Genomic DNA, 42538 nt, shown 5'->3' on the forward strand with positions numbered 1-42538 from the left:
CGTTGTCACAGGGCTTCAACCTTAGGATTTCTCCACCAGTTGCCTGTCAGCTAATGAGCGTCTTGGTACTTACTCAGATTGGACTTTCACCAATTAGCAATTAACGGCTTGCCTGGGCACGCAACAAAAAAAAAGACCCGGGCCGTGCCCCGGGTTGTGCTCAATCTCCAATTTCGCACAACCCTAGTATGTCCAAGTAACCGCCAAATATGCCTATACCCTTTCGCTCCTTTTTTCAATTGTAGGGGTAAACAACAGGATAAAAACAAAAACCCCTGGTGAGGGGTTTTTGTTTACATTGTATCAGGCTTACTTTTCTTTTTTGCTGTTCCCATTGATTGCATTTGGTCCATCAGTTTATCACGAGACTCTTTGTTTCTCATTAAATAAGCAGCGCCAAGCGCGACTGTCGTTAATAGCATCTTTTTCCTATCCATTTTATTACCCTCCTTAAATATGCATACATAAAAAACTTCCCCTTTACAGCTTTCCGTAAACATATAGGAAAAAAAATGAATTTCCATAACTGCTATAAATCTCCAGTATGTTTCCTATCAAATCGAAATCCGGAGTCAAGACAAAAAAATCCGGCTGCAGATGCAGCCGGCAAAAAGGGGGAAAATGAGAATGATTAGCTTACACTAAATCAAACTTGTTGCTTAGTACTCTTTTACCCGCATTGTCATAGGTAAAACCTAAATTATTATTTCAATTACATTACAATTTCACAACAGAGTTTACAGCCTCGACAACTTCCTCCACTGTACCCATTGATAAAGCTTTTGCTGCCAATTCTTCCATTTCAGACTTTTTAAGCTTTTTCATGAGTGAACGCGCACGCAAAATGGAGGTCGCGCTCATTGAAAATTCATCAAGGCCTAGCCCGACAAGCAGAGGAATAGCAGTCTCATCTCCGGCCATTTCGCCGCACATGCCTGCCCATTTCCCTTCAGCATGCGCTGCATCAATCACCATTTTGACAAGTCTTAAAATGGATGGATTATAAGGCTGATACAAATAGGAAACTTGTTCGTTCATCCTGGAGGCTGCCATTGTATACTGAATCATATCGTTTGTTCCAATACTGAAGAAATCCACTTCTTTTGCAAATTGATCTGCCAAAACGGCAGTGGAAGGAATCTCGACCATAATACCGACCTCGATTTTCTCGGCGATGGTGACCCCTTCAGCAAGGAGATTGGTTTTTTCTTCCTCTAACATTCCTTTTGCCTCGCGGAATTCATTTAAGGTTGCAATCATCGGGAACATGATTTTCAAGTTGCCATGGGAACTTGCCCTAAGTAATGCGCGAAGCTGCGTACGGAAGATATCCTTCTGGTCAAGGCATAAACGGATCGCCCTGTATCCAAGGAAAGGATTCATCTCCTTGGGCAGGTTTAAATAAGGGAGTTCCTTATCTCCTCCAATGTCTAGCGTCCGGACAACAACAGGCTTCCCTTCCATTCCTTCAAGGACAGCTTTGTATGCTTCAAACTGTTCATCTTCCGTTGGCATTTGGTCCCTGCCCATATAAAGGAACTCTGTACGGTAAAGGCCGACTGCCTCCGCGCCGTTTTCAAGCGCTCCTTTTAAATCCTTTGGCGTGCCGATATTGGCGCCAAGTTCAACTTCATGGCCATCCGCAGTAACCGTTTTTTCATTAACAAGCTTGGCCCATTCTGATTTTTGAGCTTCAAAATCATCTTTGACCTGCTCGTATGCCTTTACAAGTTCAGGAGTAGGATTAATATGTACCTCTCCCTTTAGGCCGTCAACAATGACGAGGTCACCATTTTGAATTTCTTCGGTTGCTTTCCTCGTACCGACTACAGCCGGAATTTCCATCGAACGCGCCATGATGGCAGAGTGGGACGTCCTGCCTCCAATATCGGTTGTGAAACCTTGTACAAATTGGCGGTTCAACTGAGCGGTATCAGATGGAGTAAGATCTTCCCCAACGATAATGACCTCTTCAGCAATCATGGACGGATTTGGCAGCTGAACGTTCAATAGCTTGGCCAGGACACGCTTTGTTACATCCCGGATATCCGCGGCCCGCTCCTTCATGTACTCATTATCCATCTGTTCGAACATCGAGATGAACATGCCGGCCGTTTCATCAAGGGCCACCTCGGCATTTACATTGTCTGTATTAATTCTATCTTCGATTGGAGAAACCAGTTCCGGATCGGAAAGCACAAGAAGATGAGCCTCGAATATCGCTGCTTTATCTTCCCCAAGTTCTTCCCTGGCCCGGTCGCGAATTTGCGCTAGTTCCCCTTTTGATTGTTCAAGTGCTGCTCGGAATCTCTCTATCTCGACATCAGCATTCTCGACAGATTGCTTTTTAAATGACAAATCGGGCTCAATCAGCCTATAGGCTTTTGCTATAGCGATGCCATTTGAAGCAGCAATACCCTGCAAAAAAGCCATTACTCTGCCAATCCTTCTTTCTTAAGTGTTTCTTCCAGTGTACGAAGCGCGTCTTCCGAATCGCTTCCTTCTGCGGAAATGGAAATCGTTGAGCCCTGTCCGATTCCAAGAGACATAACACCCATAATTGATTTCAGGTTTACTTTTTTGCCTTTATACTCAAGATTGATATCGGAATTGAACTTGCTTGCGGTTTGGACTAAAAGAGTAGCTGGCCTTGCATGAATTCCTGTGTCCGCAATCACTGTAAATTGTTTTTCTGCCATTAAAATCAAACTCCTTAAACGATATATTTGGGTTTCCGTCTTTCTTTATTCTTCCTGTTAACTTTATGAAAAAAACCGTCATAAAGCAAAGAAAACGGTTTTCCCTTAACCTCATTAACTTAACCAATTTCGGGACTTTAGTCAACTAAACTGAAAAATATTCGACTGTTAAACTATTCATTCTTTTTTAACTCTTTTTTTATTTCGGAAAGTTTTCATTTGTTCCTTAATGGCTTTGATTTCAGAGCGCGCATATTCAAGATTTTCCTCCTCAACCGGCATGGACCCGTAGCGGATTTCTCCGTATAATTCAGCCAGCCTTCGATTCGAATGAATACCGATTCTTTTCCACCACTCCTCCAGCGTCTCATAGGAGAGTCTTCCAACTCCTTTTTTACTAGCAAAGGTTTCAAGTTTATAAAATTCGAGCCGTAGCTTATTTTCTGGCGGCTGAGCTTTCCTTTTCTTTTGAGAGGAAGGAAGCCTTGTTCCCATGCTCGTTAACTGGGGAGATGGATTTGGACCCCGGACTGATTCAAAAACAGATTTCCTTTTATATAAGTATGCAAAAACAATAATGATTCCGAATGTAGCTAGTATTAGCAGGGAGGAATCAGTAAGTGGTGAGTAAGGTCCGGCTTGGCCTGCCTCACTTGCATCCGGCCCGACATTTAATCCGTCTTCTTTTAGGATCATCTGGGCGGACTGCTTAAGCATACTTCCTTCGAGCCACCTCATCAAAGGGGAAACCAACAGCCCAAGTCCCATAGCCGCGTTTTTGATGACAAAAAAGAAGAGTGCCTTGAAGTAGTCAAGCGTTAACGCAAGAAGCAGGCCCAATAAGACAAGAAGTCCAATTACTTTTCCAAAAAAGATGATAAATCCTGACTTTTGGCCGTTATTCTTACCAAGCTGGGAAAGATTATGAGCAAACCGGCCAATCATGACGAGCACTATTTCCAGGACAAACAGGAGAATCGTTATTTTTAGTACGCCACCATGTTTAACAGACGCCGAAATGGCCGCTGGCATGGCAACCAACATTGCGGCTGCCGCCAGCCGAACATCCCTGTCATCGCTATCATCATCCGAAAGAACAAGCCCCCTCCAAAAGATGACCATTCCCGCCAATATGGCATATAGCGGATTAAAACTGAAGTGCAGGGCCAAGGCCAGCAGTAAAGGAAGGACTAGCAATAAGAAAGCCGCCTTTGCTTTTCTGCCGAAGCGGGCCAAAAGCCAGGAATGAATCCAAAAGAAAAAGACGAGAATTGCAATGACGGCGAATACACCTTCCCGCATTTCCTTTGGCGGAAAGTAGGGATAAATAAGCAAAGCCGCAAAAAGGATTTCCAGAACAAAGAAATATACCTTTCTGATCATGAAGGAACCCTTCCTTCATCATCAAGCCGAAGAATGCCCAGGGTCGAGTGATGATTCTCTACCTTCAACTGATATAACGCAATGCCTCTCTTCTGCATTCCTCCGAATCTGCAATATGCCTGTTCTGTCATCTCTCCGCCATGTATAAGAGTTGGCAATAGATGCAAATGTTTTTCTACATACGACATCATCTTATCGTAGGGCAGCGTGGCATTCTCAGCACTTGCCAGGGCAAGTAATTCATATATTTTTTGGAGCTGTTCCCTTCCCTCCCCCGGTGGTACATAGTAAAAAGGAACATCCCCCGCATTCCGGATGTTCATGCACAACGATACAGGTATATGCCGGGAACATGCGAAATACACGAGGTCGGCCGAACTTTCAAGCAGTTCCTCAAGGTATGGTGAGGGTGAATGTCTTTCTGCTACATTAATACTAATCATCATCCCTTTTTCTGAAACCCGGTCAAAAAGTTTTGTCTGAAGTTTTCCAATCTTTGCACTAGCTTTCCAATGAATTCTGTAGAAACCGTCCTGAATGCTATATTCCCGTGTTCCTGCAGGCGAAAGTACATCTTCATAAAGTGAAAATGATGAAATTTGCGATCCAGGCCGATCAGTTATCATTTCCTTTTTCCCAGCAACCTGCATCCTTTTAGGATAAACGAGTACTTCCTGCGAAAGGGGTAGCTTGTACTCAAGAAGGGTGAACCCAAAACCGAACAAATTGGGAATCGTAAGTTCAAGCCTCCTTATTTTAGATAATCCCCTTTTCCTTGTAAGAAAGGGGATTGAGAGCTCTTTGGATTCACCTCTCATAATTGAAAAAGGAACGGTCACTTCATTTAATGTTTTTCCACTCGTTTTTCCGGCGGGCATTGGCTCAACAGCATTGTCAAAGATAACTTTTGCTTCTCCGTTTAGGATTGGCCAGCCATTATTCCTGAAAACCAATCTCCATTCCCCTCGCTCATCCACAAAGTATCTGTCTCGTTTTCTTTCCACTTCAACTTCCAGGCCTTCTCCCGCTCTCTTTTCATACAATTGATTGAATGTTATGGCAATGAAGGCAACTGATCCAGCAAAAAACAAAAACCTTTCATCCATGTAGAAGGAAAGCAGCATCAGGATCACAGAGGAGATCTGAATGGCGGCGATTTTCTTTTCAGTAAAAAGATGCCTTGTCCACGCCATTATCCGCCCCCCGTTTCAACTGGCACAGGGACAGATTCCAGTATTTCCTTCATAATGGCTTCGGATGTACGTGTCAAGGAACCCTCTGTTGTTAAATAAAGCCGATGAGCTAGCACAAATGGCGTAACCGCTTTTACATCATCCGGGACGACAAAGCTTCTACCCGCTACAAAAGCCTTTCCCTGTGCGGCTTTCATCATCGCAATCGTTGCCCGCGGACTTGCGCCAAGCTCAATTAGGGCGTGGTCTCTTGTTTTCCTGGCGAGCTCAAGAATATATGTTTCCACATCATGGCTGATTACGACCTGGGAAGCTTCCAATGCGAATTTTAGTAACTCCTCTTTCGTAACAACCTGGTCAATTTTAGGTGTCCCCATTCCATTTCGATGGATTTGCATAATTTTACGTTCTTCTTCAATTTCGGGATAAAGGGCCTGTAATTTAATAAAGAACCTGTCCATTTGGGCTACGGGAAGCGGGAATGTCCCTTGTTGGGACTCAACCGGATTTTGTGTGGCGATGACCATGAAAGGCTGCTCGATCGGAAGTGTATGGCCATCAATCGTGACTTGCTTTTCCTCCATCGCCTCAAGGAGACTCGACTGTGTTCTCGGGGTAGCCCGGTTTATTTCATCCGCGAGGACAATATTGGCCATGATCGGCCCTTGAAGCAATTCAAACTCCTGCTTTTTGGGATTAAAGAACTGGATGCCAGTGATATCACTTGGCAGAACATCGGGGGTAAATTGAATTCGCGAAAAACGGCCGCCAACAGCTTCGGAAAACTTTTTTGCCAGCATCGTCTTTCCTGTGCCAGGTACACTTTCCATTAGGACATGGCCATTAAAAAGAAGGGCGATAAACATCAATTCCACTTCTCGTTCTTTGCCGATTAAATGGTTGCTTACTTCTTTCTTTAGTTCATTCAGTATTTTTTTCGCTTCCATACATACAGCTCCCTTTTATGGACACTATTCCATTAGCTCCTATTCTTCATAAATCATTTTTTTCGTCATCCCGCCATCGATGATGATATTTTCTCCAGTTATGAAATCATTCAGGGGATCAGCAAGAAACAGGCACGTTCTGGCGATATCATGCGGCTTCCCTACCCGGCCGCTAACATGCTGCGAATGGTCAACCGCTGATAAATTTTCATAGTCGCCTGTTTCGATCCAGCCGGGGCTTATACAATTGACCGTTATTTGGTACGGGCCGAGTGTCCTTGCCAAGGCATGGGTCAATGCGACGATTCCGCCTTTGGAAGCCGAATACGCTTCAGTATGGGGTTCTGACATAAAGGCCCGGGTAGAGGCAATATTAATGATTGTACCGCCATTGTCCTTCATTATTCTTCCTGCCGCCTGCGAACAGAGAAAAACACTCCGGAGATTTGTATCGATGATTTCATCCCAAATTTCCGGAGTCATATCAAAAAAGCTGTGGAATTTTGATATCCCGGCATTGTTTACAAGAATATCAACTGTTCCGTATCGTGAGGCAGCTTCGGCAAATAAGTTCTGAATCCCCGATTCGTCCCTTATATCAGTAGGGATGAACAAGGCGCTGGCTTTTAACCCCAGCAATTCTTCCTCAAAACGCTTCCCGCTCCCCTTGTCAATGTCCCCAATAACTACATTAGCTCCTTCAGCGGCGAAACCTCTTGCTATTCCTTTTCCAATACCATTCCCCGCACCGGTAATGACCACCGTTTTCCCGATGAACCTTATGGCTGCCACTCTCCTTTTCCTATGTGAAAATCAAAACAGGCATCCAGTTTAAACTGGACGCCTTCTGCCTAACCTAATTTGTCATCGCAGTTGAATACGAAAACGATTCAACACTTTTCTTATAATGCAGGTTAATCAAATCGTCGAGTTCCCTGCTTTTTGTGAGAGTCTGGGTGCTTGTAATTCCAGTCTTGGTAGCTGTCAAAATCATTTCATTACGTTTGTTTTCAATTTTGCCCAGCAAGTTGTCCTGGTATAACAATCGTCCTTCACCTACGCTCTGCTAATAGTTTGAAAGTTATTTCCATTGTACACCCAGTAAAAAGAATTCACAATATTTTCACAAAAAATATTTCGTTTTCCTTAGGTTTAACTTCTTGGCTCTTTTTCATATTCATAAATTACTCCTCCGCCGCGCTGTGCTATACCGCGAAAGTGTTTGAAGTCATGTCGTTTTACAAGTACCTCTCTAAAAGGGAGGAAGTCTTCTTTTGTAACATAATACTCGGCAAGTTCCCCATTTTTAAGCTGTTCAAGAATTTCGTAAATCCCATTTTGATCAATCATATTTACCCACTCCCGTTGTTTTTCTATATATGAATGATAATTTAGCCAGCCAACTGTGTCCAGCCGTCAGCCAATAAAATGGATTTCAGGAAAATTTATGGATAGAAAGCCTTTACGTTTTCAGTAATTTAGTGCAAACTGTTATTAAAATCTGTATATCAGGTTGTTCCATCCTTATTGTCATATGCATTTTTCTTTCCAATTAAAGAGGGAAACTAAAGACAAGAGAAACCTATTACATTCAAATTAGGGATAAAAAGGAGAGAGACAGTTGAAGAGAGCAGAAGTAGGAAATGTCATTGAGTTCCGCGGGGGACTCCAAGGAATTGTAGAAAAGGTGAATGAAAACTCTGTGATTGTAGACTTGACTTATATGGATAACTACAGGGATCTTGAATTGGATCAGCGAACCGTTATTAATCATAAAAACTATAAAATTATTAAAGAAAATGCTAATTAAAAATCTAGTCGCCCTTGGTGGCAGTAAGTGAGAGGAAAGCAGCGACAGAGTCGCTGCTTCCTTATTTGAAAATGCTTTTCCCTGTTTCCCTTATTTGTCCCGACTCGTAAATGTTTATTCCTTGGGCTTCCATTTGTGCCGCTATCGCCATAGCATTCGCCACAGTCTCTGCTGGGATGGGAAACGATTTTTTCAGACTGTCAGGAAGGATTTTGGAAAAAGGTTTAACTGCCCATTCCGCCAGCTTTTCACCCAGCCTGAATTCTTTTCGACTACCGAGGAGAAGTGATGGCCTGAAGATATGGATCGCATCAAATGTCATTTTCTTCACTTCTTCTTCCATCTCACCTTTCACTCTATTATAAAAGAAGGCAGAGTTTGTATTTGCTCCCATAGAAGAAATAACCAGGAAGTTTTTAGCACCTTCAAACGAGCCAAGTTGGGCCGCTGCAACCGGCAGTTGAAAATCGACCTGCCTGAAAGCTTCCTTTGAACCCGCTTTTTTGATCGTCGTCCCCAGGCAGCAAAAGATGTCATCTACTTTAAATTCCTCCGCAACATCCTTTAGAGAATGCATATTTACGACCACATTCCTTACTTTTTTGCTGCCTATGCTAAATGGCCGCCGCCCGATAAGGGTAATTTGAGAGTAGTTTTCCTTTCTTTCTAATCTGTTTACCAGTTCGCCTCCAACAAGTCCAGTTGCGCCCAGAACCAACGCTGTCCTACCCATTCCTTCCCCTCCTTTCTTACACTATATCGATTAACCATTAATTTGACCATATTGGCTTTATACAAAGCATTATCGGGAATACTGGCAAATATGGTCTTTTTTTGATTGCCTGTATTTGCTACAATAGGTGGGATGCAAGAAAGGAGCAAACTGTTTCAATGGTATCCAAGAATTTTGACTATCGTCTTTTAGGCGGGTTTTTGCTGGCCCATTTTCTATTTTATTTTTCATTTCAGGATAGGCATATTTTCTGGTACATATTCCCTGCCAGCCTACTCGTGTTGACCATATGGGCAATTATGCAGGAAGAAGTGGATGACAGGGTCCCGTTTGTGAAATACATGACTGCGGGCATCGTATCAGGTTTTATTCTATTCGGTCTTTTCTATTTCGGAAAATACATGATCAATCTGTTCAATCTTCCTTTAACCGGGAGTATTGCAAAGCTTTATAGATGGTTTTCGCCGAAGGAATTTTGGCAGTATATTGCTTTAGTTCTTATTGCTGTTCCTGGAGAGGAATTGTTTTGGAGGGGATTTGTCCAGAAACGGATCCTCCGCCATACCGCTGTTCTGCCAAGTGTGCTTATATCATCAGCCATGTATGCTTCGGTCCATATTTACTCTTCTCAACCGATTCTTGTCTTTGCTGCTCTCGTATCTGGCGTCGTATGGGGCCTGCTGTATGCGTGGAAAAGAAGCCTGCCGCTCGTGATTGTGTCACATCTTATTTTCGACCTGATGATTTTCATTATTTCACCTCTAAACTAAAGGAGCCGCCGGAAATTCCGGCGGCTCTATTGTATTTCCGGCAAAGGTTTTGCCCATAACAGGACAAGAAAAACTAGGCTGACATAGCCAAAAAGCGGATAAAGGAATGAAAGGAGCGTCCCGTAATGGATTAGACTCGCAAAATAAGACACAGCGAAAATGCCAGTTGTAATCGTCATCGTGTTTAAAGGAATGATTTTCTTTATCTGCCTCTCGAGACCATATATATTGCCTATGACAGAAGTAAAAATTTCCGCATAGACGACTAAAATAAAGACCCAATGAAAACTGCTGGCTACTTTCCTCATCACTGCAGCCATTGGAATGTCGTACGTTTCAAGATTTGGAAGCATGATCATTGTCAGGTGGCTCGAAAGCAATATAATTGTCAAAGCTGCCCCTCCGAAGATGCCGCCCCATTTTATTGTCCAATCGTCCTTCACTTCCGCTGCCACCGGAACGAGGACCGCTTGCGAAAGACCGAGGTTAAACGCAATATACAAAAATGGCGAAAACGCTCCCTTCCAATACTCTCCAGTACCTTCCGTTCTAATGAAAGCCTCGGTAAATCCCGGCAGCGACACTGACAGCACCATTAAAAAGAGGCTGAACATAATCATCGCTGGGACGATCAAAGTGTTAACGGCAAAGAGAGCTTTAGTGCCAAAATACATCACAATGACCGAAAGGATAATGGTTAACATTACTCCGTAGTTTCTAGGGGTTCCAAGCTGTTCTTCGAAAACCGCTCCCGCTCCCGACATCATGACAGAAGTGACCCCGAGTAGCATTAGAAGCATTAAGATATTGATGATCCCCGAGGCGCGCTTTCCAAATAAAAACTCATTAAACCCTTGATACGTATCAACATTGATTCTAGCTGCCGTCCTCATTAATTTTGAGCCCATTGATATAAGAAGATATCCACTGACCAATATCCCTAAAAATCCTATAAATCCAAATCGGGAAAAGAATTCAACGATTTCCCTTCCTGTTGCAAAACCAGCCCCAACCACTGTGCCGACATAGACGGCCGCGATTTGGAAGGCTCCTGTCCAATTTCGTTTCACCGCACTCCCTCCTCTTAAACACTATATGGAAAACAGGACAAACCATGCTCAATTTTCACGAAGACTGCGATGTTAATTTTGTATTAATTGTTAAAAGGTGAAGAATTTTGCCACGCTTTAATTTGGTAATATTTTCATTAAACAAAATACTTGAAAGTCAAAGAAGGTCAGAGTATACTGGTTTCATGAAGGTCAAAGATAGTCAAAGGCAAACTGAACCTTCAATTACTTTATAAGGAGGCAGAACGTATGCTTTGCCAAATATGTAACCAATCACATGCAAATGTACAATTGAAATTAATGGTGAACGGCATAAAAAAAGATTTGATGCTTTGCCAGGATTGCTTCAATAAAGAAAGAAAGACAATGGCTAGCACTTTCGGACCGTCTGCCGGATTCCCTTCTTCATTTTTTAATCAACATAATCAATTTCCTTTTGGCCAAATGGAGTTTCCTGGCCAGGACAATGAAACAATAAATGAACCTGTTCAGAAAAAAGGCGGCAATGGCTTTTTTGACCAATATGGCCGCAATTTGACCCAAATTGCAAAAGCAGGCATCATTGATCCCGTTATCGGGCGCGATGAGGAAGTCCAAAGAGTCATTGAGATCTTAAATCGCCGGAACAAAAACAATCCAGTCCTAATTGGAGAGCCTGGGGTTGGTAAGACAGCCATCGCAGAAGGTCTCGCGTTAAAAATCACTGATGGCGATGTTCCAGCAAAACTGGCCAATAAGGAAGTATATTTGTTGGATGTTGCTTCCCTCGTTGCTAATACAGGCATCAGGGGCCAGTTTGAAGAACGGATGAAGCAAATGATTTCCGAGCTTCAAAAAAAGAAAAATATTATTCTATTTATTGATGAAATCCATCTACTAGTTGGTGCGGGATCTGCTGAAGGATCAATGGATGCAGGAAACATCCTGAAACCTGCTCTTGCCCGCGGTGAACTCCAGGTCATCGGTGCTACAACATTGAAGGAATATCGCCAGATTGAAAAGGATGCCGCATTGGAACGGAGGTTCCAGCCAATCCATGTTCATGAACCGTCACCAGAAGCGGCAATTGAAATTTTGAAAGGCATTCAATCAAAGTATGAGGATTTCCACGGAGTAAATTATTCTGAGGAAGCCATTCAGGCATGTGTCCAATTATCGCACCGCTACATTCAGGACCGCTTTCTCCCTGACAAAGCCATTGATTTGCTCGATGAGGCAGGTTCGAAATTGAATCTTGCTTCCGGCGGGGGTTCTTCAAAAGAAGACATTGAGGAACAACTAAAGAGGATTGCTTCGGAAAAAGAAGCGGTCTTGAAGGCTGAAGATTACGAAAAAGCTGCGGAGCTCCGCGATGAGGAAGCTAAGCTGGAAAAAATGCTTAACGACTCCGAGCCATCTAGCCGCCCGGACGTGAAAGTGAAGCATATCCAGGAAATCATTGAGAAGAAGACAGGCATCCCTGTCGGAAAACTGCAGGAGGATGAACAGCACAAACTAAAGAATCTTGAAGAATCGCTTAATCAAAAGGTTATCGGCCAAGCTGAAGCTGTCAAAAAAGTGGCAAAAGCAATCCGCCGTAGCCGCGCCGGCTTGAAAGCGAAAAAGCGGCCAATCGGATCATTCCTATTTGCAGGTCCTACAGGTGTTGGTAAAACCGAGTTGACAAAGAGGCTTGCAGAAGAGCTGTTCGGTTCTAAGGACGCAATGATTAGGCTTGACATGAGTGAATATATGGAAAAGCATAGCGTTTCCAAGCTTATCGGTTCGCCTCCCGGCTATGTTGGCCACGAGGAAGCCGGACAGCTGACCGAACAGGTCCGCCGCAATCCTTATTCGATTATTCTGCTCGATGAGATTGAAAAGGCTCATCCGGATGTGCAGCACATGTTCCTTCAAATTATGGAAGACGGACGCTTGACTGACAGCCAAGGCCGTACAGTAAGCTTTAAAGATACCGTTATTATCATGACAACAAACGCTGGCGCTGGTGCAAACCGAATCCATGTTGGGTTTAATAGCAACAGTTCCGCTGAAACTGGATTGCTGGACTCCCTTGGCAGCTTTTTCAAGCCAGAATTTTTAAACAGGTTCGACAACATCATTGAATTTGGACAGCTTGAAAAAGAACATCTTCTGGATATTGTTAGCTTGATGATAGAAGAACTTCAGGAAGCTCTATCAGAACAAGGGCTGGCACTTTCCATCAGTGCGGATGTAAAGGAAAAACTGGCTGAACTCGGCTATCATCCTGCCTTCGGCGCGCGTCCGCTTCGCCGCGTCATCCAGGAACAGCTTGAAGACAAGATTGCTGATTTAATCCTTGACCATCCAGAAATAAAAGTGATTGAAGCAGTCATTGAAGAAAATGAACTCACTGTTCGGGAGAAAGTGGCGTTAGTCCAGTTTCATTCATAATCAATCACCATAAAAACCCGGATCGCCTACATAGGTGACCCGGGTTTTTATACATAAATTACAGTTTTTTATCATCGATTGAATCAAGGTAGTCTTCAATTACACCTACAACCGATTCAACGCAGCCTTCCTCGAACGGAGAAATAAGGCCTGCTTCTTTGACAAGACCGGTGAAAGACTTGCTGCCTCCTAGACTGCACAGGTGCTCATAATCCTTCCAGGCCCCTTCCCTGTCTTCCCTAGACCTCTTCCAGAATTGGAACGCGCAAATCTGGGCTAGTGTATAGTCAATATAATAGAACGGCGAGTTATAAATATGCCCCTGCCTTTGCCAGAAACCGCCTCCATTCAAGTAATCATTTTCCTCATAATCCTTGTGCGGCTGGTATTTCTTTTCAATCTCCCTCCACTTAGCTTTTCTATCAGCTGGTGATGCCTCAGGATTCTCATACACCCAATGCTGGAATTCATCGACAGAAACGCCGTACGGCAAGAACAGAAGTGCACTGCTTAGGTGCTGGAACTTGTATTTATCTGTGTCTTCCTTGAAAAACAAGTCCATCCATGGCCAGGTGAAAAACTCCATGCTCATAGAATGAATCTCACAAGCTTCATAAGTAGGCCAATAGTATTCCGGGATTTCAAAATGGCGGCTTGAATAAACTTGGAAAGCATGGCCTGCTTCATGGGTAAGGACATCGATATCCCCTGACGTGCCATTAAAATTGGAAAAAATAAACGGAGCCCGGTATTCTTCAATGTAGGTGCAATATCCGCCGGACGCTTTGCCCTTTTTGGCAACGAGGTCCATTAAATCATTTTCTCTCATAAATTTGAAAAACTCGCCTGTTTCGTTTGAAAGCTCGTCATACATTTTCTGCCCGTTTTCAATAATCCATTCAGGGCTTCCTTTTGGTGCAGGGTTTCCTGTTGTAAAGCTGAAAGCTTCATCATAATAATACAGCTTGTCCACACCTATTCTTTCTTGCTGGCGCCCTTTAAGTTTGGTTGCGATCGGCACAATAAATTCTTCCACCTGTTTCCTAAATCCCGCTACCATCTGGGCGTTATAATCGGTTCGGAACATCCGGTAATAACCAAGTTCAACGAAATTCTCATAACCAAGTTCCCGGGCAATTTCAGTTCGGACCTTGACTAGATCATCATATATCCTGTCAAATTGCTCTTCGTTGCTGCTGAAAAAGCCGAACTTAGCTTCACTGGCGCGCTTCCTCGTATCCCGGTCGACCGATTCGATGAATGCATCCAGCTGTGCGAGGGTTCGTTCCTCCCCTTCAAACTCAATTTTTGCCGAGGCAACGAGCTTCGTATATTCCGATACAAGTTTATTTTCTTTTTGCAAAAGCGGGACAATTTCCGGTTTAAATGTTTTCAGCTGCCCTTCTGCAAGGTCAAAAAGCTGCCGTCCCCACTTCTTTTCCAGTTCTTTCCGGAATTTGGACCCGGCAAGCGACCTGTAGTACTCTGTAATCAAGCCTTCCATTTCAGGGCCGATTTCATCGAAGTAATCTTGTTCGGCTTTATAAAATTCATCATTCGTATCGATCGTGTGCCGAATGGAAACAAGTGTGGACATTGTTCCGAGATGGTTGCGTAAAGCGTTAATCTCATCCATTGCTTTCTCTTGTTCTTCATCGCTTCCAGCAGAATTGAACTTTTCCAGAGCAGATTCGAATTTCTTCTTTGCCTCTTCAAGATTCGGTCTGTCATATGTATAGTCCTTAAATTTCAATTGATTCCCCTTCTCTCTTAATGAATTCTATGGTGTTTTCGACATCTTGCCTCTATTATCCTCCAATTTTAAAGGTATTATTAAAATTTTGCAAAAACTTTCTCGGGAAATCGGATTCAGAAACAGGAAAAGCGGCTTGCTTTGGCCGCTTTTCCCTACATAGCATTAATGATATTTTAGATCCTTCTATACTTCTTTAATATTTTCCAGAGGGGAGCCCGAGTTTTTTCAGGAGTCGGATTGCTTCGTCCCTTTCTGTATCAGTGAGACGGGACATCAGTTCGTGAATGTTCTTCTCATGTTCCGGGAAAACATTTTCAATGAAAGCTTTCCCTTTATCAGTAATGTGTGCATACGTTACGCGGCGGTCGCTAGGGCAGGCAACCCTTTGGAGGAATTCCTTTTGCTCGAGCTTATCGACCACATATGTAATGCTTCCGCTCGCAATCAGGATTTTCCCGCCAATTTGCTGCAGCGGCTGGTCGCCTTTATGGTACAGAAGTTCCAAAACTGCAAATTCAGTCGGGTTAAGGCCATTCTCTTGAATGAGCTTATTGACTTGTTCATTAATGGCCTTATAAGCCCTTGACAGCACAATATAAAGCTTTAAAGATTGAGTAATAGCGTCTCTTTCCATATAAATCAGATCCTTTATAGGTTAATGGATTAATCTCGAATTCAAGATAATTATATAAAACGAGACAGGTGATGTCAATTGAGTTTGAGCCGAATGTCAACTTTCGGAACAAGGAATTGCATCTTTTAAAGGTTTTTGATCAAAAAGAAGTAAAAAGAACGCTCCTACAAGATAAATCCTGTAAGATGAAATGGAACAAAGCAACGAAAAAGGAGTTTTCATCATGAGCCAACAGACAGCATTACTTCAAAAACCAGTTCCTTTAGCCCAATCAACTACCTATAAAATCCTCTATGTGATTGGCATTTGCCACTTGCTGAATGATGCCATTCAGGCGGTTGTCCCCGCGATGTTTCCAATTATTGAGAAGTCCCTTGACCTAAGTTTCACCCAGCTTGGCTTCATCGCTTTTGCCCTAAATATGATTTCATCTGTTATGCAGCCGGCTGTTGGCTTGATGACAGACAAAAAGCCGATGCCATATGCCCTTCCCATGGGACTCAGCGCTTCTATGGCAGGCGTATTGGGACTGGCTTTCGCACCAAATTTTGGATTGATTATCTTGTCGGTTCTTTTCATCGGAATTGGCTCGGCCATCTTCCATCCGGAAGGCTCCCGCGTTGCCTATCTCGCGGCCGGCCCGAGACGAGGGCTGGCACAATCAATCTACCAGGTCGGCGGGAATTCCGGCCAAGCTTTAGCACCGCTGATTACAGCACTTGTACTCGTTCCATTTGGCCAGAGAGGAGCGGCATTCTTTTCGCTTGTTGCTGCGGCTGCCGTAGGCCTGCTCATTTATATCGCCCGCTGGTACACCGAAAAGCTTGCTATAGAAAAAAAGGCAGTCATTAGGCAAAAACGCTCAGCTCCCAAACGAAGCTCCTTAGCAAAAAGGGTCGTGCCGGCAATAATATTTGTTCTTCTATTAATTTTCGCTAGATCCTGGTATATTTCCGGCATCACGAGCTTCTATGCCTTTTTCGCCATTAAGGAATATTCATTTTCCATCCAGCACTCTCAATACCTTTTGTTTGCATTCCTCGTTGCGGGAGCGGCTGGAACTTTTTTCGGAGGCCCGCTTGCGGACCGTTTCGGCAAAAAGACCATCATTGCTGTTTCAATGTTGGCTGCTGTGCCGTTTTCAGCCATCGTTCCTTTTTTGCCGCCTGCAGCGGCGCTCGCATGCCTTGTCCTGAACGGCTTCATTCTCATGACAAGCTTTTCAGTGACAGTTGTATATGCGCAGGAACTTGTGCCAGGAAAAATTGGCCTCATGTCAGGACTTACTGTCGGGCTGGCTTTTGGCATGGGGGCGATCGGCTCAGTCGGCCTTGGGCTTATCGCCGATTTGATAGGATTAAAGAAAATGATTATCGGCGTAGGGTTTGTTCCTCTATTGGGTTTATGCGCCCTATTTCTTCCTTCGGACAAAACAGTAGAACAATGGAATATGAAAAATGCATAAAAACAAGGCATGGCCGTTTAGCTTGGCTATGCCTTGTTTTTGTGTTGTAAACCCCATTATCATTTCCTGCTTAGATTTCCCGGATCCTCCGGTGAAGTTCCGCTTTTTCTTCTTCTGACAGCATTCTTTGCGCCATTGGAAAGAGGACATTTTCTTCTTTTGCAAAATGCTCGGTCAATGTATAGTAAGCCTCTTTTATCATAGCAGCCAGTTCCCTGATTTCAGCTTCGGAAAATTCCGCACTTTCCTCTGCCGTACGCGTCAGATAAGTACCGATCAGGGTTTTGGCCCGGTCATGCTCGTATTCCATGACCGCAATCGGCCCAGAGTGACGTCCTATATATTCGCCCATCATTTCGAACAGGACACCCTCTTCACGGTCAGAGTGCGGACCAAGATCAGCGATAAAGCTCCGTGTTCTGTCAGTCAGTTCCTTAAAGCTTTCTATTATGTTTTCTTCGTTTTCAATTTTCACAACTGTTGACAACAGGCCGTCAAGTTGAGAAAGCAAAGGCGGATGTTCTTCCTTTAATTGCTTCAGCCCCGCACACAATTCAATTGTCCCCATTCCTCCGAAAGCACTCATGCAACCACTCATCTTCATTACCCCTTCCAAAATAGTGTTATTTGCATTAAGTATATGAGACTGCACAAGAACAAGTTGTGATGTCCATCACTAGCCATGGAATTGTCAAACATTCATGTTTGCGCTTGCAAAATTCGCAAAATTTTAACATTTGGTTGAGTATTATGCTCGTATTATTTCATATAATTTAGTTAGAACGTTATTAAGGGAGGGTCAATCATTGAATTTTCCATATTACAGAGACTTTTATCCTAAAATTATCATGCCAATTGGAATGAAAGACACAGCTATTTTGCAAAACTCCCCTCTTGCCGAAAACGGAGCCACGCACTGGCTGATTGCATTGCAAGGTGACCACGATGGACTTCCGGCAGGCTGCTGCAGTTGGAAGGTAATGGTTTTCACATCTGATCCTGAAGGTTCTTTCAATTGGGAACAGCCTTATTTTGCATCACCGGTTATGGAATCAATTGAATCCGCGATTGAACTGGCGCAACAATGCGAATTATTCGGCAAAAATGATGAACTTTGCTCGATTGAATTAGATAAAAAAATCAGCTAATCCTCCTTCCTCTTTGCTTCTTCTTTTTGCCTCTTCTTGTGAATTCCCGTACATATCGTGTGAATAGTGTTAAACTCCTGATGCAATCCAATCCAGTAGCGTGAACAACCAGCAACAAAATCGCATAGCAACCCCTTATGCGACATGAAAGCTGCTCTTTAAGGGAATCAAGTCGCATAGCGACCTCTTATGCGACTTGAAAGCTGCTCTTTGAGGGAATCGAGTCGCATAGCGACCCCTTATGCGACATGAAGGCTCATCTTTGAAGGAACAACGTCGCATAGCGACCTCTTATGCGACGTGAAAGCTGCTCTATGAGGGAATCGAGTCGCATAGCGACCTCTTATGCGACATGAAGGCTCATCTTTAAAGGAACAACGTCGCATAGAGACCTCTTATGCGACATGAAGGCTCATCTTTGAAGGAACAACGTCGCATAGCGACCTCTTATGCGACGTGAAAGCTGCTCTATGAAGCAAAAAAAAGCTGTCCGCAAAGGCAGACAGCTTTTTTGACAATGATTACTGGCGGCAGTCTAGGCCAGCCTAAACACGATGCCGTGCCCGCCTTTCGGATACTCCCACTTGATGTTCTGGTATGGACAGCCAATACGGCAGCTGCCGCATTCATGGCATCCCTCATAGCCTACCTGCATCCTTGATCCTTCCCATTTATAGACCTCGGCCGGGCAGAAAACCGTGCAGATCTTATCCGGGCATTTTGTCGCGCAAATATCATGGTCGAGAACGGTTAAATGGGATTTCGTGTCACACCTGAAGCGAAGGAGATATTGTTTTTCTTCCAATGTAGTGCTTGACATTATTTCACCGCCTTCCATGCACGATAGACATCCTGAAGTACCTTAAGCGTACCGCGCTCGCTTGTAATGCTCTTCATGATTTCCTTCTGTTTATCGCGTTTAGGAGTTCCGTCAACAGTAAAGAATTTGCTCATCGCCTGATTCATCATTGGCACATATTCTTTGAAGTACTGCGGGTATTTTTCAAACGTATGGGCAGCATCCTTATACTTCTCAAGATCTTTCATAATAAAGCTGCCATAAAGTGCTTCACGGTAGCTGTTCAGGCTGGCCGCGCTGAAGTTATTGCGCGCTTTCGCCTGGACAATCGTCTCGGCAGCAAGCTTCCCTGAATGCATTGCCATGTTCGAGCCTTCACGATGGATGGCGTTGACAAGCTGGGCCGCATCCCCAACAACGAGAACCCCGTTTCCGGCAACTTTCGGAACTGATCTAAAGCCACCTTCAGGTATCAAATGGGCGAGATATTCGGCTGATTCTCCCCCCTCAATCATCGGCCGAACCATAGGGTGCGACTTTAAATAGTCGAGCAAATCATATGGTTTTAATTTCGCTTTAATCATGCTGGACAAAGTTGTGCCAACCCCGATGTTCAGGCTGTCCTTATTCGTATACAGGAAAGCCGTTCCCAAGTTTCCTTTTGTGGAATCCCCGAAAATTTCAATTGTGCAGCCTTGATTCCCTTCAAGGCTGAAGCGATCATTGATTTTTTCTTTTGGAAGGTTGATCACTTCCATGACTGTTAGGGCTACCTCATCCGGGCGGAATTCCTTGTGGAAACCAAGCTGTTTTCCAAGAAGTGAGTTAACTCCGTCGGCAAGGACGACAACATCCGCATATACATCCCCATCCGGCCTGTCGGTTCTGACTCCGACTACTTTTCCATTTTCGACGATGCATTCTGTTACAACTGTTTCATTAATTAGAAGGGCTCCCTGTTCGACCGCTTTTTTTGCAAACCACTGGTCGAACTGAGCTCTTAGAACCGTGAAATTGTTATAAGGCTCCGTAGCCCACTCCAATCCTTTATAGCCAAAGGAAACGACCGATTCTTTATCCATCATCCAAAATCTTTGTTCAACGACCGGCCGCTCAAGCGGGGCTTCTTTCCAGAACTCAGGAATCAGTTCCTCCATTTGTTTTCTGTAAAGGACGCCGCCCATGACGTTTTTACTGCCTGGATATTCCCCTCTTTCAATCAGCAGCACATTCAAACCATTTTTTGCACATTCGAAAGCACAGGCTGTTCCTGCCGGGCCGGCGCCGACCACGATCACGTCAAATTTTTCAGGCATAGCTGATTTCACCACCCTTTTCGCTGAGGATTTTCTTAAATTGTTCTGTCAGTTTTGGAACGATTTCAAGTGCATCCCCAACGATTCCATAAGTAGCGACATCAAATATAGGCGCATTCGGATCTTTGTTGATCGCAATGATGATTTCGGAATTTTTCATGCCAACAACATGCTGGATGGCCCCGGATAAGGCTATGGCAAAATAAATTTTAGGGGTTACCGTCTCGCCGGTCTGACCGATCTGCAGCTCATGCGGAAGCCAGCCCGCCTCTACCACATCCCTCGTTCCGCCAACCGTCGCACCTATTGCGTCAGCAAGGTCGTAAAGCATTTGGAAGTTTTGCAGGTCCCCCATCCCCTTGCCGCCGCACACAATCACATGTGCATCGGCCAGGTTTGCCTTATTTGTAATGTCTTTCACAATTTTAAGCACTTTTGTACGCATATCATCTTCTGATAAGGCAATCTTTTCTTCAATAATCCGTCCTTGTCTGCTGCTGTCTGGCTCAAGCGCCTTCATGACCTTTGGCCTTACAGTCGCCATTTGCGGGCGGTGCTTTTTGCACAGGATGGTCGCCATGATATTACCGCCGAACGCAGGGCGGCTTGCTTCAAAGAGCCTATTTTCAAGGTCGATGTCAAGCATTGTCGTGTCCGCGGTCAAACCCGTATTCAAGTCAGTGGCAACTGCGCTCGCCAAGTCTTTTCCATTCGGTGTGGCACCATACAAGAAAATCTCCGGCTTATATTTTTCCGCCAGCATGATGACACCCCTCATAAATGATTCTGTCCGGTAATGCTTCATAACAGGGTGGTCAATCACATATACTTCATCAGCGCCGTGAGCAATCACTTTGGAAGCAAGGGCTTTTACGCCGTCTCCCATCAACACTCCCGCTAACGGAACTTCAAGCTTCTCGGCAAGCTGTCGCCCAGCACCTAGCAATTCAAGGGAAACGCCTTCAATAACCCCATCCGTTTCCTCTATAAAAACCCAAACCCCTCTGTATTCATCTAAGTTCATCTGTATCCTCCTATTCCCTGTGCCGATTGGTTTAGTTTGCAGTTTTAGGAATGAAAAGCTCTTTTTTCTCCATCAATAGAGCAATCAGTTCACTGACTTGTTCATCAGAAGCGCCTTCAAGCCGTTTCCCGCCTTCAGGTTTCGGAGGAGAAAACATTTTGCCTACAATCGTCGGCGAACCTTTTAGTCCGAGCTGAGTGCGATCCACATTTTCAAAATCACTGACGGCCCAAATCACAGGCTCATACCTGGCCGCTTTAATCATATTCGGCAGTGGTGAATACTCTATTTCATTGATTTCTTTTTCAACTGTGAGAAGACAAGGCAGCTGGGCCTGAATTAGTTCATGTCCGCTTGTCTGTTTTCTCTTCAGCAAAATTGTTTTTTCCTTCAGATTGACTTCAGGAACATCGATTACATTCGTGACCGGCGGGATATCAAGCCGCCTCGCAATGCCAGGTCCGACCTGTCCGGTGTCCCCATCAATGGCATGCTTACCGCAAATGACTAAATCAATTGGCTGTTCCTTACTGATTTTCTCAAGCGCTTTCGACAGCGCATAGCTGGTAGCCAGTGTATCCGCCCCGGCAAAAGCTCGATCCGAAATTAAATATCCCCTGTCGGCGCCAATCTCAATACTCCTCTTAATCACAGCCGTGGCTTGCGGAGGACCCATCGAGAGAACTGAAATCGTTCCCCCTGTCAACTTCCTGATTTTCACTGCTTCCTGGACGGCATGGGCGTCATATGGGTTCAGGATGGCCGGCGCGCTTCGGCGGTCAAGTGTATTTGTTTTCGGGTTAATTTTGATAATTTTTGTATCTGGCACTTGTTTGACGCAAACTACAATATGCATGTACTACCTTCCCCTCTGTTTGAATTTCTTGTAAGCGCTTCCCTTCTTGCTCAGAAAAATGCTATGTATTACGATATATGTGACGTAATACACGTATAGTACTAAGAGGTTACTAACATAGCTGTTAATTCTACTATAAAAAATATACAGATATAGACAATGATATTAATCACAGAAGCTGCCGTAATCATAAAATATTTTTACTAAATATGAAGAAAAGGGATTCGCCGCGAAATCCGACGAATCCCTTTTTCTTTTTTTCCTTACATACTAGCCTGAACGGGAGCAGCTCCATTAAAGATATACGCTCTCATTTTCATGGGTGAATAGTATTTCTTGAGCTTTCTGTTTACTATCCTTAAATTGGAATTCATTGCTGCTCGTCCTGCTTTTTGATAAGCGACAATCAATTCATCGAGTTCTTGGCTGTACCGGACCGTACTTTCGCTCGTTAGACCGGTTTCGTTTGCTGAATCAATCATTAATTTTCGCTTTGCCTGTATTTCTATTAAGATTCCTTCAGGCTCCCAGCTGTACATCCTCATGTTTAAATGGCCTCCATTTAATACCCTATTTCCTATTTCAATATATTTACATCGTATTGGAAAACTGCTTGAAATTGCATTATGCCAGTCTTTTTGTCCAAAGTAAATAGATTCGCAAAACTAGACAAAGGATGTCAAACTTCCTCTTTTAACGACATCGGGAAAGATGGGGGCCTGCCAAAAAATTCACTAAAATCAAAACGAAAAAGCCGGAACTTTGAACTATGCCTTTGCCCACATTTCTTCCGGATTTAGTTCGTAGACCCCATTTTCCCTGTACATGTAATGATTGATGATAAATTCACGGCGGATTGTTGCAAAATCATCATGGAACTTTTTAATAAACTCATTAATTTCTTTTTCTTCATATTTTCTTCCCTTTGTCAGCCCTCTTATCATATGCTCTAAAACATAGAGTTTCTTTTTCCGCTGAGCAGGTATGTTCTTCAATTTCCCTTCGGCGGTAATGAAATTGTTGATCACCTTCTGCTTTTCCAGGCTTAACCGATCCATTTCGTCCAGTTCCTCCCCTTTCTTTTCCAAAAAATGCGTCAACACCTTCGCATGCTGTTTCAGTACAGTTTCATTCAAATGAAAATAGATTGTATTCTTTTCTCTCCGCTCATATACAACATGCACATCCCTCAGCTTTTTTAAATGGTGTGTAATTGTCGGCGGAGTCAGTCCGAGCTTACCGGCAATTGCCTGGCCATGAAGCGGTCCTCTTGCCAAGAGGGCTACAACCCGTAGCCGGGTCGGGTCTCCCATCGCTTTATAAAAAGAAACAAGCCTATTTAATTGCATCAAAATCCACCATCCAATTCGATATATATCTAATTAGATATATACCAAACCCAAAAATGAAAGTCAATATCTTCGAAGAACAAAAAAAGCAGAGCACCAAGGCCCTGCTTAAATTAGTCTTAACCTGTTTATGTCGACTACAGCATCGGATGTTCGTGCTTAGCCTTCAACCTCTGCCAGCGATTTTCAATTTCTGTTTCAAAATCCGCCAGCAACTCTTTGTTTTCTTCTTTCAAAAGATGCTTGGACTTGCCCATGTATTTTAGCCATTCAGAAGCTGGAATCCGCTTGTTTCTCGCTTCCGGATCGTACGTAATTGTCGTGACGCCCTGTTCAATCTCATAGAGCGGGAAGAAACAGGAGTTGACTGCCGCCTCCATAATCGTGCTTCCGTACCGATCTTCCGATTTCCAGTTCAGCGGGCAGGTAATTAAAATTTTCCCATAGACTGTGCCAACGTTTTGCGCGTACCATTGTGCTTTGGCGCCTTTTTTGACCAAATCCTGCGGAAAAGCTTCTGTGCCTGTGAACACATAAGGAATATTCGCAGCAGCCATCAACTGCGCGGTGTCTTTATGATGGAAACCTTTTCCCTGTTGTGTTTTCCCAACACTGGTTGTGCTTGTCATATGGCCCATTGGCGTAGAATAGGACATCTGTGAGCCTGTATTCATATAGCCTTCATTGTCATACTCCACAATGATGAGCTTATGGCCGCGCAACGCAGTGCCGATTGCAGAGCCCATCCCGATGTCCATGCCGCCGTCGCCAGTAATCATCACAAACGTTACATCGTCGGCAACTTCAATTTCACCGCGTTTTTGCAGCTCGAAGAAAGCCTCGACAGTACCCGACAAAGTTGCTGCCCCGTTCTGGAACAGGTTATGGATCATCGTCTGCTTGTGCGAGCTGTATGGATACGCAGTTGTCGTGACATACGCGCAGCCTGTCTGATAAAGGACAACGATGTCGCCCTCAATTCCTTTGAAGAATAACTCAAGTCCCGGGAATATCCCGCATCCGGGGCATGCGCCGTGTCCGGAACCGAGTCGCTTCGGCTTGGTTGCCAGTGCACGGAGCGGCGGTATTTTTACTTTCAGCTTCCCGGTCTCTTTATCCATTTTCACATCAATCAGACCGGATTTATAGGTCTCGCCGTGTTGCGGTTCAATGACCGGCTTAAGTGCCTTCTCAGGGTTTCCGGGAACAATTCCATAATAATCGAATGGCTTGTCTGCGAAGCCCTTTGCCATTGCATCCATCGCCATCCCAAAAAACGCTTCGGCATCATCAGCATAAAAATCTTTCCCTCCGAGGCCAAAAACCCTGCTCAAGACGATTGTCTTATTTTCATGGTCTTCTTGCAATGCCGATCTAACTTCGTGTGTCAGATTTGGACCGTGCGCTCCGTATGAATCCGCCCGCTCGCCAACCAGTAGCGCCTTCACATTCTTAAGGGCCTCGCGGATTTCTTTTGCCGGAAATGGACGGATGATGTTCGGCGAAATAACGCCTGCTTTTATCCCTTTGGATCTGAGCCTGTCTACTACGTCCTTCGCAGACTCGGCAGCTGAATTCAACAGGAACAAAGCGACATCCGCATCTTCCATTTTATATAGATCCAACACCGGATACTCCCTGCCGGAAAGCTTAGCGTAATCAGCAGCAACTTCCCGGAACACTTCACCGGCGGCATAAATGGCTTCTGATTGTTGAAAATGGTTATTCATCAGATCGTCGCCATTCATATGGGCGCCAATGGTAACAGGCTTTTTAGGATCCCTTGCAAAATGATAATCAGTCGGGCATTCGCCGACAAATTTCTGAACGTCAGCGCGGTCTTTGAAATATTCAACCCGGCGCTTTTGATGCGAGGTGAAAAAACCGTCATAGGCTACAATGACCGGCAGGCGGACTTTTGCATGCTCCGCTATTTTCAACGCCATAATATTCATATCATAAACAGCCTGCGGTGTCCTCGCAGTCAAAATGACCCAGCCAGTATTCAGTGCGTAATACAAGTCAGAATGGTCGCCACGGATATCAAGAGGTCCGCTGACAGCCCTTGTAACTAGATTCATGACCATCGGAAAACGGGTTCCGGCCTGAACAGGAAGCTGCTCAATCATATAAAGAAGCCCGTTTGCACTTGTTGCATTGAAAACGCGCGCGCCAGTGACTGCCGCCCCGTAGCAAATTCCAGCGGATCCATGTTCCCCGTCAGCAGGAATCAGCTTGATATCATGCTCGCCTCTTGCTTTCATCATATCCAGATACTGGGCAACTTCCGTTGAGGGTGTAATTGGAAAATAACCCATGATGTGATAATTGATCTGTGCCGCTGCCATGGCGGCCATTTCATTGCCTGATTCAAACGTCAGCACTTGTTCCGCTTTTGCGATTTCGTTCAATTGTTCCTCTAACATGGCCATATTTTAGTTCCTCCCTGCCGCATAAGGAAAGTTTTGTTTCACCCGGTTGGCCTCTGCATAGCCAATCATTTCCCTCAGGTCGCCAAGCGCATCCGTCGGACATGCTTCAACGCATTTCAAACAACCCTTGCAATATTGGTAATCAATTCCCTTCAGGAACATCTGCGAACGTCCTCGCTTGTCTTCTCCTGCTTCCCACACAAAACAGAAATCAGGGCATACCGTATCACATGATGCACAGTGGATACATTTTTCAAGCTTCAATTCCGGCAGAAAACCTTGCCTTGATCCACTCAAGTCCTTAAGAATGCTGTTGGCTGGAGCAGGAATGACCCCGCCTATTTCCTGGGTTATGTATCCAAGCTGCGGCTCCGGCCTTGTAAATGTCTTGCCCTCCGCCCCAACAGGAGCCTCATAAAATTTGAATTTCACTTCATTATATCCCCTGTCAAAAGTTCTGATATTTGGTTCGACTAAGTGGGGATATTTCTTCTCAAACGTTTTTCTTATTACCTTTTTCATTGCTTCAGGGTCAAGGAAATCGCAAATCCTGAACATTGCCCCCAGCATCGCGGTATTCACCTTTGTTTTTTCCTCAACTGCAATCGTTAGGGCATCGACAATGGCAAGTGTGCCATATTCTATTTGCAAATCATTTTTGATGCCGTCAAAGTCCCTGGCAGAATTCACGAGGACAATCCCCTCGGCATCTAATCCGCTGACAACATCAACCATTTTATACAACGCTTCGTGAAAAACGCCGATAATATGCGGCTGTTCAATCGGACTGTGATCCCGGATTTCCACATCATGGTCACAGAATCGGATAAAACTCTTTACCGGGGACCCCTTCTTCTCCGAGCCATAGGACGAAAAATTCGCCCCATTCAGCCCTAGGCCAAGGACCCCTGCTTCAGCCAGCATTTTCCCCGCTAGGTTTGCTCCCAATCCGCCAATGGATTCAAGGCGGATTTCAAAAAATCCCAAGTCGTTTCTTTTTGGCAAAATCGACATGTTCTCCCTCCCAAACTTTTCATTTATTATCAGCCGGCATGTGCCGGCATCCCCACACTCTATTTTATTTGTTCGTTTATTACTTGGCTGTGACAAAAGTTATACCCCCCTAAAAAAATTCAGGTACAGGACGAACGGTGTTATTAGAACGACAGCGTTCCCAATATGTAAACAGCTCACCAAACAGATAATACAGCTTGAATTGTGTTGTATAACAGTTTATCCGTGCAGTTCAATCCCTTTGGAATGCATTACCTGTTTCTGAATGATTCAAGTAGGGTATATAGTATGGGAGCAACCTGGGGGGTTTAACTTTAAGTGGAGGAAAAAAATGAAAAAAAGAAATTACTACTTTGATAATGCAAAATTCATTTTAATTTTTTTAGTTGTTTTTGGACATCTATTAAGGGCGTTTATTGAGGATAATGAGATTTTCTTTGCTTTGTACAAAGCAATTTATACGTTCCATATGCCCGCTTTCATTCTAATATCAGGTTTTTTTGCCAAAGGATTTAATGAAAAGGGCTATATTTGGAAAATCGCCAAGAGATTGATTTTACCCTATATTTTTTTCCAAATAATCTATTCAGTCTTTTATTATTACTTATTTCAAAAACCGGCACTTACGATTGATCCATTCAACCCACATTGGTCTTTATGGTTCCTCGTCAGCATGTTCTTCTGGAATTTGCTGCTCATTCCGTTTACAAAAATCAGGCCAGCCATTTCTCTGCCTATTGCCTTCGCTATTGGCCTCTTGGTCGGCTATTTGGACTGGGTATCGAACTATTTGAGCCTCTCGAGGACATTTGTGTTTTTCCCGCTGTTTTTAGCGGGCTATTATATGAAAAAAGAATACTTTTACGCTTTGTTTACAATTAGGATGCGCCTTCTGGCCGCGGCATCACTCCTTCTCGTTTTCGCGGGTTTCTATTTTTACCCGGACATGCAGTACCAATGGCTTTTGGGCTCAAAACCATATGCAGCAATGGGCGTTGCCTCGATTTGGGCCATGTTTAAACGACTGGGGATCTATGCGTTAAGTTTCATCATGGTCATGAGCTTTTTTGCTTTCGTCCCGAGAAAGCAATATTTCTTTACTACCCTTGGAACGAACACACTTTATGTCTATCTCCTTCATGGCTTTTTTGTCAGGGTCTTCAGGGAAAGCGATATTGCTTCTTATTTTGACAGGACAGAGAGAATTATCCTCCTTGCGGGAATTTCACTCATCATTGTCCTTGGCTTATCAAGCAAGCTGATCACTTCGTTTACCCAGCCGCTGATTGAACTGCGAGCCTCAAGGACGAGAAAGCTATTTAACCGCCTTTCCGGCGGACTGAAACTCAACCAGTAAAGGAATTAGGCCGGGCCGAATCTCTAATATCGTTAAGCTGCCATTCACAAAACACCCCTCCAAAAAAATCCGGAGGGGTGTTCTTTCCATTAAAGATCATCAATGACAATATAGGCCGCTCTTACCGGACCGTGTACACCAACAACGAGATTTAGTTCGATATCGGCGGAATTGCTCGGACCTGTAATAAAATTGATGCAGGATGGGACATCCCGTCCTTCAAGATGCTGCTTGCGAATCCAACTGGCTGCCTGCGTAAACCTCGGGACAATCGTGCTTTTTGGAATGAGTGCAATATAATTCTCCGGCAGGAAACTGACAGACCTGCCTCGTCCTTTCGTGGTGAAATGCGTGACTGTGCCCGATTCGGCCAGTGTTACCTCACTGATCGTCAATCCTATTTTCGCGTTTTCGGCCAATGGAATGTTTTCATCACCCTTCAGATGATCCCATACCCGGACCTCGACATTTTCAGAAGGCCATTCCTCTTTCAACAGAGAACCCAACCCCCATTTGGCATATCGTTCATCATCCCACGTTATGACTGGTCCCCCGCCAAATTCGGCTGCAATTTCCTTTACCTTCGACGGCAGACCGGCGAGATCCGTTTCATAAAGAGTTGTATGGATTTTTAGACACTGCGTTTTCAATATTTCTAAAAGCTCGTCTTGGGATGCCCCTTTGTAAATTTCATGTTGGGGCTGGAAGTGATACTCAGGACGGCTCACCCCTGCTGTTCTCCTTGGCCGGCCAAGCTGTGAGGCTATTTTATCCAAAAATTTATTTCTGTTATGAATTGTTCCCTGCATGCCTACTTCCCTCCCTTTTCACGGTTCTTAAACCAGTCGCGGAACCTTTCTTTATTCGGCGCCGGAAAATCGCGGATATCAGTCCATGCCTTTAGCGGCCCTGGTCCTTTCGTAATTTTCTCACCGACTGTAAATGGATTCATCGCAGTTGGCGCCATTTTTGAGCCAAGCTTGTATAAACCGGGTGAAGCAGCACCAAACCCAAACGCCTTCATAGCTAGTTTTTCCGAAATTGGCGCCCTTCCTTCCCGCTCGACAATAATTTCCCTATGCTTATGAAGCAGCTGGTGAAGAGGGATTTTTACAGGGCATACCTCCGTACAAGCACCACAAAGGGTCGAGGCATAAGGCAGTTCCTTATATTCGTCATATCCGCCCAACAACGGAGAGAGCACAGCGCCAATCGGCCCTGAGTAGATTGAACCGTACGAATGGCCGCCAACGTGACGGTACACAGGACAAACATTGATGCAGGCAGCACAGCGGATGCATTGAAGGACGGATTGGAATTCACCGCCAAGGATGTTCGATCTGCCATTATCGACAATAACAAGGTGGAATTCCTCAGGACCATCCGCTTCAGCCTCCTGCTTCGGACCTGTCAGCACAGTAATATAGCTTGTCAGCTTTTGTCCGACGGCACTCCGCGTCAGCATGCTCACGAGCACTTCCATCTCCTCGAAGGTCGGGACAATTCGCTCCATTCCCATCACCGTAATAAGGGTTTTTGGCAAATTCGCAACGAGATCGGCATTCCCTTCATTCGTTACGAGGGAAAAAGACCCCGTCTCCGCAACTGCAAAATTACAGCCGGTAACGCCGATATCCGCTGCCAAAAATTCTTTCCGGAGCATATCCCTCGCATGGGCTGCAAGCTCCTCCGGCTTCGATGTTTTATCGTAGCCGAGCTTATCGGTAAAAACATCGCGGATTTGCTCTTTGTTTTTATGAAGCGCCGGAACCACAATATGCGATGGCGGATCATGGTCATCTACCTGCAGAATGTACTCGCCCAGGTCCGTTTCAATCACTTCACAGCCGGCTGCCTCAAGTGCCTGATTCATAGATATTTCTTCTGAAACCATCGACTTTGCTTTTACCACTTTTTTTGCATTCTTTTTCTTAGCCACCTCAGTAATATACTGGCTCGCCTCTTCAGCTGTTTGGGCAAAAAAAACATGTCCTCCGCGCTTGGCGACATTTTCGCTCAACTGTTCAAGATAATAATCCAGGTTTTCGAGTACGTGCTGGCGAATTTCCTCGCCATGATTGCGCCACTCTTCCCAGTCGCCTAATTCGACTGTGACGTCCCGCCGCCTTGTCCCCATCCTTTCCTGGGCTCCGGCAACTGCTCCGCGCATAAAAGAATCATGAATGCCTTCCTGGACACGCTCCTTAAATTGTTCCTGGCCAATTTTTATGGACATAAAGAAGTTCCCTCCATTCAGTTAAAAAGCTCTTGCTCATTTTTATGGGGTACCCTATCCTTTACCTGCTGTTTAATACCTCGGCAATGTGAAGGATTTTAATAGGCTTGCCCTTCCTGTCAATCCGCCCGCCAATATTCATCAAACAGCCCGGATCCGCTCCAATTAAGTATTCTGCGCCTGTTTCCTCTACATGCATGACCTTTTCATCGACCATCTGCTCGGAGATTTGCGCCATTTTAACAGCAAAAGTTCCGCCGAACCCACAGCACTGTTCCTTACCGGGCAGCTCAGTAAATTCAAGTCCGCTTACATTCTGCAATAGTTTCATAGGTGCTTCCACTACCCCCAGAAGTCTCGTCATATGGCAGGAAGTATGGTATGTAACTTTGTGTTCGAATTTTGCACCAACATCTTCTATCTTTAATACATCAACAATGAATTGGGTCAGTTCATAAGTCTTATCGGCAACTGCTTTTGCTTTCGGTTCCCAGACCGGATCCCCTTTGAACAAATTGGGATATTCTTTGAACATCGTTGCACATGAGCCGGATGGAGAAACAATGACCTCCGCATTCATAAAGGTGTCAATCATTCGTTTCATTGCTTCCTTTGATTCTTTCACGTACCCGCTGTTGTAAGCAGGCTGTCCGCAGCAAACCTGGGATTCCGGGAAATCAATTTCACAGCCGAGCTTCTCCAGCAGTTCGACTGTTGCTTTGCCGACATCACTCTGAAACAAGTCAACCAGACATGTTGCAAAAAGGGTCACCCTCATATTCTTCTCTCCCTTTCAATCGCCCTGAATTTACTATTCCCCTGTTAGTCAGCCGGTCATCTGATGACTGGGTGAGTCTAAAACCAAGGAATTAGAATTACTATACTACAACCCTAGCAAAATATGAAAGGGTTTTCAATTTATATTTCCAAAATTTCTCTTAAACACTTTACTTTAGTAAGAGGGGGCGGACTCAAGGTACTTGTCCAATATTTCCTCAACGTTCTCCAAATGAGTCAGCATCGCCTGCCTGGCTTCATCGGAATTCTGGCTCTGGATCGCTCTATAAATTCTTAAATGCTCTTCGTAAAGCCGATCAGTGGTGGTTTCCTTGGAAAATAACCAGACCCTTCTCGTTTCTTTCATTGTTTCAACCATCAAGTTAGATACTTGCTCCATGAGCCCGGTTAAAAGAGGATTCTGCGCTGCCCCTGCAATGGCTAAATGAAAATGATAATCCGCCTTTTCCCCTAGTTCTTCGTTTCCGTGCGCCGTTTTCATTTCTTCAAGGGCCTTTTCAATATTCATTAGCTGGGATGGCGTACGCCTAACCGCAGCGGCCGCAGCAGTTCCACCCTCGATTATTTTTCTAAGCTCAAGGAGGTTCCTTATGTCGTCTTTATTCATTAATATAGCCGTAGAGAGCGGGAAAGAAACCTGGCTGGCATCGAATTCTTTGACAAACGTGCCTTCTCCCTGCCTCATTTCAACTAGGCCCATTGCTTTTAATGCTGAAAGGGCTTCACGGATTGCCGACCTGCCAACGTGGAAATTCTCAGCAAGCTGCTGGACCGAGTCGAGCCGTTCTCCCGGTTTGATTTTTCCAGAGCGAATCATTTCATGGATTGCTTCGGCTACCTCTTCATAAATCTTCTTCGGTTTTATCTTTTTATATTCCATACCCTAATCTCCTAATCTGTCTCTCACGTTTGATAGTTCTATTATACAACGATTTTTTATTCCTGCCTTTACATTCTTTCACGACCTTTTTCCTATAACGATAAAAGGGGGGTATTTTACCTATTAAACCATAAATATATAAACTTTAGGAAATTTTACATGAATAGATTGAAATTTAATAGAGTCACACTTATAATCTGTTCTAAAGGTTAAGTAGTCGAGTCATCAGATGACCTTATCACATTTTGAAAGCGTTTGCTTTTTAAAAAAAGGAGGGACACAAAGGAGTGCTTGTCCGGGGGGACATACAAGTACAAGTCATTTAACTCAGAACGGGGGCTAAGTTAATGAGTTTTACACAAAATTTTACAGTTGTAGGAAACAGTCTAGCTCTTACCGCACTTGTTGCTTTAATTCCAATTCTTTACTTTTTCTGGGCCTTGGCCATTAAAAGGATGAAAGGCCATATTGCAGGGATCACAACACTTCTCATCGCTCTAGTGTTAGCCATTATTGCTTTTAAAATGCCGGCGGCACTAGCGGTCATGTCAGCGACCCAGGGAGCGGTGTATGGAGTTTTGCCAATTGGCTGGATCATCATTACATCCGTTTTTCTTTATAAGCTTACCGTTAAAACAGGACAATTTGATATTATCAGGAGTTCAGTCCTTTCGATCACAGAAGACCGGCGCTTACAAGCTTTATTGGTTGCATTTTCGTTCGGTGCGTTTCTTGAAGGGGCCGCTGGCTTTGGGGCACCTGTTGCCATTTCTGCCGCTTTGCTCGTCGGGCTCGGTTTTAATCCGCTTTATGCGGCAGGACTTTGCCTGATTGCTAACACAGCGCCAGTGGCATTCGGCGCAATTGGGATACCGATCATTGCTGTTGAAGGGCCAACCGGGATTCCAGCGATGGAAATTTCGAAAATGGTTGGTCGCCAGCTGCCTTTTCTATCTGTTTTTATTCCATTTTATCTCGTTATGATTATGGCTGGATGGAAACGGACAATCGAAATACTGCCTGCGATCCTAGTTTCAGGGGTTTCTTTTGCAGTGACGCAGTATTTATCGTCCAACTTCCTTGGACCAGAGCTGCCGGATATTCTCTCCTCACTAGTATCCTTGTTCGGTCTCGCCATTTTCCTTCGTTACTGGAAACCAAAAACGATTTTCCGTTTTTCCGGTGAGCAGGAACTTGCTGCAACGTCCGCAGCGAGGAAAAAAGCACCTGGAAAAGAACCCCATTATACTGGCGGACAAATTTTCAAGGCATGGTCTCCTTTCCTTGTCCTGACCGCGGTCATTTCGTTATGGGGCATTCCTGTCATTAAAACCGCGTTGACAGGTGCTTATATGGGGACAAATCCCATTTTGAAAGGAATCAATGCAGTTGGGCATCTGTTGACTCTTAAGCCTGCGGTGCCGTTTTTGAATAACAATGTTTTCAATTCAGCTGGTGAGCCGATCGCCGCTTTATATAAGCTTGATATACTTGGAGCGGCCGGGACAGCGATTCTAATTTCAGCAATCATTTCAAAATATATTGTCAAAATCAGCTGGGCCGGTTTCATTCAAACATTCGGTGAAACATTGAACGAGCTTAAATACCCAATTCTCACAATTGGATCTGTTGTGGCATTTGCGTATGTGACGAACTCTTCAGGTATGAGCACAGCTATGGGAATGTCTCTTGCAAAAACCGGCGCTGTCCTATTCCCGTTCTTCTCGCCATTCCTAGGCTGGCTCGGGGTATTCATTACTGGTTCGGATACATCGGCTAACCTCTTATTCGGAAACCTGCAAAAGGTTACCGCCAACTCCATAGGGATGAGCGATGTTCTCGCAGTTGCAGCGAACTCGTCCGGGGGCGTTACCGGAAAAATGATTTCCCCGCAATCCATTGCCGTCGCGTGTGCCGCCGTTGGCCTGGCAGGCAAGGAATCCGACCTGTTCCGGTTTACAATTAAACACAGTCTTTTCCTTGTCACTTTGATCGGAATCATAACCTGGCTCCAGCATACATTCTTTACATTTATGATTCCTTAATAGGAAACAACCTGTCCTCTCCTTCAATTTGGGAGAGGCTTTTTTTTCTTTCCTTTTACCACTTTAAATGGTTATACTAAAATCTGATAGAACAACCATATTGAGGAGTTTTTGTAAAATGAAAATTATTTGTTCAACTTTGAACGCGAAATATATCCATACCAATTTGGCCATTCGGTATTTAAAGGCTTACGCCGAGCCGGATTTCCCGATTGATCTTGTCGAATACACAATAAAAGATCCCGCAATAAACATCGTTTCTGATTTGATTTCCCGGAAGCCAGATGTCATCGGCTTCAGCTGCTATATATGGAATATCGAAGAAACGATTAAAGTCATTTCGATGATCAAGAAAATCAATCCTTCTATCGTCATCATTCTCGGAGGGCCGGAAGTTACCTATGATACAGCCCAATGGCTCGAACGTGTGCCGTCAGCTGATATCATCATAACCGGTGAAGGTGAAATAGCGTTCAAACAGCTTCTTCAGGAATTGGAGACTGGTGCCCCTGACTTGGCTAAGGTGCCAGGTGCAGCCTACAGAGTGGAAGGCAAAGTAAAAATAAATCTCCAATCCGGAAAGCTGGATTTAAAAACGATCCCCTCCCCTTACCAATTCCCTGAAGATGCCGCTCATCTCGGCAAAAGGGTCACTTATATAGAAACAAGCAGAGGCTGTCCTTTCAGTTGCCAATTTTGCCTCTCTTCCATTGAAGTAGGTGTAAGGTATTTTGACAGGGAGAAAATAAAAGAGGACATTCGTTATTTAATGGAAAACGGAGCCAAAACAATTAAATTTGTCGACCGGACTTTCAATATAAGCCGAAGCTATGCAATGGACATGTTCCGTTTTCTTATTGATGAGCATGCCCCAGGTACGGTTTTCCAATTTGAAATCACCGCTGATATTATGCGGCCTGAGGTCATTGAATTTTTAAATCAGGAAGCTCCCCCAGGCCTGTTCCGTTTTGAAATTGGGGTCCAGTCAACGAATGACTACACGAACGAGCTCGTCATGCGCAAACAGAATTTTGAAAAATTAAAGCGGACTGTCACGATGGTAAAGGAAGGCGGCAAAATCGACCAGCATCTCGACTTGATTGCCGGCCTGCCTGAAGAAAGTTATTTTTCATTCCGGAAAACGTTCAATGATGTGTTTGAAATGAGGCCCGAGGAATTACAGCTTGGATTTCTGAAAATGCTGCGCGGAACCGGCCTAAGAATTCGCGCGGAAGAACATGATTATCTTTACATGGACCAGGCACCTTATGAGATTCTTGGCAACAATGTGCTTCCATTTGAAGATATCATCCGAATCAAACAAGTTGAGGATGTGCTCGAGAAATATTGGAATAGCCATAGATTGGATGCAACGATTGAGTACTTGGTGACCACTGAATTTGATTCACCGTTTGATTTCTTCCAGGAATTCGGGACCTATTGGGATCAAAAGGGTTGGGCGAGAATTGGCCATCAGCTTGAAGATTTGTTCAGGCGCCTCGATTCCTTCCTCGATTCTAGTGGGTTAAAAAACCTTGAAGCTGCCAGGGGCCTGATGATGTTCGATTATTTATCAAGGCAAAAATATAGTCCGCGAAAACCGTGGTGGGAGAAGAGATTCGATAAAAAAGACCGGAGCAGCCTCTATCAAGAAGTGCTCGCCAATCCAGGGCGGGCTGGAAAAGCGTTTGAAAAGCTTGCCTTGTCCGAAAAGGATTTATATAAGCATGCAATGATTGAGCCGCTCTCATTTAATTTGAAAAAATATTTGTTTGACGGAGTTATACAAAATGAGCCATCCGCAATGGTTGTGTATTACGACCCGGCTGGCAGCGGCCCGATCATCAGTTCATTTACACTTTAAGCCGGCAACTCGCCGGCTTATTTTTTATGTCTAGTGTCTTCTTTTTCCTTCTGGCGGTCCTTTTCCGATCGCGGAACGAGCAATTCATACAGCTTAATCCCGTTCACGTCGCCGAATTCCATCCCGAATTCTTCTCTGTTCTGCTTTTTTGGATTCTTGTTGTTCATCAGCCGCGCCCCTTCCTTCCTTGTTTGGAATTCCGGTTGGCTCCTTTCATCGGGTCTTCCTCATGAGCAAGCTCGGCTGAAAAATCTGATTCACTCGTATTTTTGTACGGAGTCTTGCTATATTTTTCTACCGCATTCCGTTCCGCTTTTCTTTTTGCCATTCATAACCCTCCTTTGTTCAAGCTTAGTTTTAACACCTGCCGAAATTTCATTCATAGGATTACGGCTCATAAAACCAGAGAGGGTGCAAAGGATAAAGAAAAAAGGAGGAACGAATCATGGATGGAAAACAGAAGGAGCTGAAACGGCTTGAAGTAGATGGAACATTGCCCCATCAAATCAATGCACCTGATTTTAAGGAGACAGGCATAGAGATTGAAGCACCTTTTATGTGACCGGGGGAAAGCTTGCCAAGGATGTTGCAGGATATGACTTTACCCGCCTGTTTGTTGGCTCGGAAGGCACGCTATGTGTGATTACGGAAGCAATCCTTAAACTCCTGCCGATGCCGGAAACGAAAAAGACCGCACTTGCACTTTATGAGGACCTAGAATCGGCGGCCCGGTCTGTTTCAAAAATTATCGCAAATAAAATCATTCCGACTACACTTGAGTTCCTTGATCAGGCAACCGTTAAAGTTGTGGAGGATTATGTAAAAATCGGACTACCTGTCGATGCGCAAGCCGTCCTTTTGATTGAGCAGGACGGACCGCCTGAAGTAGTCGAACGGGATATGGCGAAAATTACTGAGATTTGCAAACAGGAAAATGCCTTTTCCGTACAAGTAGCAAAAACGGACCAGGAAGCGGAAGCTCTTAGAACGGCCAGGAGGACAGCGCTGTCTGCTTTGGCAAGGCTTGCTCCAACGACAATCCTTGAGGATGCGACCGTTCCGCGCTCAGAAATTGCCAAAATGGTTAAGTCCATTAATGAAATTGCCGTTAAGTACGACTTGAACATTTGTACGTTCGGCCATGCGGGCGATGGAAACCTCCATCCGACCTGCCCGACAGACATCCGCAACAAGGATGAGATGGAACGCGTTGAAAAAGCGTTCGAAGAAATATTTGAAAGAGCGATTGAACTTGGCGGCACGATTACCGGCGAACATGGGGTTGGAATCATGAAGGCCCCCTATCTTGAATTGAAGCTCGGAAAAGAAGGCGTTGCAGCGATGAGAGGCGTTAAAGCGTCTCTTGACCCGAATAACATTATGAATCCGGGCAAGATTTTTGCAAAAGACAGCAGGAAACGAGTGGTGGTTTCAAAATGACAACAGTGAAAGAAAAAGAGATCATCCAGCAGAAGTTTAAAGAAAAAATGGATGAAGATGAACTATTGAATTGCATGCGATGCGGGTTCTGCCTGCCCGCCTGCCCAACTTATATTGAATCCGGTTTTCAGGAGACCCATTCACCGAGGGGCCGAATCGCGTTAATGAAGGCTGTGGCCGATGGGTTGATTACGCCAGACGAGGATTTTGAGCGGTCCCTTGACCTCTGCCTCGGCTGCCGCGCGTGTGAAACAGTTTGCCCTCCAGGGGTTAATTATGGCTCGCTGCTTGAAGAAGCACGTGACATCATTGCACAAAACAAAAAATATTCACTTCCAGTAAGGGCTGTCCGTAAAGCTGTTTTCAGTGGCCTGTTTCCGCACCAAAACAGAATGCGTTCTATAGCCGGACTAATTGGCTTTTACCAGCGCTCAGGTCTGCAGACAGCGGCCAGGAAAATTGGCTTTATGAGCCTTTTGCCTGAAAGCCTTGCTACAATGGAAAAGGTACTGCCTAACGTACCGCCGATGAAGGAATTAAAGAATCGGCCTGAATTCACTCCAGCGATTGGACCGAAAACAAAGCGTGTCGCCTTTTTCAGCGGCTGCTTAATGGATACGATGTTCCTTGAAACAAATAATGCCACGATCAAGCTTCTTCAACTAGCCGGGTGTGAGATTGTTATGCCGAAGGACCAGGCGTGTTGTGGCGCGCTCCATGGCCACTACGGGGAAAAAGATCATGCCAGGGAAATGGCAAAGAAAAATATTCAAGCATTTGAACATGCGGGTGCGGATTATATCATTACTAACTCAGGCGGCTGCGGCGGCTTCCTTGTTGATTATGGCCACCTTTTTCATAATAATCCTGAGTGGCAAGGTCGCGCGAAGGCTTTTTCAAGCAAACTGAAGGATATTTCCGAAATCCTTGTCGAGGTCTGATTCCATGAAAAAGTGAATCTTGAATTGCCGGGCCAGGTCATTACGTATCAAGATTCATGCCATTTACGAAACGTCATGAAAACGGCGGCTGCCCCAAGGACTTTGCTAAAGGCAATCAAAGGAGCAGAATATCGCGAAATGCAGGAAGCAGACCGCTGCTGCGGCTCTGCAGGCATTTACAATATTATTGAATCGGAAATGTCGATGAAAATGCTTGATTATAAAATGGCCAGGACGAAAGAAACCCAGGCTGCAACCATTGTAACCGCGAATCCAGGCTGCCTATTGCAAATGAAGCTAGGCATTGAACGCGAAGGACTAGCCAAGACAATGAGAGGCGTCCACATCGTCGACCTGTTGCTAGAAGCTGTTAAAAAAGAACAAACCGTTAAAAGCTGAGTGTCTTTATAAATTTCTGCTTTCACTAAAAGATTTTCCACAAATAAAATTTTCATTCCTTCAAATACTATCCCTACAGAGAAAAACAGTCTCTGATGTTTGTAAAGGAGTGAAAACATATGGCAAGAAACAGCAATAACCTGCTTGTTCCCGGCGTAGAACAATTCCTTGATCAGGTTAAATATGAAATCGCCCAGGAATTTGGCGTCCAGTTGGGTTCAGATACCGTTTCACGTGCCAATGGCTCAGTAGGCGGCGAAATTACAAAAAGGCTTGTCAGGCAGGCCCAAGCTCAAATGACCGGCGGAAATGGCCAACAATAAATTGAATACGATGGAATCAATGCCGTTCGCCGGAAAATTCCGGGAACGGCATTATTGTTGCATAAAAAAAGCCCGGCTTATTTGCCAGACTTTCCTTTTTGATTTCCTTGATTTTGCCCTTTTCCTTTTTGGCCATTTTGGTTGCGGTTTTTATTTTCGTTCCCGCGCTTATCATTTTCCCGGCCATTGTTTTCTTTTTCAATCCCTTTATTTTTGCCGTTATTTTTATCTCTATTATTTTCTTTATTTTCACCTTTGTTGTTATCCTTGTTTTTCCCTTTGTTGTTGTCTTTGTTATTATTGTTGTTTTTATCTTTATTTTGTCCTTGATGTTTATTTTCGTGTCCTTTAGGGATTTCTTTTTGCTTATGATTTTGTTTATCTGACGGTTGCTCATGACCCTCTTTCTTTGCAAGTCCCGGAGGCAGATTGTCTTTCTTTTCCCTAACAGCTTCATTTGGATCTTTTCCTAGTGCTTCAGCAGGAGTCTTCTTTGGTTCTTTTTCAATCGCAGAGGTTTTTTCGGCCTTTTCTGCTGCCTGGTTTTTGGTATTTGCCTCTGCCTTATACTTGCCAGCCGTCACCCCGAGCTTATGGGCTTCTTTCAGTTCTTTTTGCGAACCATTTAAGACTCTTACTTCATGCTTTTCTTTAACTGCTTTTTGGGTTATGACCTCAATTGTTTCCTTCAGCTTTTCCTCGGCCTTCGGTTTTGCTTTATTTGTGTTGACTGCCGAGATAATCACTTCATTTGTTTTTGAAAAATAACCTTGGCGTCTAATTTCAGAAAGTATGTCTTCAGCAACTTTCGAAACAGATTCCTTTTCCCAGTGCTTCAGACTTGTGACAATACTTTTCCCCTCGGGATTGTAGGCGTTCAATTTGATAACCTTCATCCCCTCATTAAGTCCCAACTCAATGCTTGGATTGACGTCAATGGACATATAGGCATATACCTTGTTGCTGCTTTGGAGTGGAAAAATAGCTGATGCCATAAGAAGGAAAACCGCCGCTGCGGCAAGCCAGGCACGCTTCATGCCAGTCAGCTGCCCAATTGCAAATTTTCGTTTTTTCACTTTGTCTACTGAAGGATTAAAAGTAATTTCTTCTCCTATTGAATAAATTCTCTTTTCTCTAGCCGCCCGAATAAATTCGCCATCAGGGGTCAATAGGGTAAGTGACGATTCATCCATATCCAAAATGATACCTGTCCTCATGATTCAAGCACCCCTTTAATATAATCCTTCATATACACATAATCACCGGACAGAATCAGTGTCATTGCAATAATATACCTCCGGTTACGCTCAAGCGTCTTGCGGCTGACATGCACCATTTCTTCAAGCTGCTTGATCGGAAGTCTTTTTTTCTCAAAAAGGCTCTCTCTTAGTTCCTTATCCTCGGCCAGGAGCTTTGCGGCCTGGATTGCATTTTTTCTGGCATCTGCATGCTTGGGAGCTTGTTCAACCAAGTCGTGAAAACTCAATTCAAAATCCCTCAGGTGGGCCTGAAAACGAAAAATTTCCTCCCGCCTGCGTTCTTCATCTGTTTTTTTTCGGTAATCGTCAAGGGAGATTTCATTTTCTATTATGGACACCCTTGAGTCGGAATCCCCTATATCAGGCTGCAATTCGAGACTGACTGTTGGATTTTTCGCCTGCTGCCTGATATAGTCGATAACCCTCCGCTTGATGAGCACCTCGGCAAAGCTGAGCAAAGAACTTCCGCGTTCAGGGGAATACTTCTGGATTGCTTCATTAAAAGCAATAAGGCCTATGCTAAACTCATCGTCTGAATGAACAATATACCGCTTGCACACAACCGAAACAGTCTTAGCGATGAACGGTTTGTATGCCTCAATCAGATCATCATTCAGCTTCTTGTCACCCTGCTGTATTAAATGGACAGACTCTTCAAGCGTCTGTTTCTTTTTTTTGGCTAAGAACAATAAGCTTAGCATAACCCTCACCTCTCTAGTCCACAATTATAGCATAGGAGAGATGCCAAGTGGTTCTTTTAGGAGAAAAGATAGCCCCATTTGAGGCTATCTTTCCCTCGGTTTTAGTGCTTATTGCTTTGCTTTTGGCCGCCTTTGTTCCCGTTATTGCCTTTATTACCGTTTTTATTTCCATTTGGAGCGGATTTGCCGTTTGATTTCTTTTCTTTATTTTCTAGTTTGGCCTGCTTAGCTTCGGCTTTTGCTGCTTTGCGGACTTCTTTTACAGCTTGTTTTTGTTCTTTTCTTACTTCCTTGGCTTTTTGCTGCTCTTGCTTTCTTACTTCCTTCACTGCTTTCTTTTCTACCTTTGCTTCCTGTTTTTTCGGAGCCACAGGAACCGCTACTGCTGGTTTTTCTTCTTCCACTGTTTCTTCTTCATCTGTCACAGGCGTAACAGGTTCAGTTACCGTTGTTTCTTCTTCTGTTACCGGTGTTTCTTCTTTTGTCACAACTTCGGCTTTATCTTCCTCTTTTGGCTCCAAGCTGTCTATTTTTCCAAGCTTCTCAGCAATTTTTGCGTACGTTTTATCAATATTTTTCTGTAATGCGGCTTTAGCAGTCGGATTCTTAACTTTTTCCAGTGCCGCTTTCAGAGCAACGATATTTTGGCGGACAACCTTGTCTGAATCAGTTTCATTTTTGTCTTCTTCAACAACTTGTTCTTCTTCAGCAGGCTCTTGGCCTTCCACATTTTCATCTTCTGCCTGAACATTATCTGCAGGCTTTTCTTCATCTGTAGGCTGCTCAGTTTCTTCCTCAACTACAGGCTCTTCATCCTTGTCAGTTTCATCTTCAGCTTTTTTGTCATAGTCATTCAAATAGGCAATCGCGTTTTTTATCGTTTCAACCGCACGCTCTTCATCCCCTGCGTTGAAAAGCTCTTCAGCTTCAGCAAGCCTCTCTGCGGCATAAGCTGCCAGCAGTTCTGCCTCCTTTTCGTTGTCAAATGTAATGGCCAACTTGATTTTTTCAAGGGCAATTTTGACAAAATAAAAGAAATCACCAGGTACTAAGGACGGCTTTTCAGTATCTTCACTAACCTTTACTGTTTCTGCATCATCAGTTTTAATGATTTCCTCAGCATTTTTTTCTTCCTGTTCAGAAAGGCTATTTGCTGAAGCAAGTACCGGCGAAAATACGAACGTTCCTGCTAGGACCATCGCTAATGCTGTTTTTCCAATTTTCTTCATTTTAAACTCTATCATTTTGTCACTCCTAAGGAAATGGTGTTGCGGCCGCTTTCATTAGACCTTACGCATGTGGTACTCTCCTTTTTGAGGGTATGGCAAAAATAAAAAGAAAAGCCTTAAACCAACTGATATGCTCCCCTTAAGGTAGACAGATTAAAAAATAAAAATCTGTTTACTTTAAGGGGAGTTTTTATTATGTCAAAAAGGGCACTTTCCCTCCAAGATAAAATCAAAATCATTCATGCATACGATA

At 44.3% G+C, this 42538-nt stretch carries 41 protein-coding genes and 2 pseudogenes; 12 read left to right on the forward strand and 31 right to left on the reverse strand.

The window, feature by feature from the left end; genetic code table 11:
* Positions 1–293 precede the first annotated feature (293 nt).
* From D1B31_RS24675 to D1B31_RS22260, 9 genes are all read right to left on the reverse strand, one after another.
* Complete coding sequence (locus tag D1B31_RS24675) at positions 294–437, reverse strand: hypothetical protein (RefSeq protein ID WP_192894817.1); 144 nt, start codon at positions 435–437, stop codon at positions 294–296.
* 280 nt (positions 438–717) lie between these two features.
* Positions 718–2433 (reverse strand): phosphoenolpyruvate--protein phosphotransferase, encoded by a 1716-nt coding sequence (gene ptsP / locus D1B31_RS22225; protein WP_118924624.1) that lies wholly within the window; start codon positions 2431–2433, stop codon positions 718–720.
* Positions 2433–2699: a phosphocarrier protein HPr gene (locus D1B31_RS22230; protein WP_118924626.1), complete on the reverse strand. Its 267-nt coding sequence runs from the start codon at positions 2697–2699 to the stop codon at positions 2433–2435. Before D1B31_RS22230 ends, ptsP begins: the two co-directional genes overlap by 1 nt.
* Positions 2700–2876: 177 nt before the next feature.
* Positions 2877–4082 (reverse strand): hypothetical protein, encoded by a 1206-nt coding sequence (locus D1B31_RS22235; protein WP_118924628.1) that lies wholly within the window; start codon positions 4080–4082, stop codon positions 2877–2879.
* On the reverse strand, positions 4079–5275 hold the full coding sequence (locus D1B31_RS22240; RefSeq protein ID WP_118924630.1) for a DUF58 domain-containing protein: 1197 nt from the start codon (positions 5273–5275) through the stop codon (positions 4079–4081). Before D1B31_RS22240 ends, D1B31_RS22235 begins: the two co-directional genes overlap by 4 nt.
* Positions 5275–6222, reverse strand: coding sequence for an AAA family ATPase (locus D1B31_RS22245; RefSeq protein WP_118924632.1), 948 nt, complete (start codon positions 6220–6222; stop codon positions 5275–5277). Before D1B31_RS22245 ends, D1B31_RS22240 begins: the two co-directional genes overlap by 1 nt.
* Positions 6223–6261: 39 nt before the next feature.
* On the reverse strand, positions 6262–7005 hold the full coding sequence (locus D1B31_RS22250; RefSeq protein WP_118924690.1) for an SDR family NAD(P)-dependent oxidoreductase: 744 nt from the start codon (positions 7003–7005) through the stop codon (positions 6262–6264).
* A 73-nt stretch (positions 7006–7078) separates the two neighbouring features.
* Positions 7079–7267 carry an aspartyl-phosphate phosphatase Spo0E family protein gene (locus D1B31_RS22255; RefSeq protein ID WP_240035393.1) on the reverse strand — a complete coding sequence of 63 codons (189 nt, stop codon included), beginning with the start codon at positions 7265–7267 and terminating at the stop codon, positions 7079–7081.
* A gap of 107 nt (positions 7268–7374) precedes the next feature.
* Positions 7375–7572: a hypothetical protein gene (locus tag D1B31_RS22260; protein ID WP_118924634.1), complete on the reverse strand. Its 198-nt coding sequence runs from the start codon at positions 7570–7572 to the stop codon at positions 7375–7377.
* Positions 7573–7843: 271 nt separating this feature from the next.
* Here D1B31_RS22260 and D1B31_RS22265 point away from each other — a divergent pair, with 271 nt between their 5' ends.
* Complete coding sequence (locus D1B31_RS22265; protein WP_118924636.1) at positions 7844–8032, forward strand: YkvS family protein; 189 nt, start codon at positions 7844–7846, stop codon at positions 8030–8032.
* Positions 8033–8093: 61 nt separating this feature from the next.
* Here D1B31_RS22265 and D1B31_RS22270 read toward each other — a convergent pair whose 3' ends face one another.
* The gene (locus D1B31_RS22270; protein WP_118924638.1) at positions 8094–8765 is read right to left on the reverse strand and encodes an oxidoreductase; all 672 of its coding nucleotides are present in this window, start codon (positions 8763–8765) and stop codon (positions 8094–8096) included.
* A gap of 158 nt (positions 8766–8923) precedes the next feature.
* Here D1B31_RS22270 and D1B31_RS22275 point away from each other — a divergent pair, with 158 nt between their 5' ends.
* Positions 8924–9535: a CPBP family intramembrane glutamic endopeptidase gene (locus tag D1B31_RS22275; protein WP_118924640.1), complete on the forward strand. Its 612-nt coding sequence runs from the start codon at positions 8924–8926 to the stop codon at positions 9533–9535.
* Between the two features lie 26 nt (positions 9536–9561).
* Here D1B31_RS22275 and D1B31_RS22280 read toward each other — a convergent pair whose 3' ends face one another.
* On the reverse strand, positions 9562–10605 hold the full coding sequence (locus D1B31_RS22280; RefSeq protein ID WP_118924642.1) for a YkvI family membrane protein: 1044 nt from the start codon (positions 10603–10605) through the stop codon (positions 9562–9564).
* A 249-nt stretch (positions 10606–10854) separates the two neighbouring features.
* On the opposite strand from D1B31_RS22280, the gene D1B31_RS22285 reads away from it, so the two are divergent.
* Positions 10855–13020 carry an ATP-dependent Clp protease ATP-binding subunit gene (locus D1B31_RS22285; protein ID WP_118924645.1) on the forward strand — a complete coding sequence of 722 codons (2166 nt, stop codon included), beginning with the start codon at positions 10855–10857 and terminating at the stop codon, positions 13018–13020.
* Between the two features lie 58 nt (positions 13021–13078).
* On the opposite strand, the gene D1B31_RS22290 is transcribed toward D1B31_RS22285, so the two are convergent.
* A complete protein-coding gene (locus D1B31_RS22290) occupies positions 13079–14773 on the reverse strand; it encodes a M3 family oligoendopeptidase (RefSeq protein ID WP_118924647.1) in 1695 nt (564 codons plus the stop codon).
* A 196-nt stretch (positions 14774–14969) separates the two neighbouring features.
* A complete protein-coding gene (locus D1B31_RS22295; protein ID WP_118924649.1) occupies positions 14970–15410 on the reverse strand; it encodes a MarR family winged helix-turn-helix transcriptional regulator in 441 nt (146 codons plus the stop codon).
* Positions 15411–15633: 223 nt separating this feature from the next.
* Here D1B31_RS22295 and D1B31_RS22300 point away from each other — a divergent pair, with 223 nt between their 5' ends.
* The gene (locus D1B31_RS22300) at positions 15634–16875 is read left to right on the forward strand and encodes an MFS transporter (protein ID WP_118924651.1); all 1242 of its coding nucleotides are present in this window, start codon (positions 15634–15636) and stop codon (positions 16873–16875) included.
* 70 nt (positions 16876–16945) lie between these two features.
* Here the strand turns inward: D1B31_RS22300 and D1B31_RS22305 are convergent, their stop codons facing one another.
* Positions 16946–17473, reverse strand: a complete 528-nt coding sequence (locus tag D1B31_RS22305) for a hemerythrin domain-containing protein (RefSeq protein ID WP_240035394.1) — start codon at positions 17471–17473, stop codon at positions 16946–16948.
* A 208-nt stretch (positions 17474–17681) separates the two neighbouring features.
* Between D1B31_RS22305 and D1B31_RS22310 the strand changes: the two genes are divergently transcribed.
* Entirely contained in the window at positions 17682–18023 is a 342-nt protein-coding gene (locus tag D1B31_RS22310) for a hypothetical protein (RefSeq protein WP_118924653.1), read from the forward strand.
* Positions 18024–18558: 535 nt separating this feature from the next.
* On the opposite strand, the gene D1B31_RS22315 is transcribed toward D1B31_RS22310, so the two are convergent.
* The 8 genes from D1B31_RS22315 to D1B31_RS22350 all read right to left on the reverse strand — a co-directional run bounded on the left by D1B31_RS22315 (position 18559) and on the right by D1B31_RS22350 (position 26813).
* Positions 18559–18843 (reverse strand): ferredoxin family protein, encoded by a 285-nt coding sequence (locus D1B31_RS22315; RefSeq protein ID WP_118924696.1) that lies wholly within the window; start codon positions 18841–18843, stop codon positions 18559–18561.
* The gene (locus D1B31_RS22320) at positions 18843–20138 is read right to left on the reverse strand and encodes an FAD-dependent oxidoreductase (RefSeq protein ID WP_118924655.1); all 1296 of its coding nucleotides are present in this window, start codon (positions 20136–20138) and stop codon (positions 18843–18845) included. Before D1B31_RS22320 ends, D1B31_RS22315 begins: the two co-directional genes overlap by 1 nt.
* Complete coding sequence (locus D1B31_RS22325; RefSeq protein ID WP_118924657.1) at positions 20131–21162, reverse strand: electron transfer flavoprotein subunit alpha/FixB family protein; 1032 nt, start codon at positions 21160–21162, stop codon at positions 20131–20133. Before D1B31_RS22325 ends, D1B31_RS22320 begins: the two co-directional genes overlap by 8 nt.
* Positions 21163–21193: 31 nt before the next feature.
* A complete protein-coding gene (locus D1B31_RS22330) occupies positions 21194–22018 on the reverse strand; it encodes an electron transfer flavoprotein subunit beta/FixA family protein (RefSeq protein WP_118924660.1) in 825 nt (274 codons plus the stop codon).
* Between the two features lie 263 nt (positions 22019–22281).
* Complete coding sequence (locus tag D1B31_RS22335; RefSeq protein ID WP_240035395.1) at positions 22282–22563, reverse strand: aspartyl-phosphate phosphatase Spo0E family protein; 282 nt, start codon at positions 22561–22563, stop codon at positions 22282–22284.
* 222 nt (positions 22564–22785) lie between these two features.
* Positions 22786–23367 (reverse strand): DUF2087 domain-containing protein, encoded by a 582-nt coding sequence (locus D1B31_RS22340; RefSeq protein WP_118924662.1) that lies wholly within the window; start codon positions 23365–23367, stop codon positions 22786–22788.
* Positions 23368–23504: 137 nt separating this feature from the next.
* Positions 23505–25799, reverse strand: coding sequence for a thiamine pyrophosphate-dependent enzyme (locus D1B31_RS22345; RefSeq protein WP_118924664.1), 2295 nt, complete (start codon positions 25797–25799; stop codon positions 23505–23507).
* Positions 25800–25802: 3 nt separating this feature from the next.
* Positions 25803–26813: a 2-oxoacid:acceptor oxidoreductase family protein gene (locus D1B31_RS22350; protein WP_118924700.1), complete on the reverse strand. Its 1011-nt coding sequence runs from the start codon at positions 26811–26813 to the stop codon at positions 25803–25805.
* Between the two features lie 331 nt (positions 26814–27144).
* Here D1B31_RS22350 and D1B31_RS22355 point away from each other — a divergent pair, with 331 nt between their 5' ends.
* On the forward strand, positions 27145–28170 hold the full coding sequence (locus D1B31_RS22355; RefSeq protein WP_118924666.1) for an acyltransferase family protein: 1026 nt from the start codon (positions 27145–27147) through the stop codon (positions 28168–28170).
* An 89-nt stretch (positions 28171–28259) separates the two neighbouring features.
* On the opposite strand, the gene D1B31_RS22360 is transcribed toward D1B31_RS22355, so the two are convergent.
* The 4 genes from D1B31_RS22360 to D1B31_RS22375 all read right to left on the reverse strand — a co-directional run bounded on the left by D1B31_RS22360 (position 28260) and on the right by D1B31_RS22375 (position 32084).
* Positions 28260–28979, reverse strand: a complete 720-nt coding sequence (locus D1B31_RS22360) for a LutC/YkgG family protein (RefSeq protein WP_118924668.1) — start codon at positions 28977–28979, stop codon at positions 28260–28262.
* Between the two features lie 2 nt (positions 28980–28981).
* Positions 28982–30406: a LutB/LldF family L-lactate oxidation iron-sulfur protein gene (locus D1B31_RS22365; RefSeq protein WP_118924670.1), complete on the reverse strand. Its 1425-nt coding sequence runs from the start codon at positions 30404–30406 to the stop codon at positions 28982–28984.
* Positions 30407–30467: 61 nt separating this feature from the next.
* Positions 30468–31184, reverse strand: coding sequence for a (Fe-S)-binding protein (locus tag D1B31_RS22370; RefSeq protein WP_118924672.1), 717 nt, complete (start codon positions 31182–31184; stop codon positions 30468–30470).
* A gap of 174 nt (positions 31185–31358) precedes the next feature.
* A complete protein-coding gene (locus D1B31_RS22375) occupies positions 31359–32084 on the reverse strand; it encodes a FadR/GntR family transcriptional regulator (RefSeq protein ID WP_118924674.1) in 726 nt (241 codons plus the stop codon).
* Positions 32085–32431: 347 nt separating this feature from the next.
* Here D1B31_RS22375 and D1B31_RS22380 point away from each other — a divergent pair, with 347 nt between their 5' ends.
* Together D1B31_RS22380 and D1B31_RS22385 are read left to right on the forward strand one after the other, a co-directional pair.
* Positions 32432–34129 (forward strand): L-lactate permease, encoded by a 1698-nt coding sequence (locus D1B31_RS22380; protein ID WP_118924676.1) that lies wholly within the window; start codon positions 32432–32434, stop codon positions 34127–34129.
* A gap of 118 nt (positions 34130–34247) precedes the next feature.
* Positions 34248–35993 (forward strand): B12-binding domain-containing radical SAM protein, encoded by a 1746-nt coding sequence (locus D1B31_RS22385; protein ID WP_118924678.1) that lies wholly within the window; start codon positions 34248–34250, stop codon positions 35991–35993.
* 17 nt (positions 35994–36010) lie between these two features.
* On the opposite strand, the gene D1B31_RS24680 is transcribed toward D1B31_RS22385, so the two are convergent.
* Together D1B31_RS24680 and D1B31_RS24685 are read right to left on the reverse strand one after the other, a co-directional pair.
* On the reverse strand, positions 36011–36160 hold the full coding sequence (locus tag D1B31_RS24680) for a hypothetical protein (protein WP_192894819.1): 150 nt from the start codon (positions 36158–36160) through the stop codon (positions 36011–36013).
* A complete protein-coding gene (locus D1B31_RS24685; RefSeq protein ID WP_192894820.1) occupies positions 36160–36321 on the reverse strand; it encodes a hypothetical protein in 162 nt (53 codons plus the stop codon). Before D1B31_RS24685 ends, D1B31_RS24680 begins: the two co-directional genes overlap by 1 nt.
* Before the next feature lie 117 nt (positions 36322–36438).
* Here D1B31_RS24685 and D1B31_RS22390 point away from each other — a divergent pair, with 117 nt between their 5' ends.
* The 4 genes and pseudogenes from D1B31_RS22390 to D1B31_RS22405 all read left to right on the forward strand — a co-directional run bounded on the left by D1B31_RS22390 (position 36439) and on the right by D1B31_RS22405 (position 39096).
* Positions 36439–36555: a DUF3905 domain-containing protein gene (locus tag D1B31_RS22390; RefSeq protein WP_118924680.1), complete on the forward strand. Its 117-nt coding sequence runs from the start codon at positions 36439–36441 to the stop codon at positions 36553–36555.
* Positions 36555–37433, forward strand: a pseudogene (locus D1B31_RS22395) (FAD-linked oxidase C-terminal domain-containing protein); the annotation flags it as partial. The gene D1B31_RS22390 and the pseudogene D1B31_RS22395, both read left to right, overlap by 1 nt.
* Positions 37430–38773 (forward strand): annotated as a pseudogene (locus D1B31_RS22400) ((Fe-S)-binding protein). The pseudogenes D1B31_RS22395 and D1B31_RS22400, both read left to right, overlap by 4 nt.
* A gap of 119 nt (positions 38774–38892) precedes the next feature.
* Positions 38893–39096: an alpha/beta-type small acid-soluble spore protein gene (locus tag D1B31_RS22405; RefSeq protein WP_118924682.1), complete on the forward strand. Its 204-nt coding sequence runs from the start codon at positions 38893–38895 to the stop codon at positions 39094–39096.
* 77 nt (positions 39097–39173) lie between these two features.
* Here the strand turns inward: D1B31_RS22405 and D1B31_RS22410 are convergent, their stop codons facing one another.
* The 3 genes from D1B31_RS22410 to D1B31_RS22420 form a co-directional block, all read right to left on the reverse strand.
* The gene (locus tag D1B31_RS22410; protein ID WP_118924684.1) at positions 39174–40313 is read right to left on the reverse strand and encodes an anti-sigma factor domain-containing protein; all 1140 of its coding nucleotides are present in this window, start codon (positions 40311–40313) and stop codon (positions 39174–39176) included.
* Entirely contained in the window at positions 40310–41065 is a 756-nt protein-coding gene (gene sigI, locus D1B31_RS22415) for an RNA polymerase sigma factor SigI (RefSeq protein ID WP_240035397.1), read from the reverse strand. The genes D1B31_RS22410 and sigI overlap by 4 nt, the downstream gene beginning before the upstream one ends.
* 92 nt (positions 41066–41157) lie before the next feature.
* Positions 41158–42300 (reverse strand): DUF5667 domain-containing protein, encoded by a 1143-nt coding sequence (locus D1B31_RS22420; RefSeq protein WP_118924688.1) that lies wholly within the window; start codon positions 42298–42300, stop codon positions 41158–41160.
* Positions 42301–42538: the final 238 nt, after the last annotated feature.

It is taken from the genome of Neobacillus notoginsengisoli, from assembly GCF_003515685.1.
Classification (GTDB): Bacteria; Bacillota; Bacilli; order Bacillales; family Cytobacillaceae; genus Bacillus_D; species Bacillus_D notoginsengisoli.

What these genes read in the sequence shown, in the direction of transcription:
- D1B31_RS24675 (WP_192894817.1), bottom strand. Translation starts at nt 437, where the DNA reads ATGGATAGGAAAAAGATGCTATTAACGACAGTCGCGCTTGGCGCTGCT.
- ptsP (WP_118924624.1), bottom strand. Translation starts at nt 2,433, where the DNA reads ATGGCTTTTTTGCAGGGTATTGCTGCTTCAAATGGCATCGCTATAGCA.
- D1B31_RS22230 (WP_118924626.1), bottom strand. Translation starts at nt 2,699, where the DNA reads ATGGCAGAAAAACAATTTACAGTGATTGCGGACACAGGAATTCATGCA.
- D1B31_RS22235 (WP_118924628.1), bottom strand. Translation starts at nt 4,082, where the DNA reads ATGATCAGAAAGGTATATTTCTTTGTTCTGGAAATCCTTTTTGCGGCT.
- D1B31_RS22240 (WP_118924630.1), bottom strand. Translation starts at nt 5,275, where the DNA reads ATGGCGTGGACAAGGCATCTTTTTACTGAAAAGAAAATCGCCGCCATT.
- D1B31_RS22245 (WP_118924632.1), bottom strand. Translation starts at nt 6,222, where the DNA reads ATGGAAGCGAAAAAAATACTGAATGAACTAAAGAAAGAAGTAAGCAAC.
- D1B31_RS22260 (WP_118924634.1), bottom strand. Translation starts at nt 7,572, where the DNA reads ATGATTGATCAAAATGGGATTTACGAAATTCTTGAACAGCTTAAAAAT.
- D1B31_RS22270 (WP_118924638.1), bottom strand. Translation starts at nt 8,765, where the DNA reads ATGGGTAGGACAGCGTTGGTTCTGGGCGCAACTGGACTTGTTGGAGGC.
- D1B31_RS22275 (WP_118924640.1), top strand. Translation starts at nt 8,924, where the DNA reads ATGGTATCCAAGAATTTTGACTATCGTCTTTTAGGCGGGTTTTTGCTG.
- D1B31_RS22285 (WP_118924645.1), top strand. Translation starts at nt 10,855, where the DNA reads ATGCTTTGCCAAATATGTAACCAATCACATGCAAATGTACAATTGAAA.
- D1B31_RS22295 (WP_118924649.1), bottom strand. Translation starts at nt 15,410, where the DNA reads ATGGAAAGAGACGCTATTACTCAATCTTTAAAGCTTTATATTGTGCTG.
- D1B31_RS22300 (WP_118924651.1), top strand. Translation starts at nt 15,634, where the DNA reads ATGAGCCAACAGACAGCATTACTTCAAAAACCAGTTCCTTTAGCCCAA.
- D1B31_RS22305 (WP_240035394.1), bottom strand. Translation starts at nt 17,473, where the DNA reads ATGAGTGGTTGCATGAGTGCTTTCGGAGGAATGGGGACAATTGAATTG.
- D1B31_RS22315 (WP_118924696.1), bottom strand. Translation starts at nt 18,843, where the DNA reads ATGTCAAGCACTACATTGGAAGAAAAACAATATCTCCTTCGCTTCAGG.
- D1B31_RS22320 (WP_118924655.1), bottom strand. Translation starts at nt 20,138, where the DNA reads ATGCCTGAAAAATTTGACGTGATCGTGGTCGGCGCCGGCCCGGCAGGA.
- D1B31_RS22325 (WP_118924657.1), bottom strand. Translation starts at nt 21,162, where the DNA reads ATGAACTTAGATGAATACAGAGGGGTTTGGGTTTTTATAGAGGAAACG.
- D1B31_RS22330 (WP_118924660.1), bottom strand. Translation starts at nt 22,018, where the DNA reads ATGCATATTGTAGTTTGCGTCAAACAAGTGCCAGATACAAAAATTATC.
- D1B31_RS22335 (WP_240035395.1), bottom strand. Translation starts at nt 22,563, where the DNA reads ATGAGGATGTACAGCTGGGAGCCTGAAGGAATCTTAATAGAAATACAG.
- D1B31_RS22340 (WP_118924662.1), bottom strand. Translation starts at nt 23,367, where the DNA reads ATGCAATTAAATAGGCTTGTTTCTTTTTATAAAGCGATGGGAGACCCG.
- D1B31_RS22345 (WP_118924664.1), bottom strand. Translation starts at nt 25,799, where the DNA reads ATGGCCATGTTAGAGGAACAATTGAACGAAATCGCAAAAGCGGAACAA.
- D1B31_RS22350 (WP_118924700.1), bottom strand. Translation starts at nt 26,813, where the DNA reads ATGTCGATTTTGCCAAAAAGAAACGACTTGGGATTTTTTGAAATCCGC.
- D1B31_RS22355 (WP_118924666.1), top strand. Translation starts at nt 27,145, where the DNA reads ATGAAAAAAAGAAATTACTACTTTGATAATGCAAAATTCATTTTAATT.
- D1B31_RS22360 (WP_118924668.1), bottom strand. Translation starts at nt 28,979, where the DNA reads ATGCAGGGAACAATTCATAACAGAAATAAATTTTTGGATAAAATAGCC.
- D1B31_RS22365 (WP_118924670.1), bottom strand. Translation starts at nt 30,406, where the DNA reads ATGTCCATAAAAATTGGCCAGGAACAATTTAAGGAGCGTGTCCAGGAA.
- D1B31_RS22370 (WP_118924672.1), bottom strand. Translation starts at nt 31,184, where the DNA reads ATGAGGGTGACCCTTTTTGCAACATGTCTGGTTGACTTGTTTCAGAGT.
- D1B31_RS22375 (WP_118924674.1), bottom strand. Translation starts at nt 32,084, where the DNA reads ATGGAATATAAAAAGATAAAACCGAAGAAGATTTATGAAGAGGTAGCC.
- D1B31_RS22380 (WP_118924676.1), top strand. Translation starts at nt 32,432, where the DNA reads ATGAGTTTTACACAAAATTTTACAGTTGTAGGAAACAGTCTAGCTCTT.
- D1B31_RS22385 (WP_118924678.1), top strand. Translation starts at nt 34,248, where the DNA reads ATGAAAATTATTTGTTCAACTTTGAACGCGAAATATATCCATACCAAT.
- D1B31_RS24680 (WP_192894819.1), bottom strand. Translation starts at nt 36,160, where the DNA reads ATGAACAACAAGAATCCAAAAAAGCAGAACAGAGAAGAATTCGGGATG.
- D1B31_RS24685 (WP_192894820.1), bottom strand. Translation starts at nt 36,321, where the DNA reads ATGGCAAAAAGAAAAGCGGAACGGAATGCGGTAGAAAAATATAGCAAG.
- D1B31_RS22390 (WP_118924680.1), top strand. Translation starts at nt 36,439, where the DNA reads ATGGATGGAAAACAGAAGGAGCTGAAACGGCTTGAAGTAGATGGAACA.
- D1B31_RS22405 (WP_118924682.1), top strand. Translation starts at nt 38,893, where the DNA reads ATGGCAAGAAACAGCAATAACCTGCTTGTTCCCGGCGTAGAACAATTC.
- D1B31_RS22410 (WP_118924684.1), bottom strand. Translation starts at nt 40,313, where the DNA reads ATGAGGACAGGTATCATTTTGGATATGGATGAATCGTCACTTACCCTA.
- D1B31_RS22420 (WP_118924688.1), bottom strand. Translation starts at nt 42,300, where the DNA reads ATGATAGAGTTTAAAATGAAGAAAATTGGAAAAACAGCATTAGCGATG.